This is a genomic window from Micromonospora sp. WMMD737 (assembly GCF_049179055.1).
GTDB lineage: Bacteria > Actinomycetota > Actinomycetes > Mycobacteriales > Micromonosporaceae > Micromonospora > Micromonospora reichwaldensis.
Genome location: NZ_JBMHMH010000001.1, coordinates 3548186 through 3602789, shown reverse-complemented (window position 1 = coordinate 3602789; position 54604 = coordinate 3548186). Strand labels below are relative to the sequence as shown.

The following is a 54604-nucleotide window of genomic DNA, read 5'->3' as shown; positions in this document are numbered from 1 at the left end:
GCGGGCCGCAGCGGCGTGGCGGCCAGCATGATCGCGTCGACGCGCTTGTGCAGGTTGGCGGTGCGCAGCACCCGCTGACGGATCTGCTCCCGCCCGCCGAGGTTGTAGAGCAGCAGGTCGTAGCCCGCCTGCTGGAGGATGTCCTCGACCGCCTCGACGACGGTGCCGAAGAACCACCGGGTGATGCGGGGGACCACGACGGCGACCGTGCCGGTGCGCCCGCCGGCCAGCCGCGAGGCGCTCGGCGAGACGGCGTACTCCAGTTGCTCGGCCGCCGCGAGCACCCGGCGCCGGGTCGCGGCCGAGACCGTCGGCAGCCCTCGCAGCGCCCGGGACACGGTGGCGGTGGATACCCCGGCCAGGCGTGCGACATCATCGATCCTCGTCACGCTACCCCCCGCTCCGCGCAGCTCCGCCGCCGCCGGGTCACCGGCGGCGGCGGAGACGTCTCAGCCCTTGACGCTGCCGGCGAGCAGGCCGCGCACGAAGTAGCGCTGGAGGGACAGGAAGACGATCAGCGGTACGACGATCGAGACGAACGCGCCGGCGGTGAGCCGCTGCCACTCGTTGCCCCGGGTGCCGGCCATCTCGGCCAGCCGGACGGTGAGCGGGGCGGTCTCGTCGCCGCCACCGGCGAAGATCAGCGCGACCAGCAGGTCGTTCCAGACCCAGAGGAACTGGAAGATGCCGATCGCGGCCAGCGCCGGGGTGATCAGCGGCAGCACGATGCTGCGGAAGATCTTCGGGTGGGTGGCCCCGTCGACCCGGGCCGACTCCATCAGCTCTCCGGGCAGCTGTGCCATGAAGTTGTGCAGCAGGAAGACGGCGAACGGCAGCGCGAAGCAGGTGTGCGCGAACCACACCTGCGCGAACTTCTGTTCGTCGACCAGGTCCCAGGCCGGCAGGACGGTGATCCCGCCGACGGTGACGCCGGTGGAGAAGAACTTCAGCAGCGGCACCAGGGCCATCTGCAGCGGCACGATCTGCAACGCGAAGATCGCGATGTAGAGCCAGTCCCGGCCCCGGAAGTTGATCCAGGCGAGCGCGTACGCGGCCAGGGCCGCGAAGGCGATCGGGAAGAGCACCGACGGGATGGTGATCGCCAGCGAGTTGATGAAGTAGCTGGCGAGCTGCCCGGACGACGAGGAGCGCCCGAACAGCACCTCCTGGTAGTTCTCGAGGGTGAACGACGGGCTGGTGAAGAAGTTCCACCACCCCGTGCTCTTGATCTCGTCCTCGGGCCGGAAGGAGGAGATGAACAGACCGAAGGTGGGGATGGTCCAGAGCACCGCGATGACGATCGAGACGAGGGTCGCGGTACGGCTGTTCAGCCGCCTGCGGACCCGCCCGGCGGTGCTGGTGCCCCGGCCACCGGTCTTCTGGGTGCCGGCGGCGACGGTGGGCGTCGCGGTGGTCATCTCAGCCCTCCCGCTGCTGACGGATGTTGCGGATCTGGTAGATCACGATGGGAATCACCAGGACGAACAGGAAGACCGCCAGGGCGGAGCCCTGCCCGTTCTCGCCGTAGCGGAACGCCTGGTTGTACATCTCGTTGGCGATCACGCTGGTGTCGTAGTTGCCGTTGGTGGACGTCCGGACGATGTCGAAGACCTTGAGGGTGGCGATCGACAGCGTCACCACGACCACGATCAGCGCCGGCCGGATGCTCGGCATGGTGATCTGCCAGAACATCTGCCACGGGGTGACCCCGTCGAGGCGGGCCGCCTCCACGATGTCGGCGGGGATCGCCTTGATCGCGGCGGAGAGCACCACCATCGCGAAACCGGCCTGGATCCAGACCATGATCACGATCAGCAGCAGCGTGTTCAGCGGTGGGTTGAGCAGCCACTGCTTCGGCTCGCCGCCGAGGCTGACCACGATCTGGTTGAGCAGACCGATCTGCTCCTGCCCGTCGCCCCGGTAGGCGTAGACGAACTTCCAGATGATGCTGGCGCCGACGAAGGAGATCGCCATCGGCAGGAAGATCAGCGACTTGGCCACCGCCTCGAACCGGGCCTTGTCCACCAGCACGGCGTAGAGCAGGCCGAACGTGGTGGCCACCAGCGGGACGAGGAGCACCCAGATCAGCGTGTTGATCAACACCCGCACGATGGAGTCCTCGGAGAACATCCAGCCGTAGTTGCGCAGCCCGACCCAGTCGTTGCTGTTCTGGTCCATGAACGACAGCAGCACGGTGCGGACGGCCGGGACCACCAGCCCGATGGCGAGCAGCAGCAGCGTGGGCAGCAGGAAGAAGAGCGCGAAGACACCCTCGCGCGGCTTGCGCCGGCGGGGGATCGGGGCGCCGCTCGCGGAGGCAGCGACGAGCTGCGCCTCCCGGCGGCGGGCGAACCAGGCCGGCACCACGTCGAGGAGCAGGAGCAGACCGCCCACCACCGCGACGAAGGCGACCAGCCCGTACATCAGCATGAGGAACTTCGGCTGTTCCGCAGCGAAGTCGAACTCCATCGACCCTCCCAGGTCCTTGACCCGCCGGTGGGCCGGCCCGCGTCCCCGCGGACCGGCCCACCGGTCAGATCACTTCCAGCTGCTCTCGACGTCCCGGAGCACGGTCGCGGTGTCCTTGCCGTTGATCCACTGCACCATGGCCTTCCAGAGCGTCCCGGAGCCGACGGCCGCCGGCATCAGGTCCGAGCCGTCGAAGCGGAAGACGCTCGACTTGTCCTGGAGGATCTGCACGGAGAGCTTGTCGACGGGGTTGGGGACGTTGGCCAGGTCGAGCTTGTTGTTGGCCGACACCCAGTCGCCGATCTTGGCGCGGCTGTTGGTGTACTCGCCGGACGCGAGGTAGGTCTGCACGGCCTGGACCTCGGGGCGGTCGTTGAAGGCCGCGACGAACTCGCCGCCGCCCAGCACCGGCTTGCCCTTGCTGGGGTCGATCGCCGGGAAGTAGAAGGCGAAGACGTCGCCGTCCTCGGCCACCTTGGTGCCCTCCGGCCAGTTGTTGGCGTAGAAGGACGCCTGGCGGTGCAGCGCGCACTTGCCCGTGGTGATCGGCACGCCGGCCTCCTGGAAGGAGGTGGTGGCGATGCTCTTCACGCCGCCGAAGCCGCCGTTGACGTACTTCTCGTTCTTGAGGATGGTGCCGGCCTTGTCGAGGGCCTCGGCGACCTTCGGGTCGTTGAACGGGATGCCGTGGTTGACCCACTGGTCGTAGACCTCGGGGGTCTGCGTCCGCAGCATCAGGTCCTCGATCCAGTCGGTGGCCGGCCAGCCGGTGGCCTCACCCGACTCGATGCCGGCGCACCACGGCTTGGTGCCGGTGGCGGCGATCTGGTCGCTGAGCTTGATCAGCTCGTCCCAGCTGGTCGGGACCGTCCAGCCCTTCTCCTTGAAGGTCTTCGGCGAGTACCACACGAAGGACTTCACGTTGGAGCCGAGCGGGGCGCCGTAGAACTGGCCGTTGACGGTGCTGTACTTCAGCCAGTCGGCCGGGTAGTTCTCCTCGGCCATCTTCTTCGTCTCGGCGCCGACCGGCTTGAGCTTGCCCGAGTCGACGAACCGCTTGAGCAGACCCGGCTGCGGGATGAACGCGAGGTCGGGGGCGTTGCCGCCGTCGACCAGGACGTTGAGCTGCGCCTCGAACTCGCCGCTGCCCTCGTGGTCGATCTTCATGCCGGTGCAGTCCTCGAACTGCTTCCAGGACTCCGCGAGGCGGTCGGCCTCGATCTCCCGGATGGACGAGTAGATCTTGACCTTCTTGCCGTCGAGGTCGCCGTACTTCTCGTATGCGGCACACTCCGCGGAGCCCGCGGAGTCACTCTTCTTGTCGCTGCCGGTGCCGCAGGCGGTGGCGCTCAGCGCCAGCCCCAGCACGCCGGCGATCGCGATGGCCCGGCGTGATCTGGCAAACGCCATGCCGTTCTCCTTCCTTGCCGGCGCGTCAGGGATCGAACCCGCGCCGGTCCGATGGGCGTCACCACATGTAAGCGCTTGCATCTGGCCTGGTCCACCCCTATCCGGACACGAGCGAGTAACAATCCGGAAACCCGTAAACCCCCTGTTGGGCACGCTCCCACACGGGAATTCGACCCCTTTCCATCGATGTCATTTTCTGACACTCTGAAGGTCAGTGATCGAAGGATTTCGACATAGGAGGTGTTGGATGGGCAAGCGGTGGTTGGGCCTGCTGGCGGCCGGTCTGCTGGCTGTGGGCGCGCTGGTCGTCCCGGCGGCCCCGGCGATGGCGGCCCCCACGTTCAAGGTCCCGTTCCCGTGCGGGCAGTCCTGGTCCGGGCAGACCCGGACGAACCACAGCCCGGCGTACTCGATCGACTTCAACCGGACCGACGACCTGGGCGACCCGGTGGTGGCGAGCGCGCCGGGCACCGTCGACCGGGTCACGGACCTCGGCGGCACCAGTTACGGAAAGTACGTCCGGATCAGCCACGCGGGTGGCTACCACACCTACTACGCCCACCTCAACGGCTTCAACGTCTCCGTGGGCCAGGCGGTCGGCTACGGCAAGGTGATCGGCTGGGTCGGCAGCACCGGCGGCTCGACCGGTCCGCACCTGCACTACGAGCAGCGGCTCAACGGCGCCGACATCCAGGTGCGGTTCAACGGCGCGCTCGCCCTCTACTGGGGCACCAAGAACTACTCCAGCGACAACGGCTGCGGCAGCAGCTCCGGCTCCGGCACGGTCAACACCGCCGGAACCCCGCTGACCGTCCGCTCCGGCCCGGGCACCGGCTACGCCGCGGTGGGCACCGTCGCCGACGGCACCCGGGTGACCATCCAGTGCCAGACGAGCGGCACCAGCGTCACCGGCACCTACGGCACCAGCACGATCTGGGACCGGATCGGCGCCGGCCGCTTCATCGCCGACGCGTACGTCTACACCGGCTCCGACGGCTACATCCCCGGCGTACCGCGCTGCTGAACGGGTGACGGGGCCCCGGCTGCACGCCGGGGCCCCGTTCCGTGTTCGTGCCCTCCGTCGCCCGGCTCAGCCGTTCAGGCGCCAGATGGTGCTCAGCCGTTCAGGCGCCAGATCGCGAAGTTGAGGGCGGTCGCAAAGGTGACCCACGCCCAGTAGGGCAGCATCAGCAGGGTCGCCGGGCGGGACACCCTGCGGAAGAGCGCGACCGTCACGCCGATCGCCACCCACATCAGCAGGATCTCGGCGAACGCCAACCCGTAGCGGCCGGCGCCGAAGAAGAGCGGCGTCCAGACGGCGTTGAGCACCAGCTGGGCGATCCACGCCCACAGGGCCGGGCCGAAGCCGACCCGCCGCCAGACCAGCCAGCCCGCCACCGCGATCATCGCGTAGAGAAGGCTCCAGACCGGTCCGAAGAGCCAGGACGGGGGAGCCCAGGCGGGCTGTTCGAGGCTCGCGTACTCGGCCGAGGTGCCCTGCACACCCAGTCCGCCGATCGCCGCGGCGACGAACACCGCCGCCCCGAAGCCGAGCAGCGCCCACCACTGCCGGGCGCCGCCGGTCCGTTCAGCGCTCCTGGACATCTCCATGGTGGGGATATGTCCGCTGAGGGTGGACGGTAAACCCGCGCTCACCAACCGGCAGGCATGACACCGGGGTCGTCGCGTCCGGATGCTCCTGTCGGGAGGACGGAGTTCCGGTCACGACGACCCCGGTGGGTCCTGAACGGCGGCCTGTAGCCGCCTCGTCAATTGAAGATGCTCACACCACCCGGCCCGACGAGCAGGCCGACCACGATGAGGACGATGCCCCACAGGATCTGCCGCCGGAACAGCGCGAGGATGCCGGCGACCACGAGTACGACTGCGAGAATCCAGAGAATCAGCTCCATGTTTGCTGAATACCCGACCCGCCGACGCCGGAAACCTGTGCCTGATCGAGCTGCTCACCCAGGTGGAAGACGCTGTACGCCTGCTTGATCACGGGGTGGGCGACGTTGCGGACGCGTACCCCGCCGGGCGTGGTGCCCCGCTCGGAGCCGGCGTGCGCGTGCCCGTGCAGGGCCAGCGCGGTCGGCGCCGAGTCGATCGCCTGCCCGAGCTGGTACGAGCCCAGGAACGGGTAGATCTCCAGCGGCTCACCGGCGAGCGTGTCGGGCACCGGCGCGTAGTGGGTCAGCGCCACCAGCACGTCGCACTCCAGTCCCCGCAGCGCGGCGGACAGGGCGTCCGCGCTCTGGGTGGTGGTCCGGACGAACGCCTTCATCTCCGGCTCGCCGAAGTCGCTGGCGCAGCGGCCGGCGAACCCCCCGCCGAACCCCTTCACCCCGGCCACACCCAGCCGGCCGCCGGCGCAGTCCAACACGACGCCGTTGCCCTCCAGCACGGTGATCCCGGCGTCCTCGAGCACCTTGACCACCTGCGGCACCTGGTCGCACTGGTGGTCGTGATTGCCCAGCACGGTCACCACCGGCACGCCCAGCCCGCCGAATTCGGTGGCCACGCACCGGGCCTCCGCCTCCGTCCCGTGCCGGGTCAGGTCGCCGGCGAGCAACAGCACGTCGGCGTGCTCGGGCAGCTCGTCCAGTGCCGGCCGGAACCGGCCGACCACGTCCTCGTCCAGATGCACGTCGCCCACGGCGGCGATCCGGATCACCATGGAACCTCCTCAGGGCAGTTGCTCGATCTCCGTGGGCGCCTGCGCGCGGATCACCCCGATGTCGCTGGTGACCGGCACGTCGGGGAAGCGTTCGGCCACCCGGCGCAGGATCTCCTCGCGCCGGTGCGGGCTCTCGACCTCGCCGTAGAGCACGAGGCCGCGCTCCCGGCGGACCACGGTGATCCCCTGCTCGGCCACGTCCGGGTCCTCAGCGAGCAGCCGGTGGATCTCCGCCTCGACGTACTCGTCGGGCGGGCCGGTGGCGACGTCGCGGTGCTCGGTCACGGTGTCCCCTCTCCCTCGCCGGTGCCGGAGTGCGGCACCACTTCCAGCCGGTCCAGCAGCACCAGGAACGCCTCCGCGTACGGGGAGTGCTGCGTCTCCTTGCGTACCCGTTCCCAGTCGATCTGCTCCCGCAGGGAACGGGCCAGCGGCAGGCCCCGGGCGAAGTCGCAGTAGTGCTGCGAGAAGCTCAGCAGCTTGTGCACCATGAGCTGGCTGGCCGAGAGCACCGGCATGTGGATCGCGTCGACCGGCCGCACGACCGTGTCGGCGAACGTCTCCTCCGTCACCGGCGTCTCGATCGGCCGGTGGATCAGGTCCACCATGCGACCGTCGTCGAACACCTTGACCAACCAGTCCTCGGGCGGCCGCTCGGCGGTGAAGCCCGCCGCGACCAGCGCCTCGAGGGACCGTTCCACGTCGACCTCCCGGATCAGGAAGTCGACGTCGTGGTCGCTGGAGTGACCGCCGTGGGCGTACACCGCGAAGCTGCCCCCGAGCGCGAAGGGAATCTCTTCCTGCTTGAGCACGGCGGCGACCTTCTTCAACGTGTGCACCAGGCTCTCGTCCCCGCGCTCTGCCATTGGCGTCTCCCGTCGATGGTGGTGGGCGGCTGATCCAACTCCGGTACCCGGCATCCCGGCGGGCCACACCTGGCAGGTGGCACGGTCGGGGTCAACCGGGAGGACACGGCACAAATCTCCGGGTACGCGAGCGCGGGTCGGATAGCCTGTGCAGAGTGTCCAGATCACCGGGGGCGCGGCGCGGCAGGGCCCGATTGCGCGCCGTCGCCCTGATCGGCATCGACGGCTCGGGCAAGACCACCCAGGCGCACCGGCTCGCCGACGCGCTCACCGCGGCGGGCCGCCCCGCCACCTACCACCGCAACGCCGGCGGGCGGCGCTGGCTGGGCCGCCTCGCGCACCGCCTCGGCCGTCCGGACGCGCAGCGGCTCGTCGGGCGCAGCGGCATGCTGGCGGTGGAGTCCGTGCTCCGTTGGCTGGCGATCGCCCTCGCCCTGCTCAGTTGCCTGGCCACCGGCCGGGTCGCGGTGATGGACCGCTACTCCGCGTGCCAGTACGCGAGCATCCGGGCGCACGGGGGCCAGCGCTGGGAGCGGCTGGCCCGCGCCGGCTACCGGATGTTCCCGCGACCGCAGTTGACCTTCCTGCTGACCGTCGATCCCGCCGAGGCGTACCGCCGGATCGAGCAGCGCGGCACCGACCACGAGAGCATGCGCTACCTGACCGCCGCCGACACCGCGTACCGGACCCTGCCGGAGTATCCGACCTTCGTCGTGGTGGACGCCGGGCGCCCGCCGGAGGAGGTCTCCCGGCAGATCCAGGCCCACCTGGCGGGCTGGCTGGGGTCGTCCGCCGACGGTCGTGACGGTCGGCTGACCGACGGTCGCGACGGGCGGTCCTCCGACGGACGGTCCTCCGACGGGCGGTCCTCCGGCGGGCGGGACGTGCGCTCCGCCGTCGTGCCCGGGCCGCCGGGCGGGGAGCCGGTCGCGATCGCCCGGCTGAGCGCCTGAGCCGACGGCCCCCGACCGGCTGCCTGGGGATCCGGCCGGGTTGCGGGGCGCCGCGGGAGGCGGCGGGATGGCATCGTCTGCACGGGGGCCGAGCGGGGCCCGGCGGCGACCGGGTGGCCTCTCCACGCAGGTCCGGCGGGGGAGGCGACGTCCTCCGTGGAATGGCACGCTGGGCGGTACGGATGGCAGGCTGGGCGAAACGGCACGTCCGGGCGGGCGGTACTTTCCTCAATACGCGCAGTCATGGTTGACGCTCACGCCTCGTGAAAGTAAGTTTCATCCGTGGCGAAGAGTCCGAAGATTTCTGCGAGTCACGAGCCGGGTGGGCTGATCGTCCACATCAGCGGCCTGCTCCCGTCGTTGTCGCCGGCCGAGCAGCGGGTCGCCCGGCTGGTGGTCGCCGACCCGGCCGCCGCCTCGCGTCGGACCATCACTGACCTCGCCACCGCCGCCGAGACATCCGAGGCGACCGTCATCCGCTTCTGTCGATCGGTCGGCATGGACGGCTACCCGCAACTGCGGATCCGGCTCGCCGCCGAGGCCGCCCGCCGGGTCGAGCCGCCCGACGCGCGGGTCGTCGGCGGCGACATCCCGCCCGGGGCCGACCTCGCCCAGATCATCGCGACCATCGCCTTCAACGACGCGCGGGCCGTCGAGGAGACGGCCGAGCAGCTCGACCCGGCGATCTGCGAGCAGGTCGTCGACGCCATCGCGGGCGCCGGAAGGATCGACGTCTACGGGGCGGGCGCCAGCGGCTTCGTCGCCTCGGACTTCCAGCAGAAGCTGCACCGCATCGGCCGCACCGCCTTCTACTTCCCGGACGTGCACACGGCGCTGACGTCGGCCGCGCTGCTCGGGCGGGGCGACGTCGCGGTCGGCATCTCGCACACCGGCACCACCTCCGACGTGATCGAGGTGCTGGAACAGGCGCGGGCCCGGGGGGCGGCCACGGTGGCGCTCACCAACTTCCCCCGGTCGCCGATCACCGAGGTGGCCGACTTCGTGCTCACCACGGCCGCCCGCGAGACCACCTACCGCTCGGGCGCGATGGCGAGCCGGCTGGCCCAGCTCACCGTCGTCGACTGCCTCTTCGTCGGGGTGGCCGCGCGCAACCGGTCCCGGGCCAGGAAGGCCCTCGAAGCGACAGCCGAGGCGGTCCGGTCGCACCGGGTCGGCCCGGGACGGAGGCGGGCATGACGGCGGGCGCGGTGGAACCCCACGAGGTGACGGCCCCGGTGACGGCCCGGCCGGTGATCCGGGTCGGCGCGCCGACCGAGCGGCGCAACCCGCTCAGCGCGGACCTCGACCTCATGTCGACCCGGGACGTGCTCACGGTCATCAACGAGGCGGACCGGCGGGTGCCCGGCGCGGTCGCGGCCGTCCTCGACGAGATCGCCGCGACGGTGGACCTGGCGGTGACCGCCCTGCGCGGCGGGCACCGGGTGCACTACTTCGGCGCCGGCACCTCCGGCCGGCTCGGCGTGATCGACGCCGCCGAGCTGGCGCCCACCTTCAACTCGCCCCGGCACTGGTTCTGCGCCCACATCGCGGGCGGGCCGGAGGCCATGTGGCGGGCGGTCGAGGACGCCGAGGACGACGACCGGGGCGGCGCGGCGGAGGCAGCCGACTGCGTACGGGCCGGGGACCTGGTGGTCGGGCTCGCCGCCAGCGGACGCACACCGTACGTCCTGGGGGCGCTCGCCGCGTCGAGTGCCAAGGGGGCCTCGACCGTGCTGCTCTGTGCAAACCCGGAGGCGCAGGCCGCCCGGTCGGTGGACGTCTTCATCGGGGTGGACACCGGACCGGAGGTCGTCACCGGCTCGACCCGGATGAAGGCGGGCACCGCGCAGAAGCTGGTGCTGAACACGTTCTCCACGGCCGTGATGGTCCGGCTGGGCCGGGTCTACTCGAACCTCATGATCGACATGGTCGCCACCAACGCCAAGCTCCGGGGCCGGATGATCTCGATCCTGATCGAGGCGACCGGCTGCTCGGAGGAGATCTGCCGGCGGGCCCTCAACGAGGCCGACGGCGACATGAAGGTGGCGCTGGTCTCGCTCGTCTCCGGGGTGGAGGTGTCCGCCGCGCGGGCCGCCCTTTCCCGTTCCGCCGACCAGGTCCGCGGCGCCCTGGCCCTGCTCGCCTCCTGAGCCGACCCCACCCCCACCCCCGCCGCACCCGCCCTGCGATCCCCGTCACGTACGGGCACGGGTCCGCGGTGCGGATTGTTCACCGGGGGGTGGGGTATTACCACGGGCGTGGATGAACCGACCGGTCCAGCCGTGCGTGACTCCGCAGTGACCAGGATCGCAGCCCGACGGTGACCCGGGTCGCTGCGTGTGCGGGCGGGGCGATGCTGCCATGGACCGGGACACGGCGACACGTCGATCCGCCGCCCCTGGCGTGGTGCCCATCGGAGAGCCGCCACCCGGGGTGCTGACAGCAAACATGGACCGCGCTCTCAGCGGATTATCAGGCATTCGTGACACTTTCGACTCACGACATGGAATCCCCGGCGCGTCTCAACTGTTGTGTAGGTGTCAGCACCGGTGGGCACAGCGGAAGTTACGGGGGAGGGCTGATGGACGTGGGGATGGCAAGGAACCGGGCAACCGGCGCGAGCGAGGGGACCGTGGGCAACGTGGACAAGAACATCGGCATGCGAACCGACGAGGTTGCCGAGGAGCGCGACCTGGTCGGCGTCTACCTTCACGAGATCTCCCGGACGCCACTGCTGGACGCCGCCAAGGAGGTCGACCTCTCCAAGGCCATCGAGGCCGGCCTCTACGCCGAGCACCTGCTCGGCGAGGACCGCGTCCCCGCCGGTGCCGACCGGGACGACCTGGAGCGGCTGGTCGCCGAGGGCGAGCGGGCCAAGGACCTGTTCATCCGGGCCAACCTGCGACTGGTCGTGTCGATCGCCCGCCGTTACGTGCGTTCGGGCATGCCCATGCTGGACCTGATCCAGGAGGGCAACACCGGCCTGGTGCGGGCGGTCGAGAAGTTCGACTACGTGCGCGGCTACAAGTTCTCCACCTACGCGACCTGGTGGATCCGTCAGGCGATCAGCCGGGCGATCGCCCAGCAGGAGCGCACCGTGCGACTGCCGGTGCACCTGGTCGAGGACGTCAACCGGATGCGCAACGTGGCCCGGCAGCTCACCCGTGAGCTGGGCAGCGACCCGGAGCCGGAGCAGATCGCGGCGGCCCTCGGGGTCACCGTCGAGCGGGTCAACGAGCTGGTCCGCTGGTCGCAGGACACCGTCTCGCTGGACACCCCGGTGGGCGACGACGGCGACACCAACCTCGGGGACCTGGTCGCCGACAGCGACGCGCCGTCGCCGGAGGAGATCGTCCTGACGGGGCTGGAGCGGCAGCGGATCGAGGGTCTGCTCAACCACCTCGACGACCGTTCGGCCGGCATCATGCGGGCCCGCTACGGGCTCGAGGACGGCCGGGAGCACTCGCTCACCGAGGTGGCCTCGCGGTTCTCGCTTTCCCGGGAGCGGATCCGGCAGCTGGAGATCCAGGCGCTCGGTCGGCTCCGCGAGCTGGCCCGGGCTGAGGGCCTGCAGGCGGCCTGAGCAGGGTAGGAACAACGCGAACGGCCGGCGTCCGATAGGGGGACGCCGGCCGTTCGCATTGCCGGTGTGGGTCAGCGGACCCGACCGTAGCCCTGGATGGGCATCAGGTTCATGCCCCGTTTGAGCACGTTGCGCCCGGCGCTCGGCGCGTCGATCACCTGACCGCCGCCGACGTAGAGGCCCACGTGCCCGAGCCCGCTGTAGAAGACCAGGTCGCCGGGGCGCAGCTCGCTGCGGCTGATGTGGGTCACCGCGCCCCACTGCATCCGGGTGTTGTGCGGCAGTGACTTGCCGGCCGCCCGCCAGGCCGCCGAGGTCAGGCCCGAGCAGTCGTAGCCGTTCGGACCGTCGGCGCCCCAGACGTACGGCTTGCCGAGCGCGCCGTACGCGTACCGCACGGCGACGCCGGCCTTGCCCGAGACCGCGGGCGCCTCCTTCGCGCTGTCGGACCGGGCGGCCGGCTTCTCCGTGGCCCGGCCGTACGCCTGCCGGCGCAGCTCGTAGAGCTCGGCCAGGTCGCGCTCGATCCGCTTCTTCGTGGCGGTCATCTCGCGGGCCTGCGCCGCCTGCCGGCCCAGCGTGACCTCCAGCCGGGTCTTCTCGTCGAGCAGCCGGCGCTGGTTGCCCGTGAAGTTCGAGATCTTCGCCTGCCGCTGCCGCGTGAGCTGGTCGAGCATGCTCAGCCGGTCGAGCAGGGTGTCGGCGCCGCCGGGACGCAGCAGCGCCTCCGCGGTGCTCAGGTTGTTGCCGGTCTTGTACGCGGTCACCGCCATCGCGCCGACGTCCGCCCGGCTCCGTTCGGTCTCCTGCTCCAGCGGACCGATGCGGCTCTGTACCCGCGCCACGGCGGCCTGGTTGGTCTTGATCTCCTCCCGGAGCTTGTTGTACGCCTCGACGACGTGCTCCAGCTGGGAGGAGGAATTCTCGATCCGCCGGGTCAGCTCGGCGGGGGACGGTTCGGCCCGGGCGGGTATCGCCGGGGCGAGCAGCGTGGCCGACACCACGGCGACCGCCAGGGCGCGCAGCGTGTTCCTGAGGGACGACAAGAGCGGAAGGCTCCTCTCCCATCGGCCGCCGTGGGCTGCTGACGCCCCCGGCGGCACCGGGCCGGTGCCGTCCGGGTGGACGGCGATCGACCGGGCCGACCGGGACAACCTATCCCGGGGCAGGAGTGATGCGCAGTTGAAGCAGGGTCGAATGTTGGCTGAGTGACGGAAATTGCGGATCGCGACGGGTGCGGCGCGTGATCGACTCCTCCGGCTCGCCGCAGCGAGCCGCGGCTATTGTCGGCGATCAGGCGATCCGTGCCGTTCGTCGTTGTCGGCGTATGCCGGCGGACCGTGAGCCGTTATGACCGACAAGACCGACATGGCGGCCGGAACCGGCGGGCCACGCGACCGCGGCCCCCGGACGCGAGCCGAAATCGCCCTCCGGGCTGGCACGTGCGCCACACAATGAAGCGCGCAGCCGGGAATCCCGTCGACCGGCGATGCGAGACCGTCGACGGGAGCCGACCCGGCACCAGCCGCGGGAGGTAGAACCGTGAACCCTCAAGGCGCCACCCGACAGACGCGGTCATCGCGGACGACCGCGCAGAAGAACACCCTCCTCTACGCCCGACCCGGGATCATCGTGACGGTCGACCGCTTCACCGTCGGCCGCAACAGCTGGCAGGTCACCGAGCTGACCCACCTGCAGACCGGCCGCGGCCCGCACGACCGCGTCGCGGTACGGGCCGTCCTGGTCACCGGCGCCATGATCGGCGGCGTCGGGCTGCTGCTCGGCTTCACCGGCGGGCTGCAACGGCTCACCGCGGGGGCGTACCTCGTCCTGGGCCTGGTGTTCCTGCTGCCGGTGCTGGTCGCACTGGTGGGGGACCGGTGGCGGCCGCCCGCGTACGAGCTGTGGGGCCGGCGCCGGGGCGACCGGGTGCTGCTGTTCAGCAGCGACGACGAGCGGCAGTTCGGCCAGGTCACCCGGGCCCTGCGCCGGGCCCGGGAGATGAACCGGTACGGCGGCTGGGAGGACCCGCTCGCCTCGGCAGACCCGTGGCGGCCCATCCGGTGACCGGCGTCAGCCGGCGACCGGCTCCGGGGTGCGCTCGGACTGCTCCGCCGTCACCCAGTTGCTGACCCGGCGCTCCGCGTAGAAGGAGACGAACGGCACCGTGCCGGCCAACATCACCAGGATCATCCGCTTCAGCGGCCAGCCGGCCCGGCGGGACAGGTCGAAGGCGGCCACCAGGTAGAGCATGTAGAGGAAGCCGTGCGCCTGGCCCACGGTCTCCACCAGGATCGGGTCGTCGAAGCCGTACTTCATCGGCATGCCGATCACGACCAGCAGGATCAGCGCCACGCCGACGATCCAGGCGATGACTCGGTACCGGGTCAGGGCTGCACCCACCGTCGTCCGTCCTTTCGCGCCCGGCCTCAGCCGGGGTAGTCACCGGGCTTGGCACCCGGGTTGTCGTTCAGCCATTGCAGGTAGTGGTTGTAGGCGGCGAGGTCGCCGTCCTCGCCGCCGCCGGCAGCCGCGGACACGCGGGCGACCCGCACGGGTCGGCGTACGACCGGGCGCGTCGCGGCGGCCTGCGGGGCGTCGGCCGGTCGCGTCCCGGCGGCGGTCGACGTCTCCCCCTGCGCGTCGGCCGGCGCCGCCGGCCCGCGCAGGGCGTGCCGGACCTCACGCCACCAGACGAAGACCACGAAGCCCGCGAAGATCGGCCACTCGACCGCGTAGCCCCAGCTGATCGCGTTGCCGGCGGCGGCCCGGCTGACCTGCCACCAGCCCAGCGCCAGGAAACCGGTGACGAGCACGACCATGGCCACGTGGCGCGCGATCCACGCCGGGGTCCAGAGCCGTTTCATGGCATCGAGAGTACCGGGGGCCGCCGGGGTCTCCGACGCGGCGTCGTAGGTGCGGGGATGGTTTGGTGCCTGCCGGTGTGGGCATCCGTCTAGACGCGAGCCCAAACCAGAGCAGGGGGTCGATCATGACGGGATCGGTACGGCAGGACGACTTCGGCAGCCCGGAGCAGCGGATGCCCGAGTGGGACGGCGACCATGTCCACGACAGGGCCTCCGGCGAGGCCGATGCGCCCGACGGCGAGCTGCTCGGCGTCGACCCCGCCGAGCTGGCCGACGAGGACCTGATCCGGGAGATGCACAGCCTGCACCGGACCCGCCTGGACACCCTGCGCCACGCGGCGGACTCCGCGCTCGCCAACCACCTGCGGCGCACCGCCGAGCTGGAGACCGAGTACCTCGCCCGGCACCCCGGCCGCGAGGTCGACCCGAGCCGGCTGCGGGACGCCTGATGGCGTCCGCCGAGCGCGGGATGTCCGCGCCGCCGGAGGTCGTGTTCAACACCGCCACCGACCCCGCCCGGGCGTCGGCGTGGCTGCCGGAGCCGCTGCGGGCCGACGGCAGCCCGGCGGACGAGGTCAGCGCCGAGGAACTGCGGGCCCGGTGGAGCGCCGCCGAGGACTGGTCGGCGGAGATCCTGGTGGAGCCCGCCCAGGCCGGTGGCGCCCGGATGCGGCTCGACCTCACCGGCGGGCCGGACGCCGAGCGGCTGGCCGACGAGGCGCTGGACAGTCTCGCCCGCGAGGTGGCCGACAACCTGCAGGCCGGCTGAGCCGGACCGCCCCCCGAGAGGATCGAGGAGACCGGGTGACCGCCCTGAAGGAGAAGGTGGCGCGGCTGCGCCAGGCGTACGCGCCGCACGAACACCGGCCGCTGGGCGGTTACCTGGCGGCGATGGGAACCTACGCCGGGGTGACCGCCGGCATCGCCGGTCTGGTGAGGGCGACCGGCCGACCGGTGCCCGAGCGTCCCGCCCCGGCCGACGTGGTGCTGCTCAGCATCGCCACCCACAAGCTGAGCCGGCTGCTGACGAAGGACGCGGTGACGAGCCCCCTGCGGGCGCCGTTCACCCGGTACGACAAGCCGATCGGCAGCGGCGAGGTGATGGAGCAGGTCCGCGACCAGGGCAGCTCCACCCGGCACGCGATCGGGGAGCTGCTGAGCTGCCCGTTCTGCCTCGCCGTCTGGGTCGCCACCGGGTTCACCGGCGGCCTGGTGCTCGCCCCCCGGCTCACCCGCCTGGTGGCGACCGCGCTGACCGCCGTGGCCGCCTCGGACTTCCTCCAGATGGCGTACGCGGTGGCCCAGCAGGCCGCCGAGGGCGGCGACCACGACGAGGACTGAGGACGTACGACGAAGGGGGCCGGCGCTTGCGCCGGCCCCCTTCGTCGTGGCTGTCCTCAGGTCGGGGTCGTGCCGTGGTCCTGGCCGGCCCAGCCGCGGGAGGCCTCCGGCTCGCGCTCGTCGGCGTCCGCTCCGGTGATGACGTCCCGGTCGACGGCGGTGCGGTCGTGCTCGTTGGCGAAGTCGGGCTCCGGCAGGGTGTCCCGGCCCTCGGGGGGCTGACCGAGCGCCGGCAGCTTCTCGTGCTCTTCCTCGTGGTGGGACATCTCGCTCTCCTCACTGCTCGTCGGCCTCCGGTGCGGAAGGCCGTCCGCTTCCGGGGCCGTACCGGTCCCGGCCGGCGGGCGTCAGGTGACCGAACCGCCGAGCAGGTCGGCCACCTCGTCCACGGCGTACTCGCCCTCGGGCAGGGCGGCCATGCGGGTGAGGAGCTGCGCGGGAAGCTCGGCGGCGACGGCCCGGCGGTAGATGTCCGCCTGACTGATCCGCTCCTGGCCGTGGTAGAGATCCTCGAGGAGGTCGTCGAGGCGCCGGATGTCCGGCTCCCCGATCACGGGCGCGTCCGTCACGGGTGCGTCGTCGGTCACGACGGTCAGCTACCCGCGCCGGAACCGGTGAAACGTCGCCGGTCGGGGCGCGCCCGCGCCGTGCCTGGCCGACGCGGAGTGGTCGCCGGGGCTGTGACGGCGGTCATGGCACAGGCCGGAACACCGGCGGCGGGCCCCCGGTTGAGTCAGGTGTCGGTGTGTCCAGTGTCCCCGGGCCTCACCTAACTGCCTTCGCGGAATACCGTCCGGCTGGAGCCGCGTCGTGCCACTCGCCGAGAGGCGACCTGCACACCGACACCGGTGCCGCCCCCGAGCCCTTCCCGGGCCCGGGGGCGGCACTGTCCGTCTCCACCTCCCGCCTGCCCGGCTCCCGCCTGCCCGGCTCCCGGTGATCATGAGGTTGGCGGCAGTGATGAAGATCGACTTCGCCGCTAACCTCATGATCACCGGGGCGGGGCGGGGCGGGGCGGGGCGGGGCGGGGCGGGGCGGGGCGGGGCGGGGCGGGGCGGGGCGGGGCGGGGCGGGGCGGGGCGGGGGGTGTGGGGGTCAGGCGGGGGTGGGGGCCGGGGCCCGGCGGCGGGTACGGACGGCGGCGGCCAGGTGGCTGAGGACCTCCTCGGTGGTGTCCCAGCCGATGCAGGCGTCGGTGACCGACTGGCCGTACGTCAGCTCGCGGGTCGGGTCGAGGTCCTGGCGGCCGGCGAGCAGGAAGCTCTCCAGCATGATCCCGACGATGCCGCGCTGGCCGGCGTCGAGCTGGGCGGCCACGTCGGCCGCCACCCTCGGCTGGTTGCGGTGGTCCTTGCCGCTGTTGGCGTGACTCGCGTCGATCACCACGCGCTCAGGCAGGCCCGCCGCCCGCAGCAGCTCCAGGGCGCCGGCCACCGACTCCGCGTCGTAGTTCGGCCGCCCGCCGCCGCCGCGCAGCACCAGGTGCCCGTCGGCGTTGCCCCGGGTGTGCAGGATCGCCGGCGTGCCGGAGACGTCGATGCCGGGGAAGACGTGCGGTACGCCGGCGGCGCGGATGGCGTCCACGGCGGTGCCGATGCTGCCGTCCGGGCGGTTCTTCATGCCGATCGGCATCGACAGGCCGGAGGCGAGCTGCCGGTGCACCTGGCTCTCCACCGTCCGCGCGCCGATCGCGCCCCACGCCACCGTGTCGGCGATGTACTGCGGGGTGATCGGGTCGAGGAACTCGCAGCCGACGGGGAGCCCCAGGCGCAGCACGTCGAGCAGGAGCGCCCGGGCGGTACGCAGGCCCGTGTTGACGTCGCCGGAACCGTCCAGCCCGGGGTCGTTGATCAGGCCCTTCCAGCCCACCGTCGAGCGCGGCTTCTCGAAGTAGACCCGCATCACCACCAGCAGGTCGTCGGCCACCCGGGCGGCGGCGTCGCGGAGCAGGTGGGCGTACTCCAGGGCGGCGGCCGGGTCGTGCACCGAGCACGGGCCGACCACCACCAGCAGGCGGTCGTCGACGCCGTCCAGCACCCGGCCGACCGCGCGTCGCCCGGCCAGCACGGCCGAGGCGAGCGTGTCGTCGAGGGGCAGGTCGTGGTGCAGCAGGGCCGGGGTGGTCAGCGGCACGACACGGTCGATCCGCTGATCGCTGACCCGAACGGTCTCCGGGGTCGTCACGGTGGGAATCCTTCCGCCGACCGTGCCCCGGGGCCGGTGCCCGGGTCGAGCCGGCTGCTCGTACGCAAAAGGGCAGGAACGAGAGCTCCTGCCCGGCCGGCTCGAATGTGGTGACGTCAGATCATGGTGAAGTCACCGGCGTGCGAGCCGGCTGCCTAAACCATCGATACGAACGCGTCACGCGGCCCAGCGTACCCGTTTGCGCGGGAAGGTCCACCCGGTCGTCGGGAAAGACTCGCTTCGTGTTCACCTCCATCTATGCGTGCGACGGTAGTTTCATCGACACCGATAGCTGCCCCTCCGGAGGTTCCCGATGGACCGTCGTACCGTCCTGCGCGCCACCGTCGTCGGCGGCGCCGCCGCCTTCTCCGGCAGCCTATGGGCCGGCGCCGCCCATGCCGCCCCTGCTCAGCCGGGTGCCAGCCCCTACGGGCCGCTCGGCGCGGCCGACGCCAACGGCATCCAACTGCCCGCCGGCTTCGCCAGCCGGGTCGTCGCCCGCTCCCGGCAGGCGGTGCCCGGCACGTCGTACACCTGGCACGACGCGCCCGACGGCGGCGCCTGCTTCGTCGCCGGCACCGGCTGGATCTACGTCTCGAACTCCGAGATCCTGAGCACCGGTGGGGCGTCCGCGGTGCGCTTCGCCGCCGACGGCAGCGTCGTCTCGGCGTACCGCATCCTGTCGAACACCAACCGCAACTGCGCGGGCGGCGCGACCGGGTGGGGGACCTGGCTCTCCGGCGAGGAGGTCAACCGGGGGTACGTCTACGAGACGTACCCGCAGGGCGGCCGGGCCGGGGTCCGGCGGGCTGCGATGGGCCGGTTCAACCACGAGGCCGCCGCCTGCGACCCGGACCGCCGGGTCGTCTACCTCACCGAGGACGAGACCAACGGCTGCTTCTACCGGTTCCGGCCGACCACCTGGGGCGACCTCTCCGCCGGCACCCTGGAGGTGCTGGTCGCCGGCACGGGCACCAGCGGCCCGGTGAGCTGGGCGCGGGTGCCCGACCCGGACGGCTCGCCCACGCTCACCCGCGACCAGGTCGCCGGGGCGAAGCGGTTCAACGGCGGCGAGGGCTGCTGGTACGCCGACGGCACCTGCTGGTTCACCACCAAGGGCGACAACCGGGTCTGGGCCTACGACGCGGTCGACCAGCGCATCGACCTCGCGTACGACGACTCGCTGGTCTCCGGGACGGCGCCGCTGACCGGGGTGGACAACATCACCGGGGCCCGCTCGGGCGACCTCTACGTCGCCGAGGACGGCGGCAACATGGAGATCAACGTGATCACCCCGGCGGGGGTGGTCGCCCCGTTCCTGCGGATCACCGGCCAGTCCTCGTCGGAGATCTGCGGGCCGGCGTTCTCGCCCGACGGCAGCCGGTTCTACTTCTCGTCGCAGCGCGGCACGTCCGGCTCCTCCTCGGGTGGCATCACCTACGAGGTGCGCGGACCGTTCCGCTCCTGAGCCGCCCGTCGGCGCCGGGGCCGGGCGCGATCATCCGGGGGCGATCATGCGGCGTGCCGGAGGCGGCGGCGGGGTATGTGGGCGGTCATGAGTCACGAGCAGAGCGACCAGGAACGAGTGGAGTCCCGCGCACACCTGCTGCCGGAGGAGGCGGCGGCCGGCAGCGACGACCCCCACGCGCAGGCGGAGGCCATCCTCGCCGAGTCCGACCTCCGGGAGGAGGACCGCAACGCCGCCCCCGACACCGTGCTGGAGCGGCGTACCTCCGATCAGACGGTGACCCCCATCGAGCCCCCCGACTGAGCCGCGGCCCCCCGGGCCCGTCGCGAGCCCCGGTAGCTGTGCTCCCGCAGCCAGGCGATCGGGCCGACCGCCCGCAGCCCCGGCGGCAGGTTGCCGATCGGGTCGAAGGCCAGCGCCGCGTCCTCCCGGGCGCTGAGCTGGGCACCGAGGCTGACCTGCCCGAACGGACGCCACGGCCCGACGGCGGACGCGACCGCGAGCACCAGGCGCGGCGCGTCCGCCCGGGCCGCGGCGGCCACCTCGGCCAGGCTGCGGCCCAGGCCGGGCGACTCCGGGTCGGCCAGCGCGGCCAGGAAGAGCCGCCGCCGGCCCGCGCGAAACGGCATGATCGTGCTGTACGTCCCCGCGAAGCGCCGCCGGGGCAGCGGCAGGTTCCGCAGCAGCGGCGCGGCCCCGCTGGAGCTGACCAGCAGGTCGAACGGCCGGTCCCCGTCGCGGTGCAGCCGCACGGCCAGCCCCAGCACGTCCGGCCAGGCGCCCGGCGTGGGCACGCCCTTGGAGAGCCGGACGGTCGCCCGGAAGCGGCCCGGGCCGTCCAGCAGCGGCACCCCGGTCGGCGGTCCCGACGTACCCCAGACGACGACCTCGCCCGCGAACGAGCGGCCCGCGGGATGCAGCAGGCGGGCCCGGCGCAGCCGGGTCAGGGCGGCGGTCGCGCGGTCGACCGCGACGGCGGCCCGGTCGGTCACGGTGGCGGCAGACGGCATGCCTTCCCGGTACCCGGCGGCCGGCGGTCGATGCCTCGCCGCGTGCGGCGCGTCCCGCCGCGCGACCCACGATCGGATAGCGTCGTGCCATGCCCGACAGCGGTTACCCCTGGCCCATCGAGACCACCCGCCTGGACAACGGCCTGCGCGTGGTGGTGAGTGAGGACCGCACCGCCCCGGCGGTCGCGGTGAACCTCTGGTACGACGTCGGTTCCCGCCACGAGCCCGAGGGGCAGACCGGCTTCGCGCACCTCTTCGAGCACCTGATGTTCGAGGGCTCGGTCAACGTGGCGAAGACCGAGCACATGAAGCTGGTGCAGGGCGCGGGTGGCTCGCTCAACGCCACCACCAGTCCGGACCGCACCAACTACTTCGAGACCGTCCCCGCCGAGCACCTGGAACTGGCGCTGTGGCTCGAGGCGGACCGGATGGGCGGCCTGGTCCCCGCCCTGACCCAGGAGACGCTGGACAACCAGCGGGACGTGGTCAAGAACGAGCGGCGCCAGCGCTACGACAACGTGCCCTACGGCGACTCCTGGCTGCGGCTGCTGTCGCTGCTCTACCCGCCCGGGCACCCCTACCACCACGCCACGATCGGGTCGATGGCCGACCTGAACGCCGCCGACCTGGGCACCTTCCAGGCGTTCCACCGGACCTACTACGCGCCGAACAACGCCGTGCTCACCGTCGTGGGCGACGCCTCGGCCGCCGAGGTGTTCGCGCTGGCTGACAAGTACTTCGGCGCCATCCCGCCGCGCGCGGAGATCCCGCCGGCCCCGGACGGCCGGACCGTCCCGGCCACCGGCCGACCCGTCGTGGAGACGGTCACCGCCGACGTGCCGGCGCCGCGCGTCTACATCGCGCACCGCACCCACCCCTTCGGCAGCCCCGGCTACGACGTGCTGACGGTGCTCGCCACCGTGCTCGGCAGCGGCCGGGGCAGCCGTCTCTACCAGCGTCTCGCCGACGGCGAGCGGATCGCCCAGCCCGACATGGTCGGGGCGTACGGCGCGGACCTGGCGCACGCCCCCGCGCCGCTGATCGCCACCGCCACGGCCCGCCCCGGGGTGAGCGCCGAACGGCTGGGCGCCGGGCTGGCCGAGGTGATCGACGAACTGGCCACCGTTCCGGTCACCACCACCGAACTGGACCGGGCCAAGTCCCTGCTGAGCACCTCGTGGTGGCGGCAGATGTCCACGGTGGACGGCCGGGCGGACACGCTCGGGCGCTACGCCACCCAGTTCGGCGACCCGGCGAAGGCCGCGGAGCGGTTGCCGGCCTGGCTCGCGGTGACCGCCGAGCAGATCGCCGAGCTCGCCGCCGAGGTGCTCGCCGCCGACGACCGGGTCACCCTGACCTACCTGCCCGAGGAGAAGCCCTGATGACGCTGATCGCCGACCGTCCCGGGCCCGGCGCCGCCCGCCCGTACCGGTTCCCGCAAGTGGTCCGCCGCACGGTGGCGGGTGGTCAGGTGGTCGCCGCACACCTGCCCGGGCAGAACCTGGCCGTGGCGCTGCTGCTGCTCGACGCGGGCGCCGTCCGCGAGCCCACCGGCAAGGAAGGGCTCGGCGCGGTGCTCGCCAAGGCCCTGGAGGAGGGGACCGCGCAGCGCGACGCGACGGCGTACGCGCTGGCGATCGAAGGGCTCGGCACCGAGCTGGTGATCGGGCTGGACTGGGACTCCTTCCAGGTCAGCGTGCAGGTGCCGGTGGAGCGGCTGAACGCCGCCGTGGAGCTGCTCGCCGAGGCGGTGCGCACCCCGAAGCTGGACCCGGACGACGTCCGGCGGGTCCGCGACGACGAGGCGACCGCGCTGCGGATGGACTGGGCCAACCCCGGCCCGCGGGCCGACGCGGCGCTGCGCGCGGACCTGTTCGGCGCCGGCAACCGCTGGGGCCGTCCCCTCTACGGCGACCCGGAGTCGGTGGCGGCGCTGGACGTCGAGGACGTCACGGTCTTCCACTCCGAGTGGTTCATCCGCCCCGGCACGCTGGTCGTCGCCGGGGACCTGGACCGGCTGGACCTGGACGCGCTCGGCGCGGCGGCGTTCGCGGGCACCGGCGGCGGGCCGGTCGACCGGGGCGGCCCGATCGAGGTGCCGACCCGCCCCGGCCGGCGGATCATCCTGGTGGACCGGCCCGGCTCGGTGCAGTCCACGCTGCGGATGGGCCACCCGTCGCCGCACCGCTCCCACCCCGACCACGTGCCGATGACGCTCGCCGGCACGGTGCTCGGCGGGGCGTTCACCTCCCGCCTCAACCACCTGATCCGCGAGGTGCACGGCTACACGTACGGCATCCGGGGCGACTTCGCCTCGTCCCGCCGGTTCGGCCGGTTCGGAGTCAGCTCCGGGGTGCAGACGGCGGTCACCGCGCCGGCCGTCGTCGAGTCGGTCGGCGAGATCACCCGCACCCGGGAGACCGGGGTGACCGAGGAGGAGCTGGCGGTCGCGCGCTCCTGGCGGGCCGGGCAGCTCTCGGTCGAGTTGCAGAGCCCCCGCTCGATCGCCTCCGCGCTGACCACCCTGGTCGTGCACGACCTGCCCGACGACTACCACGCCCGGTTGCGCGAGTCGCTGCTCGCCGCCGACGTGGCGGAGGTCTCCGCGGCGGCCGCCACGTACCTGCGCCCGGAGGACCTGACAATCGTGGTGGAGGGCGACGCCGCGGCGATCCGCGACGAACTCGTCGCCACCGGCCTGGGCGAGCTGGTCGACCACGCCTCCTGACCGGGCCGGGGCGGTGTGACATGGATCGCGCCGCCCCGGCCGGCTCGGGTGGCCCGTCCGGGGCGGCCGGCGTGGATGCTCCGGCGGGCCGCCCCGCCGGCTGACGATCCTCCCGTCCCACCGGCCCCTCCGGCGATGTCGTTGCGTCCCGGCGCGGCCCGGGGTGACCACGGCCACCGCCGGGCGGGAGCGCCGCCGGCCCCGGTGGGTGGGAAAGCGTTCCCGGTCGGGCCGCCGGGCTGGGTAGCCTCGCGGGCATGAGGATCGGCATTGTGGGGGCCACCGGCCAGGTCGGTGGCGTGATGCGGCAGGTGCTGGCGGAGCGGGAGTTCCCGGCGGAGCAGGTGCGGTTGTTCGCCTCGGCGCGGTCGGCCGGGCGCACCCTGCCCTGGCGGGACGGCGAGGTGACCGTGGAGGACGCGGCCACCGCCGACTACTCCGGGCTCGACATCGTGCTCTTCTCCGCCGGCAAGGGCAGCGCCAAGGAACTCGCGCCCCGGGTCGCCGCCGCCGGCGCCGTCGTCATCGACAACTCCTCGGCGTTCCGCATGGACCCGGAGGTGCCGCTGGTCGTCGCCGAGGTCAACCCGCACGCCGCCGCCGTACGCCCCAAGGGGATCATCGCCAACCCGAACTGCACGACGATGGCCGCGATGCCCGTGCTGCGCCCGCTGCACGCCGAGGCGGAGCTGGTCAGCCTGGTCGTCTCGACGTACCAGGCGGTCTCCGGCGCCGGCCTGGCCGGCGTCGCCGAGCTCGACGAGCAGGTCCGCAAGGTCGCCGAGCACGCCACCGGCCTCGCCTTCGACGGCGCGGCCGTGGAGTTCCCGGCCCCCCGCTCGTTCGCCCGGCCGATCGCGTTCAACGTGCTCCCGCTCGCCGGCTCGATCGTCGACGACGGCAGCTTCGAGACCGACGAGGAGCAGAAGCTGCGCAACGAGAGCCGCCGCATCCTGGAGATCCCCGGGCTGCGCGTCTCCGGCACCTGCGTGCGGGTGCCCGTGTTCACCGGCCACTCGCTCCAGATCAACGCCCGGTTCGCCCGCCCGATCAGCCCGCAGCGGGCCCGCGAGCTGCTCGACGGCGCCCCCGGCGTGGCGCTCGCGGACGTGCCGACCCCGTTGCAGGCCGCCGGCCAGGACCCGACCTTCGTCGGGCGGATCCGCGCCGACGAGACCGTCGAGCACGGCCTCGCCCTGTTCTGCTCCAACGACAACCTGCGCAAGGGCGCCGCGCTCAACGCGGTGCAGCTCGCCGAGCTGGTCGCCGCCGAGCGCCGCTGACCGACGCGCCGTCCCGGGCCCCCGCCGCCGTGGCGGGGGCCCGTCGCGTCCCCCGGTGCGGCCCGCCGCGTCGGCGTACGGCGGGCACACGGGCGCGGGCGGGGCGTGCGCCGTGGTTCGATGGGTACGCCGTGACAGGTCGAGCGGGAGGTTGCCGTGGCGGACGACGAGACCCAGCGGGCGTTGACGGAGCTGATCGCCGGCCACCGGCTGGGGGTGCTGGCCACGCTCAAGCGGGACGGTCGCCCGCAGCTCTCCACCGTGATCTACGCCTTCGACAGCGGCTCGGCCCTGATCCGCGTCTCGGTGACCGACGGCCGGGCCAAGACCGCCAACCTGCGCCGGGACCCGCGCGCCTCCTTCCACGTCGCCAGCGACGACGGCTGGGCGTACGCGGTCGCGGAGGGGCGCGCCGAGCTGACGCCGGTGGCCGCCGACCCGCAGGACGCGACCGTGGCGGAGCTGGTCGACCTCTACCGGGCGATCCAGGGGGAACATCCGGACTGGGACGACTACCGGCGGGCGATGGTCGCCGAGGGGCGCCTCGTGCTCCGGCTGCACGTCGAGCGCCTCTACGGCCTCCCGCCGCGCGCCTGACTCCAGCGTCGGGTTTCGCCGCAGGCGACAAAGGTGCGGCCCCTCCCGAACGGGACGAGGGCCACACCTTCCTGTGTCGGCAGGTCAGGCCGCCGGCAGGCTGGTGAACACCAGCGGCCCGGACGGTGCCGGAGCACCGCCGGCGGGGTAGCCCCAGAGCGCGCTGTTGCCCGCCGAGGTGCTGAGCCGGAAGCCCACCGTGTAGGTCCCCGGCGGCAGACCGCGGAAGTACACCGGCAGCGATACCTGCCCGTCGGGCCCGACCTGCGTACCGCCGCTCGCACCGCCCACCGAGTGGCCGAGGGAGTTGTAGATGGTGGTCGAGAAGCCGGTCACCGGAGCGAGCGTGACGTCGTCGATGGTGACCTTGACGCTGATGCCGTTGAACAGGTCACCCGGAGCGGCCTCGGTACGGCTCAGCGCCGCCGCGATCGCCACCGGCCGGGCAGTGTCGGGCACCCGGGTGGCCGACAGGTCGAGCATGGGCCCGCCGTGGTGGGCACCGTACACCGAGACCGAACCGGCTGCGTCGGTGAGCAGGATGCCCTTGATGGTGCAGGAGCCGATCGTCGGGCTCATCGTCAACGGCAGCGAGTACGTGCCCGCCGGTCCCTCGGTCAGCACCTGGTTCCAGGTCGAGCAGGCCGTGGATGCGACCGAGGCGACCAACTCGCCCTGTACCCCGCTGGCGGTGAACGTCAGAGTGGTCGTCGCCGACTCGCGCCAGTTGTTCACCAGCGCCGGGTTCAGCGCGAACCCGGTGGCGCTTATTGTCTCGTTGCGGGTGACCCGCACCGTCGGCGCGTCGAGGCCGGTGTAACGCCTGGTGTTGCCGACGCGGTCGGTCAGGCTGACCGCCTTCACCTTCCAGTCGCCGGTGGGGCTGCCGGCCGGAAGGGTCACCGGTACGTTGCAGTGGACCAACCAGACTTCCCAGTTCTGCGCGTCACCGCAAATTACTTCGCCCTGGTAGCCGTACGTCAGGGTGATCGGTGCGACGACTTCGGCGGTGCCGGGACCGTCCAGCACGATGCGACCCTTCCAAAAGCCCGCGCCCGGCTCGTCCTGGATCTGCATTCCGTAGCGCAGGGTCGCGCCGGAGCCGTCGTCGTACACGTGACTCTCAGTCGGCGAACCGAGCCAGACCCGTTCGGTCACCGGTGGCGTGGTGTCGGGGGTCTGGGTGGCGCTCAGCACGGCGGCCGGGCTGATCCTGTCGCCGGACAGGGTCCGCGTGTTGCCCTGATCGTCGGTCGCGGTGATCTTCGTTACGCGGTAGGTCACCGGCGCCGCCGGACCATACTCGGTCACGAGGAAGTCGTACGCGTACGACGAACTGGCGATCCCGCCCGTGTGCGGCCCGACGACGGGCCAGCCGTCGAGACTGAACCGGATCTGCTCGACCGGCCCGACCGGGGAGGTGCCGCTGTAACGCCGCACGTGGATGCTGCCGCTGAGGTTCTGGGCGGTGGTCGACGTGTCGGTCACCGTCCAGTTCAGGGTGACGGTCGTGCCGCCGGTGGTGGTGTCGACCTGGTCCGTCGCGAAGGCGATGCCTGAGAAGGCGATCTTCGGCTTCGCCGCCGCGGCGGCCGGTGCGGCCGCCGTCGTGAGCAGCGCTAGGGCCGCGGTAGCGGTGGCCAGGATGCGTGAGACTGCGCGAAGGCGCGCAGCGGCCATGTGTCCTCCCGTTGACGTGTCACCAGACCGCCATGGTCCGGCCGGCGCAGTCGGCCGTCGGGCGGACTGCGCGCGCAGCGTATGTGACGGGCGTCGAGGTGAGCACGCGAATAGGGACTCTCCCCGGTGCACAGGGATTCGCTTCCTGGTGGGCGGGCCGCCGTTACCCCGTGCGGTCGGCGGGTAGACGGCGGTGCCGACACCGAGAGGGGAGCACCATGACAACGGTCGGAGAGTTCATGACGACCCGGTTGGTGACGATGGACGGCAACGACACGCTGACCGCCGCGGCGCAGGAGATGCGCGACAGCGCCATCGGCGACGTGGTGGTGACCGACGGCGACGACGTCATCGGCATCGTGACGGACCGGGACATCACGGTCCGGGGCGTGGCCGAGAACATGGACCCGAACTCGACCCCGCTCAACCGGATCACCAGCAAGGACGTGATCACGGTCAGCCAGTACGACGACGCGGTCGCCGCCGCCGACCTGATGCGGACCTACGCCGTACGCCGGTTGCCGGTCATCGACGACGGGCGGCTGGTCGGCCTGGTCTCGATGGGTGACCTCGCCGTGGAGCGGGAACCGCAGTCGGTGCTCGCCGACATCAGCGCCGACGAGCCGAACAACTGACCCGTACGCGTCGGCGCGCCGGCTCCCCGACGTGGGCGCCGGCGCGCCGGCTGCCGGCTGGACGGCCGGAACTATGATCCCGGCGTGCCCGCAGAGCCCCCCGCACCAGGCCGGATCACGCCGACCGGCTGGCGCCCCGACGCCCGACCCACCCTGCCGCCGACCGGGCCCGTGCCGGTGGCGGGAGCGTGGTCGGCCGGCAGGTCGACGGCGATGACGGTGCTGTTGGTCCTGTTCGGCCTGGCCGTGGTCGGGGTGAACACCGCCATCGCGTACGTGGCGGTCGGCGCGACGGCCGTCCCGATCGTCACCGGGCTGCTCTTCTGCCTGGTGTTCGTGCTCGCCGTACGTCTGCTGCACCGGGCCGCGTGGCTGGCGTTCCTCGCCATGGTTCCGGCCCTGTTCGTCCTCGTGGGCTCGGTGCAGCTCGCCCCGGAGGCGGTGCTCGAGGCGCGCGGCGTCCGCCAGGAGGTGACGATCGTCGACGTGTCGGTCGTCGGCAAGCGACACGCCTTCACGCTCCAGGGCACCGAGGGGCGCCTCGACGAGCCGCTGGTCCACCAGGGCAGCAACCCTGGCTACCGGGTCGGCGACCGGCTCGCCGTGCTCACCGATCCCGACGGGGTGGTCGAACTCGAGGCCGCCGACCGGGTCGACTCGGGCGGCATGGTCGGGGCACTGCTCTTCGGCGGTGCCGGCTGGACCTTCATCGCACTGCTCGCCGGGTGGCGCGGCCACGTCCGCCGCCGGCACGATCGCCACGACACCCTCCTGATCTAGCCCGTCCCGTGGCAGGGCCACCCCGCCGGGCGGGCGACTCACCCGGTCCGGGCGAGGTTGGCCCGGCACCGGACGGGGACCCCGGGCAGGGACATTGCCCGACGGGGGAGGAGAAGACCCGATGGTGGACGCGACGATGAGGTTCTTCGAGGACCTCGACCGGCGGGGGTACGACCCCCTGCTGGCGAAGTCCTCCGGGACCCTGCGCCTGGACCTGCACGAGGGGGCGCACACGACGCACTGGCTGCTGCGGATCGACCGCGGGCGGCTCCAGGTCAGCCAGGAGGACCAGGATGCCGACACGGTGGTCGGGACCAGCCCGGAGCTCTTCGAGGAGATCGCCGCCGGTCGCGAGCACGGGGTGGCCGCGTTGCTGCGGGGGGACATGACGGTGAGCGGGGACCTGCGGCTGGTGGTGCAGATGGAGCGGCTCTTCCCCAGCCATCCGGACACCCGTGGACCGCGTCGGCACTTCGAGGCCCGTCAGGAGGTGCGGTGATGGCGCAGAACACGATCCGGATCCTGGACGGCAGCACCTTCGTGGTGTCGGAGGACACCGGGGACATCGAGGCGACGCCGAGCGAGCCGACCGGGTTCTTCGCCCTGGACACCCGCTACCTCTCGACGTGGGTGCTGACGGTCAACGGGGACCGGCTCACCCCCCTGTCGTACGACGACCTCCAGTACTACGAGGCCCGCTTCTTCCTGGTGCCGGGGATGGCGACGCACTACGTCGACGCGAAGCTGTCGATCATCCGGGAGCGGGCGGTGGGAGGCAGCTTCCGGGAGACGATCACCATCCTCAACCACGACGAGAAGCCGATCGACCTGGAGATCAGGATGGAGGCGGCGTCCGACTTCGCCGACCTGTTCCAGGTCAAGGACGAGATCCTCAACAAGAAGGGCGAGACCTACACGGAGGTCGAGCCCGACCGGCTGCGCCTGGGCTACCGGCGGGGCAGCTTCATCCGGGAGACGCTGATCTCCGCGTCCCCGGCTCCGCGCTACGACCGCAGGGGCTTCGCCTACTCGATCCACCTCCAGCCCAACGAGCAGTGGGAGTCCGAGATCGACGTCAAGACCGTGGCGCTCACCCCGGGCGGGCGGGACCTGCGGATGGGGCTGCGGGCGCACACCACCGAGCGGCTCGCCCTCCAGCATGACCTCGAGGAGTGGATCGCCAGGGCCCCCAAGGTCAACAGCCAGCACGACCGGGTCGCCTCGACGTACCGGCGCAGCCTGATCGACCTGGCCGCGCTGCGCTTCTCGCCGCTCTCCCTCGGCGGGGCGACGCTGCCGGCCGCCGGCCTGCCCTGGTTCATGACCATGTTCGGGCGGGACAGCATCCTGACCTGCCTGCAGACGCTGCCGTTCACGCCGGAGCTGTCGAAGACCACGCTGCGGATCCTGGCCTCGCTCCAGGGCACCCGGTTCGACGACTTCCGGGACGAGGACCCGGGCCGGATCCTGCACGAGATGCGGTACGGCGAGACCGCCGCCTTCGAGGAACAGCCGCACTCGCCGTACTACGGGTCGGTGGACGCGACCCCGCTGTTCCTGGTGCTGCTCGACGAGTACGAGAAGTGGAGCGGGGACGTCGAGCTGGTCAGGGAACTGGAGCGGGAGTGCCGGGCCGCGCTGGAGTGGATCGACGACTACGCCGACCTGGTCGGCAGCGGCTACATCTGGTACGAGCGGCGCAACACCGACACCGGGCTGGAGAACCAGTGCTGGAAGGACTCCTGGGACTCCATCTCCTACCGGGACGGCACGCTGCCGCCGTTCCCCCGGGCCACCTGCGAGGTGCAGGGGTACGCGTACGACGCGAAGCTGCGGGCCGCCCGCCTGGCGCGCGAGTTCTGGGGTGACCCGGAATTCGCCGACCGGTTGGAGCGGGAGGCGGCGGCGCTGAAGGAGCGGTTCAACCGGGACTTCTGGGTGGCCGACGGCGAGTACTACGCCCTCGCCCTGGACCCGGACGGCCGCCAGTGCGACGTGCTCAGCTCCAACATCGGTCACCTGCTGTGGAGCGGCATCGTCGACGACGACCGGGCCGAGAGGATCGCCGAGCACCTGGTCGGGCCCCGGCTCTTCACCGGCTGGGGGGTGCGGACGCTGGCCGAGGGCGAGGTCCGCTACAACCCGATCGGCTACCACAACGGCACGATCTGGCCGTTCGACAACTCCTTCATCGCCTGGGGCCTGCGCCGGTACGGCTTCGCCGAGGAGGCGGCGGTCATCGCCAACGGCATCCTCGACGCGGCCACCTACTTCGAGGGCCGGCTGCCGGAGGCGTTCGGGGGCTACCCCCGCGAGCTGACCAAGTTCCCGGTGGAGTACCCGACCGCGTGCAGCCCGCAGGCATGGTCGACCGGCACGCCGCTGCTGCTGTTGCGGACGATGCTCGGCCTGGAGCCGCACGAGGGGCACCTCGCGGTGGAGCCCCGGCTGCCGATCGGGATGGGCCGGATCGAGGTGCTGGACATCCCGGGCCGGTGGGGCCGCGTCGACGCGTTCGCCCGGGGCCGCCTCGACCTGCACCGCCTCGGCGACTAGCGGAGGTCCGGCTCCCGTGGGAGGCCGGCGGCGACCGGGCGGACCGGGGCGCCGCCGGCCGCCGCGACCGTGGCGGGCCGGCGCGGGCGGGCACCGGCCGGCGTGGTGGACCCGGCGGGCCGGCGTGGGGCTCAGCCTGGCAGGGTAAGTTCGCGCCATGCCGGAACTCGTGTACCCGCCCGTGATCGCCGCCGCCAAGACGATGTTCCGGGTCCTCGACCTGAAGATCACCATCGAGGGCGCCCACCACGTGCCGCGTACGGGCGGGGCGGTGCTGGCCAGCAACCACGTCAGCTACCTCGACTTCATCTTCTGCGGGCTGGGCGCGAACCCCGCGAAGCGGCTGGTGCGGTTCATGGCCAAGAAGTCCGTCTTCACGCACAAGGTGTCCGGCCCGCTGATGCGGGGCATGCGGCACATCCCGGTGGACCGGCGGGCGGGCGCCGGGTCGTACGCGACGGCGGTCAGCGCGTTGAAGCGCGGTGAGGTGGTCGGCGTCTTCCCGGAGGCGACGATCAGCCGGTCGTTCACGGTCAAGTCACTCAAGAGCGGGACGACCCGGATGGCGACCGAGGCCGGTGTGCCGGTGCTGCCGGTGGCGCTCTGGGGCACCCAACGGCTCTGGACCAAGGGCCGCCCACGCACCCTCTCCCGCCGGCACACCCCGATCACCATCCTGGTCGGCGAGCCGATGGACCCGGCGGCCTACCCGGACGCCAACGCGATGACCGTCGACCTGAAGGAGCGGCTGACGGCGCTTGTCGACCGGGCTCAGCGGGAGTACCCCGACGCCCCCGCCGGCCCCGACGACACCTGGTGGCTCCCGGCGCACCTGGGCGGCACCGCGCCCACCCTGGAGGAGGCCGCCGACCTGGAGGTCCGCCGCAAGGCCGCCGCGGTCGACCCCGACGCCTGAGCGGGGGCCCCGATCGACCCGACGCCCGAGGGAAGGTCCCCCGGGCATCGGGGGCGGCCGGATCGTTCCGCAGCGGGGCGGGATGGTGCCTGCCGCGCCGGCGCGTCCCCGGCGAGGATTCAATCCATGAGCAGAGCAGCACTCGTCGTCATCGACGTGCAGGAGTCCTTCCGCCACCGCCCCATCTGGGCGTACGTCTCCAACCCCGACATCGTCGGCCGGGTCGACCGGCTCGTCGCCGCGGCCCGGGGACGCGGCGACCTGGTCGTCTGGGTCCTGCACGCCGAGCCGGGCACCGGCGGGGTCTTCGACCCGGCCAACGGGCACGTCCGCCTGATCGAGGGGCTCTCACCCGCCCCGGGGGAACCCACGCTGGTGAAGACGTCGCACAACGCCTTCACCACCACCAACCTCCAGCAGGTGCTGACGACCGCGGGCGTCCGCGAGATCACCGTCTGCGGCATCCGTACGGAGCAGTGCGTCGAGACCACCGCCCGGGTCGGCTGCGACCTCGGCTACGAGGTGATCTTCGTGACGGACGCGACGGTCACCTTCCCGACCCCGCACCGGGACCTGCCGGCCACGGCCACGCCGGAGGAGATCCTCGCCGACCCGCGCACCCTGTCGAGTGAGGAGATGACCGTCCGCACCGAGTACGCCCTCGCCGGCCGCTTCGCCACCATCCGCAGCGTGGCCGAGCTGACCGGCGCGGCCCCGGCCGGCGCGCGGGCCTGAGCCGATGGCCCGGGTCGTCTTCCTGCTCGTCCCGCAGCTGCACCTGCTGGACCTCGCCGGCCCGGCCCAGGTCTTCTCCACCGCCGCCGACCTCGGGCACGACTACCGGCTGCACTACGTCGCCGACCGGGAGATCGTGCCGACCGTGCAGGGCGTACCGCTGGTGGCCGGGCTCCGGTGGCCCGAGTTGACCCGCGACGACCTGGTGGTCGTACCCGGATGGCGGCTGCACGCGCACGGACCGCAGGGGCCGGTCGGCCCGGACGACCTGCGGCGGCTGGCCGACCACCACGCCGCCGGCGGCACGGTCGCCAGCGTCTGCGCCGGCGCGTACGCCCTCGGCCGGGCCGGCCTGCTCGACGGCCGCCGCTGCACCACCCACCACGACGTGCAGGACGAGCTGGCCCGCCGGTTCCCGTCGGCGCGGGTGGCCCGCGACGTGCTCTACGTGGTCGACGAGCGGGTGGTCACCTCCGCCGGCATCGCCAGCGGCATCGACGTGGCACTGCACCTGGTGGCCACCCGGCACGGGCCGGCGGTGGCGGCCCGGATCGCCCGCGCCCTCGTCCTGCACTCCCGGCGCAACGGTCACGAGCCGCAGGCCGGCGCCATGTTGCGGCACCGGTCCCACCTCTCCGACGCCGTGCACCGGGTGCAGGACCTGATCGACCGCCGGTTCGCCGAGCCGCTGCCGCTGGCCGACCTCGCCGCCGTCGGCGGGGTGGCCGAGCGGACGCTGACCCGACTGTTCCGGCGGGCCACCGGGCTGACCCCGCTCGGCTACCAGCAGCTGCTGCGGGTGGAACGCGCCGAGCACCTCATCGGGCACGGCGCGACCGTGGAGGGGGCCGCCCGTACCGTCGGCTTCACCGATGCCCGGATGCTGCGCCGGCTGCGGGCCCGTGCCACCCGCGATCGAAGCGCCCCGGCCGGTAGTAGTCGTCCCGGGACTGGAACTCGACCGGCAGCGACCCGGGCAGGGTGATCCGGGTCTCGCCGGCGCCCGGCCCGCCCCCGGCCCGCACCGCCAGCACGTCCCGCTCGGGCGGCGACAGGTCCACCAACTCGGGGTGGGCCAGCCGGAACCCGGCCACCGCCCGGCGCACCTGGCGGGTCAGCGCGGTGATCTCCCCGGCGGGGCCGGTGAGACCGAGGGCCGGCTGCTGGATGGTGCGCAGCGCGTCGCAGACCACCAGCAGGCGGGCCTGCTCTGCGGGCCCCGCCGCCAGCAGCTCCAGCCGGGACGGCCACTGCCAGCGGATCTGACCGCTGATCAGACCCGGCAGCCGGACGCCCCGGCGGTGCCGCGCGCCGTCGCCGACGCCGTCGACCAGGGCGAGCTGCGGCCCGCCGCCGGCGTACGCGATCCGCCGGTCGGTGACGGTCACCGCCACCGGCTCGGGCAGCGTCCACCGCCGCCGTGCCTCCGTCGGGCCGAGCAGATGCCCCGACGCGTGCAGCCGGTGCCGGGCGAGCACCCGCTCACCGGCCTCGACGACCAGCTCGTGCCGCCGGTCCAGCGCCGGGGCCAGGTCGTCGCCCGCGTCGAAGCGGTGCGGGGCGATGAAGAAGGGGGACGCGTCATCGTGCATCGTCATGACCTCCGGTGCCGACGGCATCTCACCACGAGCGTCGCCGACCCCCGGCCGGCTGTCATGACGCCCGTTAGGGGGTCGGCCGGTCGTAGGAAGCCTGTGACCGATAGATGCCGATCTCCTCCGGCCGGACTAGGCCGTCCTCGATCGCCCGGGCGAGCAGCGCCGCCTTGGTGGCGGCCGGCCGCCCCGCTCGGGTGTACTTGATCCGCGCCCGGTCGACGTACTGCTTGACGGTGTGCTCGCTGATCCGCATCCGGCGGGCCACCGACGCCTTCGACATCGACTGGAACCACAGCAGCAGCGCCTCGCGTTCCTTGTCGGACAGGGCGGGCCGGTCCGGGCGGGGGTCACCCACGATCGCCCCGGCGAGCGCCGGCGGCACGTACGGGCGGTCGCTGGCGGCGGCCAGCACGGTGGCCACGCAGTGTTCCCGCCCCTCGTGCTTGGCCAGGAACGCGACCGCCCCGGCGTCCAGGGCGGCGAGGATCGTCTGCGGGTCGGTGTGCTCCGAGTAGACCACCACCCGCCGGCCGGCCGCGCTCAGCTCGGCGAGCTTGTCCAGGGCCATCCGCCCGTGCAGCCGCAGGTCGAGCAGGACCACGTCGGCGTCGGGGGCGGCCCGCAGCACGGCGTCCGGGTCGTCGCCGGTCGCCAGCACCGTCAGCCGGGGCTCGGCGGCCAGCCAGACGCGGACCCCCTCGATGACGACCGGGTGGTCGTCGACGATCGCCACGCCGACCGGCCGGCCGGCGGTCACCCCCGCCACCGCGTCTGCGCCCATCTGATCTCCCCGTCCCGCTCGTAGAGGTACTCCACCCGCCCGTCGTCGCCCGGCGGTCCGGCGGTGTCGGGACCGGCCCGGTCGGGCGTGACCAGGCTGACCACCACCTCGTCGGGCCCGGCGACCACGGTCAGCCGGGCCCAGCCCCGGGCGTCGGCCAGGAGCGCGGTGAGCGGATCGGCCAGCCGGCGGCGCACCTGCACCGGCAGCGGCGGCGGGTCGCCGATCGTCACCAGGTCGATCGGCAGCCCGTTGCGGTCCGCCAGGTCTGCGGCGGCCCGCAGCTCGTGCAGCAGCGGGTCGGGCACGTCGTCGGACTCGGCGATGAGCCGGCGCAGCCGGGCGGCGGCCAGCACCGCCCGCCGCTGCACGTCCGGGTCGGCCGGGTCCGCCCGACCGTCGGCCAGCTCCGCGAGCACCTCCTCGGCGGCGCCGCTGACCAGCGTCAGGCGGGCGCGCCGCTCCTGCCGGGCCCGTTCGGCGGCGTCCCGCTCGGCCGCCGCCGCGTGGGCGTCCGCCGCCGCGCCGGCCCGCTGCCGGGCCAGCCTCGCGATCGCCGTGCCGCCCACGAAGACCGCCACCTGGAGGGTCGACGTGGCGTAGACGGACATCGCGTACCGGGCCAGGTCGGCGGGGGCGGTCGCGCCGTGGCCGAGCACCCCGGCCAGCGCGATCAGCGCGTGCACGCCCAGCGCCGCGATCAGCCCGTGGGCCCGCCGCCCCCACAGCACCATGACGAAGAACCAGCCGAGCGTGCCCCACACCCAGTTCGCAGCGGTGAAGAGGTGCCGCTCACCGGCCGCCGCGACAACCACCGCGTCGACCACCAGCAGCAGCGCGGCCAGCGGCCAGGCCGGCAGGGCGGCGCCGCGCAGCAGCCGGAGGCCGGCCAGCACCCCGACCGCCGCCACGAGCAGCCAGCCGGCGAGGACCACCGCCGGCGCGGCCAGCTCCGCCCACGCGCCCAGCACCGCGGGCAGCGCGATCGCCGTGTGCCAGGCCAGCGCGATGACCACCGTCACGAGCCGGGCGCCGCCGTCGGAGGCGGCAGCCACCGCCGCCGCCGGGTCCACCGGGGACCGGCCCTCGTCCGGCGTACGCGCCGCCGGCACCGGGGCGGTCGTCGTCTCAGTCGACACCGGACCACTCCAACCGGATCCGGGTACCGGCGCCGGGGCGCGAGTCGATCCGGGCGCGCCCGCCGACGGAGGACATCCGGCCGCTCACCGACTCGCGTAGCCCGTACCGGTGCGCGGGCACGGCCGCCGGGTCGAAACCCGGACCGTCGTCGGCGAGCTCGACCACGACGGTGCCGGCGACCCGGCTCAGCCGCAGCGCGGCGGACGCGCCCGGCGCGTGCCGGACCACGTTGGACAGCGCCGCGTACGTGCTCTCCGCGAGCGCCTCCGCGACCGGGGCGGGCACGACGCACGGCGCCAGCTCGGTGGTGACCGGCAGCTCGGGCAGCCGGGCGCGCACCGCCCGCAGCCGCCCGTCCAGCGGCACCGCCCCCTCCTCGGGCGCGGACCGCGCGTCGGCCAGCGCGGTGAGGGTACGCAGGTCGGCGGCGCACCGCTCGCGCAGCGCGGCGGACGGGCCGGCGACCGCGCCCAGCCCCACCATCGTCAGGGTGGCCAGCACCGTGTCGTGCAGGTCCCGGTTCTGCCGCCGCTCCGCGTCCCACGCGGTCCGGGCGACCAGCGACTCCCGGGTGAGCCGCTGGTGCGCCACGAAGGCGTCGTCGGCCCGGCCGATCCGCCGCCGCATGATGGCGGTGATCAGCGCGCCGCAGGCCGTCTGCACCAGCAGCGTCACCGCGTGCGCGACGGCCTCGTCGGGCTGGCCGGCGGCGTGCGCGCCGGTCGCGTACGCCGCCGTCACCAGCAGCCCGGCCGGCACCGACCACCCGATGGAGGCGTTGGCCTGCGCGTTGAGGACCGTGGTGCTGGCCAGCACCGCGATCCAGCTCACCTCGCCGGGGAGCACCTCCGGGGCGACCAGCACCGGCATCGCCAGGCAGGCGGCGGCGGTCAGCGCCACGTCGCCGAGCACCATCGGGCGGCCGATGCCGTGGCGCAGCGCGCGGAACGCGTACCAGACCGACCAGCCGGTCAGGGCCGCGACGGCCGGAAACAGCAGCGCCGGCTCGACGGGCGCGGTGCGCACCGACAGGGCGACCACCGCGCCGGCCAGGCCGCAGGCCAGCCGCAGCAACGCCGGCAGGCGGGTGAAGATGAGGGTGAACGCGCCACCGGCCGGGTTGTCCAGCGCGGTCGGCGACGTGGTCGGGGCGGCAACGGCCGGCATCGGAAAAGAGGGTCCTTCTGCGACAACGACCCGATCCGGGCCAAAACGGGGGATCGACGCCGGAGAATAGCACGAGCACCGGCCCGCGATCACCCTCGGTGCGTGCCGTGTCGCCGTTCGGTCAGCTCTTCCCGGCGCCGTCGGCAGGACGCTGACCTGCCCACCCGCCCCTGCGGGCGCCCGGTCAGTTGATCGGCAGGACCTTCGTCCCGCCGCCGGCGATCGACCGGGTCAGCTTCTTCCCGCTGGACCAGTACCAGCAGCGCACCCCCCGGTCGCCGCGCGCCCACGCCTCCTCGGACGGGAACCGGTACGTGCTGCCCGTGCGGTAACGGAGCATCCCGTCGACCGGCACCTTCGCGTAGCGGGCGATCACCGGCCGGCACTTCGCGTGCACGGCGTCCTCGTCCTTCGTCGCGTCCTCGTACGACACGTCGGGCGCGGTCCAGACGCCCACGTACTCGAAGCGGTGGACCTTCGTGCACGGCACCGCCAGCAGGTTCGACCACTCGTCCTCCTCGGCGCAGCCGTACCGCAGCGGGGTGGCCGCCTTCAGCGCGCCCCGCAGGCTGCCCGCCCGGTTGACGGCCGAGTCGTTGTCGCCGTTGGCGCCGCTCACCGCGTCGAGCTCGAACAGGTCGCACCGGTACCACCGGCTGCCGCCCGTCCAGCCGGCCGGCGACGTGGGCGCCACCTGCACCGACAGCCGGGCGTCGCGCCACTCGCCGCCGACGAACTCCTTCGCCTTGGCGTCGCACTCGGCGAACGCGGACCGCATCGCCGCCGACCCGACGCGGGGCGGGATCGGCCGGGCCGCCAGGTCGCCGGTGAACGTGCCGATGTGGAACGTCTCGACGAGGTGCGCCTTCGCGCAGTCGACCGGCTGGTGGCTGGTGAGGTAGGCGGTCGGCTCGGCGACGACGTGGCACTCGCCGGCCTGCGGCGCGAACTGGCGGGCCTCGGCCACGGGCCGCCAGTCGTCGGTCAGGTCCCCGTCCGTGCCGGCCGGCGTGCCGCACCCGCTCACCGCCGCCGCGACCAGCGCGGCCGAAGCCGTCACGCCCAGCCAGCGTCGCATGTGGTCCTCCCCGCGCCCCCGTGACAACCGGCGCAGCATATGGCACCCGACGCGGAGCCGGGTGCCCGCGGGCGTGGGCTGCGGCATCGCGCACCCGATCACGTGGTCGCCCTGCCCGACCGCCGTCGGGGCGGTGCTGCGCCCGCGCGACCGGACGCCACTGACGAGCCGCCGACCTTGGACGGTGGTGCTACCTTCGCGCCGTCGCCGTTCTCACCGCCGTCGGGAGTCCACCGTGACGAAAAGGTACGTCGGTCTGCTCGCCCTCGTCGCCGTGACGGCGTGCCTCGCCGTGGTCGGCACCCTCGGCGGCTGGTTCCTGGCCGGCCGAGGCGACTCCGGGCAGGCCGACCCGACGCCGTCCGCGCGGGACGCGGCCACCACCGGCGCCGTCGGCGGCCCGTCGACGGGCTCCCCGGCTGCCGGCGGGTCGTCGGGCTCCCCGGGCGCCGGTGCGTCGCCGACGAAGGAGCAGCCCGCGGGCCGGACGTACCAGCTCGACCGGTCGGTCTACAGCCAGTCGGGCCTGACGGTCACGCTGGTCAGCGCTGAGGTCACCGGTGGCAAGCTGCGGCTGAACCTGACGTACCGCAACGGCTCGCCGGTGCCGTGGCCGGTGAGCTGCCCGACCGCCGAGGTCGACCGGACCTCCTCCGAGATCGTCCTGTCGGACGGCCGGACGGTGCGTCCCGAGTCCACCTGGTGCACCACCACGCGGCCTGACGAGTCCTTCAGCATCGCGTCGGGGGAGCGGGTGGAGAGCTGGGCCGTCTTCCCGGTGGTGCCGGAGACCGGTTCGTCCTTCGAGCTGACCTGGTACGACTTCCCGACCCTCGACGTCCGGCTCCGCTGACCGTCCCGGCAAACAGGCACGGCCGGCACGGGCACTGTGAGTCAGTGTCCGTGCCGGCCGGCAGGTGACGCATCCGGTCACCCTGTCCGCCGACGGTGGCTCACCAGGCCGAATGCGCTGCCTGGAGTGCCGCCGTACGGGTCAGGCCTGGGTCTCCCTGCGGCGCAGCCGGCTGGCGCCGACCATGAGAGCGCCCGCGGCCAGCAGGCCGCCGCCCAGCGAGAGGGCCTGGGTGGAGCTGACGCCGGTGACCGGCAGGTGGGGCTTGCCGTCCTTGTCCTTGTCCCAGCCGCCCTTGTCCTTGTCCCAGCCGTCCTTGTCCTTGTCGTGCTTGCGGGGGTCGTACTTGCCGTGCCGGATGCAGACGGTGACGGTGACCGGGTCGGAGGTCACGGTCCTGCCGTAGAACTTGCCGGTCGCCCGGGCGGTGTTGACCACCTTGCCCTTCTTGACGTCGGCCGCGGTCACCACGTGCGGGTCGACGGCGTGGCAGTCGGTGCTCGTACCCGGTGCCAGGGTGGTGTTGTTGCAGATCACCGGTCCGGCGGTCGGGTCGTTGACCGCGACGTTGGTGATGGTGACGGTGCCGGTGTTGGCCACCCGGTAGGTGTAGAAGATCTTGTCGCCCTTGGCCGCGAAGCCGTCCTTCTCACACTTGTCGCGGCAGTCCGACTCGACCCGGGCCTTCTTGTCGATCGACAGGCTGGCCTGCGCCTCCTGGGTCGTGACGGTGAACGTGGCATTGTTCGACGGCACCAACTGCCGGCCGAAGAATCCGGTCGCCTGGGCGATGTTGACGATCTTGCCGTTGACCACGTCGGCCTTGGTGACGGTGTACGTGCCGGTGCAGGTGGTGCTCGCCCCCGGCGCGAGCGAGGTGGCCTGGCAGGTGATACCGGTGACCGTGTTGTCGTCGACGGTGATGCCGGTGATCGGGTTGACCGTGCCGGTGCTCTGGTTCGTCACCGTGTACGTGTACGTGACCTCGTCACCGGCCTGGAGACCGCTGGTCGGCGTGCCGGTCTTGGTCAGGGTCAGCCTCGGGTTCACCTCGGGGCTCGACGCGGCGCACGTGTGGGTGAGCACGAAGAAGTCGGCGGTGCCGGAGATGACCGCCGTGGCACCGGTCAGCGTCCAACCAGCCGGGAGCCTGATCCAGGCCTTGCTGGTGCCCATGTCGTTGACGATGGCGCTGTTGGGGTCGGTCGGGATCGTCCGGGTGACGGTGCCGCCGGGCGTGCTGAACGTCGCCGTGACCGACAGGAACGTGCCACTGGTCTGCGGGTTGCCCGGCAGGTTGAACACCCAGACGTCCTCGTTGGCGAAGGGCCCGCCGCCCAGGTTGGGATCGCAGTTCTGCGTCGCCTGGGTCGCCGTCCTCGGCACGTTGCCTGGATTGATGCTGATGGTCTCCGCCGCCAGGGCGGCGAGCCGCCCAGCAGCAGGGCACCGGCCAACAACGCGAAGGCGGCCAGCCGGGCGCCGAGGCGGGCCGGTCCGTTCGTGGTAGAGGTTCTGCTCATGTAAATCCCCCGTGCGGTGATCGTTGACAACGGAGGCAACGAGGGGTAGAGACATCCGTCACGTCGGACCAGAAGAATCCCCCGCTAGGGGTACTGCCATGCCGGCCCAGAACGCTCACCTTTATCCGGCCGGGGATACCCCCGGCCGGATGGTGCAAGATGAGTGATCAGTCGCGCACCCGCACGACACAGTAGGTGGTGTCGGGGGTCGCCGGGACGGACAACCGCGCGTTGACCGCGTACAGGCTCGAGCCGAAGGAAACCACAGCCGACGGCTCGTCGAGGTCGCGGTCACGGATCACGTCGACGGGCGTGGCCCGCGTCAGCCGCTCGTTGAGGCGGAACTTGGCGATCACATTGTTCCGATTGCGCACCACATACAGCGTGCGCCCCTCGAGCAGGAGACCGTCGCCGTTGGACACCGACACGCCGCACGTGCTGATCTGGGCGGCCATGCCCGCGCGGGGATCGAAGCAGTAGAGCCGGCCGGTCCTGGCCTGCACGACGATGAGCTTGCCCGCCCAGGCGGCGACGATGCCGGTGTTACAGGCGGTGGGGTCACCGAGCCCGCCCGGCAACCGCAGTGCGCGTACTCCCGACTGTCCGGGCAGCGAGCCATTGCGGCCGAACTCGACGCAGTAGATCTTCGCCTTCTCCGAGTCGGTGAAGAACACAGCCTTCTTCGTGGCGGTCACGCCGTCGATGAACCCGCCGCCGAAGTCGTACGTCGCCAGGCATTCGCCTGTCGACTCGCGGTAGACGGCCGCGCCGCCCATGTTGCCGCAGGCCGCCCAGATCCGGCCTCGTTCGACGTCCAGACCCGTCGCCTGGGTGCCGGACACGGGCGGCACGAGGAGCATCCCCTTGCCGGTGCGCAGGTCGGCACACCAGATGCATCCGTCGGCCATGGAGCTGACGTAGATCTTCGTGCCGGCTCCGCGGGCGATCCCCTCCGGGCAGAACCCGTTCGGCAGGTCGATCACTGAGGGATACCGGCCGTACCCGTGGTGGGCCGAGGCCGGAGCCGCGGCGATGGCGGCCCCGACGGGCGCCGCGACGGCTGCGGCCAAGAGCGTTCGTCTGTGCACTGTCGTGCCCCTTCCAATAGGCGAACACCTATATGGGACCCGTGCATCAAGCGGTGGGGCCACTCCGCCGTTGTTCGACAGGTGACCGGACGGAGCCCGCGTGCCAGACCCGCCGATCGCCGCCGCCGGAGGATCCGGCGAGCCGAGGATCCGAACAGACCGGCCCGAGCGGGTGATCGCATCGAGACCGCGGGGTCCGTGACCCGGGGCAGGTAGTGCCGCTTGCGGCTGGCCGGATAGCTCCACGGGAGCCGTCCGGTCGAGAGAAGTACCTGTGCGCCCGGCAGGATTCGAACCTGCGGCCTTGGGATTAGAAGTTGGATCCCGGCCGTGATTGCGGGTGATGGGTAATCCATAGGGGTGTCTATGTGTCCTGGTAGACACCCCTATGGGTGCCAGTCCATGCTCGGTGGTGCCGCCCAATCCATAGGCGTCCGGGCTCACATCGGGCTCACCGCGCGGGCTTCAAGAAGCACAAGCGCCACGGGGCAACGCGCAGGTCATCGTGAACGACCGCCCTGCCCAATATCATCCGGACTACTGCAAGCCTCAGGCACCGGGGTGCCGAAGACCGCTGCGAGTAGCCCGGATGAGCCTAGCCGGCCTCCACCTGGAAGCCGGCTTTCAGGCACGGCGGTCGGCCGTCAGCCTCCTCGACGGATGCACTCGTCGCCTAGCTTGTCGACGAAGGGGCGCGCAAGCTGAAGCCACTGATCCCTCGGGATGCCGTCCAGATCGGCGATCGACTCGGCTACCTCGTCAATGTCGTCGTATGAGGCACGGAGGTGCGGTTCCCACCAGACCGTACTCTGGTGCCATTCGACCCTCGCCCCCTTACGCCGCGGGCTGTCTCGCAGGATTCTCTGGATATCGCAGCGGGCAAGGCTGGCCTTGACGTGTGGGAAGGCCTTGGCCGCTAGAGGAAAGTTGCGCCAAGCGTGCCGGAAGCTCTGGTCTAGCGTCTGAGTGTTTGTGGTAATGGCGGTGACACCAAGGTCGAGGCAGCCGACGGCGAGGCCGTCGCCTACAAGGTTGAGCTGGTCAGCGTCGGTTAATTTGCGGAGCATGGCGATGATTATCCCGTGGTAGCGCCAGGCCTAAGCGATGTCTCACAGCGCGGTGACAGCCCGGACTGTCAGTGATCATCAATGGGGTGCAGGGTCGCGCAGTTCGCACACAGCGGTCCGGCACAACAGCCCTGCACCGAGGCGGGGGCGATCCGGCGAAGGTGTCAGTGAACGCGCGGCCGATGGTGACCGCCGGGTTGGCGAACGAGGTCGGCGAGGCGGACCAGTACGCCGCGCCGATGTAGGCGCCAACGGCGGCGGGAGCGACGGTGGGCTGGTCGGAGCGGGCGAGGGCGAAGATCAGCAGGATCAGGCCAGTGGTGGCGACGACCTCGCCGAGCCACAGGTCGCTGGCGCCACGGCCTTTGCTGGAGAAGTCGACGGCGGCCAAGTCGAGCATCAGGTCCGCGCGCACCGATCCGGCGATCGTGCCGAGGACCTGCGCGAACGTGTAGCCGGCGAGGTCACGGCCAGTCAGGCCAGTGCCGCAGCGGCGGCCGAAGAACCGGTCAGCGGCCGACGCGACCAGGTTGAGATGCGCCCCGTAGGCCGGGTTGAGGATCAGCGCGCCGAGGGCGAAGGCCGTGGCGAACGAGGTCTCAACCTCAACGGCGGTGACCTACGCCGCCATCGCACCGACGGCTCGCCGCCTGCGTCACCCATCGCCGAAGCCACCGGCGCCGCTGGCTGCCGCCGCAGTCCTCGACCGCGACGGCTGCGAGGTGCTGCTGTGTGTCGTCGCGTCCGGGCGCTTCCTGGCGGCAGGCGGCATGCTGATCAAGCGGGGGTTAGGACCCGCACCACCTGTAGTCCAGCGGGGCATGCCTGACTTGTTGAAGTAGCGGGCCGGTCGAGCCCTCGAAGTAATAGGACTACTCGCCCGGCCTGCGTCGGCTGCCCCAATGCACTCTGACGGCCGTCTGACTAGGACCTCTGGTACCCGACCAGGCGCAGTACGTGGACCTGGAATATTCTTGGCATGACTATTGAGGGTGGCACTTGCGGTGGGGGCTTTGCGGTGGCTACTGTGGTCGATGGCACGAGTCGGCGAGACGGAGGTGAGCCGGATGACCGAGCCGCTGGTCGCAGATCCGGGGATGCTCATCCAGGCGCGGGAGTCTCGTGGACTGCGTCAGAACGAGGTAGCCCTGGCGATGTCGAAGCATCTCGGGACGACGGTCTCGCAGGCGTACGTCAGCAAGGCCGAAGCTGGACGGGTGAGCGTCTCCGGCGAACGCCTGGAGGCGTTCTCCGCCGCGTTGGGGTATCCGGTCGCCGTACTCTGCGACGCTCCCGACGCGGAGGGCGTTGGCATCGGCCTGATTCACCACCGGAAGCGGGCATCTCTGGGTGCCCCGGCTCTGCGGCGCATCCATAACCAGTTGAAGTTCGGGCGGCGTCAGACTGCGCCACTTCTTGCCGCAGCGGGAGATCAACCGCACCGCTTCCACCGGCACGAGCTCGCTGAGGACGAGTCTCCCGAGGAGATCGCGCAGCTGGTGCGCCGCGAGTGGAGCCTGAGCTTCGGTCCGGTACCCGACATGGTCGCCGTCCTGGAGAGGGCTGGGGCCGTCGTTCTCCTCCGGGACCTCGGCACCCGGGAAATCGACGCGGTTAGCGCTTGGCCCAGCGAGGGCGTCCCGCTGTTCCTCTTGAACGTCATGGCACCCACCGATCGCGCTCGTTTCAGTCTCGCCCACGAGCTGGGGCATGTGATCATGCACCACGTCCCAGGCGGGACGGTGGTACAGGAAAAGCAGGCCGACATGTTCGCCAGTGAGTTCCTGATGCCGGCCAGGACCATCCGCGACCAGTTGCGCCAAGGTGTCGATGTCAACCGCCTCACGCAGCTGAAATCCGTGTGGGGAACCTCTATGGCGGCGCTAGCCCGACGGGCGCTCGATGTGAACGCCTTGAGCGACTGGCAGTACCGCAACCTCATGGTCGAGATGTCGATGTTGGGCTACAAGACGCACGAGCCGGTTTCTCTGAAGCCGGAGCGCGCATCGAAGATCTATGGTGTCTTACAGGCCCTGATGAGGGACCGAGGCGCCACGGTGGAGGAGCTGGCGGCAACGGCCGGACTGTTCCCCGACGAGTTCCAACAGTTGTACCTGGCAACGCCGTCACAATGACGCCCTTCGGGCGCCGCCGTAAGAGGTGAGAGATGACGCATGACCCTGTGCCGCCGTCGCCACGACGGCCGGCTTGGGACGCCACAGCCGAACTGACCACGGCTGCGGAGCAGGCTACGAAGGACCGTATCTTCCTGTTGACTCGGCCGAGGGGCGCCTGGGCCGTACCCCAGTACCTCGACCCGAGCATCACCGGGTTCGCCCTGTGCGGTCCTACGGGTGAGCAGCGCATTGGCGAACTCTCCGGCCGTCGCCGCCTGCCGGTGGTGGCCGACCTCGCTCACTACGAAAAGAACACGGCCAGTCCTGAGGCGCCGATGCTGTTCCCGGAGACCCTGTTCGGTCGCGACGGCTTCTTCGATGACATGCGGGCACGGGCGAACTCGGCGATCTTCACGCCCACCGCATACGTCGAGGCCGGTGAACCGGCCGCTCTCAAGGCCGTCCGCGCTGCGGCTCAGGACGTAGCCCGCACCGACGTGGTCGTCGTGGTGCCGCTGGACGTGACCTGGCTGCGTGACAACAAGATCGATCAGCTCATCGCGATTCTCAAGGCGATTCCTCACCCGATCGCGCTCGTCCTCGGCGGCCAGTACAACCCGACCGACTCCTACGCCGACATCATGAGGAACCTTCGGCGCGTCTATCAGGAGGTCGGCCGCGTCGGACCGTGGCGGACCGACCCGGTGACCGCTTTGGATGCGATGGCACAGGGCGGCATGTTCGCCGGCATCGGGTCCTCGGGAAGCCTGCGGCACCTCGTGCCCCCGGGTCAGCCCACGAAGATCACAAAGCGGTTCAAGCCGTCAGTCTTCATCCCGGAGCTGCTGCACTTCTTCCGGGCCGACACCCTGACAGAACGGTGGGCGAACGTGGACCCGCTGCCCTGCTGGTGCACGGTATGCGCAGGACGAGGGCTCGACCGATTCGACAGCAATGACACGGCGGTTGACACCGAGGCGCGAGCTCATAACGCCGCCTCGTGGTCCGCGCTCTGGGCACAGATGCGAGCCCTGCCGACCGGCATCGAGCGACAGCGGTGGCTGGCCGAGCGAATCCGGCTCGCGCACCTGGCCTACGAGACGGAGAACGAGCGCATCCAGCAGGCTAACGCCTTCAAGCCTTCGAAGACCTTGCAGCGCCTCGCAAAGTCGACGGAACGAGCTCCCTCAAATGTCATCGAAGGCGCTGGTACACCTGCTCTGTGAAGAGCCATCCGGCGGCGGTGAACCGCCGCTGAACGAAGCGAGCCGGCGGCACCAGCACCTCCGCCCGCTCGGAAGGCCCAACCATCACCCCGACGCCGAACCGACACGACTCATGGACCATCGTGTCGACGTCCGACGGCGTGCGCCGGAGCCACATCATCCGGGCGGCGAACGGAGCGAACCTGCCAGCACGTTCCAAGCCGGCCCGCCAGCGCGTTGCCGGCACGACTGCGAGATCGATTCGCGCCGGACGGACAGCCAGTCGCTCAGCGGCTCCTGCGGCAACCCGAATGGTTCCTTCAGGTAGCTGGCGCAGCGTGCGTTGATCACGGTGCGACAGCGAGGAGACTGGTACAGGCCATCCGACCGGGAGTGACATCAGCAGCTCAAGGTGATCCGAGGACAGCAGCACCCCAAGGCCGTCACGCTGCCGACGATCATGCTCTGCCTCATCGACGCGATAAGCGATGAAAACGTCACCGCCGAACATATGGAGGAGGGACCAGTCCCGATCGGCTGAAACGAAGTCGGCGACGCGGCGCGATGCCAGCTGGACCGTGTCCGTGCACATGTCCTGCAGCGCGCCACTCACATGATCACCCGTCTGCGTCCGCCTGACTGAAGCGTGCCACGCACCTTGTCCCGCACTGGGCAGATGTCATGATCACGAGTATTTCTACCACCGATGTGGCGCTGGAGCCACCTGTCTGACGAGGTGGATGCAATCCGGCCCCGCCGGGTCAACCGGCCAAACCTGCGGACCCTCACGCCCGATAGCACGATAGCTGGCCCCTGTTCGGAACAGGCCGAGCCAGAGGCGTTCAATCTCGACCAGATCGTGGGACGCCCGGCGGAGGACGGGGTGCGGCGTGCCGGTGGTGGACAGTCCGGTGAGGGCATGGACGACGGGTTCGCGGTAGCCGGTGGTGCGGAACAGTCCGTGTACGCGGGTGGACACCTCCGCCCAGGCCCGGGAGCTGGCCGCCAAGCTGCGCACCTCCGCCCGCGCCGCCGCCCACCCGAGCGACACCCGATAGCCCGCCCAACGACGCGGCCGGGAACGTGCTGGAACCCGACCTCGGCCACTGCCTGCGGCACCAGTGGGCGATCAACCCGGCGAAAGCACCGGGCCGGAGCAGTGGCGCCTGGAGCCAGCCGAACCGACCGTGCAGGTCGGGTACAAGTCCGGCTCCGCATGCTCGTCAGTCGGGTTGAGCAGCGCGTCAAGTGGATCGTCAGGCTCGTTGAAGTCGTCGGTCATGGTGTCCGTCATCGCGGTGTTGTTCGTCATGACCTCCTCACGACAACCTGCCGTGATTCTGTTCCATGGCGCCGCGTCGAACTTCTAGTGCCGGTCAGGATCCTTACAAGCCAAGGGAGCGTAGTTGAGCCGCAGGCTGCCCCTGCTGTGCCACGAACCGCCCCCTCTCGCCCCGCACGGCAACACGGTTGACATCGACGCGGTGCGCCAGTTCACCCGCGATTGGTTCGCCGACCCCCGTTCCGAGCCCATCGACTAACCAACCCCGTCAGTCGTGCTCAGGGGCGCCGCTCACCCGGTGCGACGCCGCGTGCAGCACCTCGGTGACCAGCCGGCGCACATGCCCACCCCGCGCCCGATACACCGCCCGCCGGCCGTCGCGGCGCACGCTGACCAGCCCGGCCAGCCGCAGCTTGCCCAGGTGTTGCGACACCGCCGGCCGCGCTGTGCCCACCGCTGCCACCAGCGCGGTCACGTCATACTCGCCGTCGCTGAGCAACACCATCAACCGCAATCTCGTGGGGTCGGCCAGCATCCGCAGCATCTCCGTCGCCGCCTCGACCTGCTGTCCGCCAGGGAGGTGTTGTTGCGGGTCACTGGCATCTGCAACGTTGTCGCGTGCGTACATGAGCACATATTATCGCCGCTGTCATGGGTGCGAGCGTCGGTGCGGCCGGCAGACCTGGGGGAACGGGTGAACAACCATGAGCACGGTCACGACCACGGCAATAGCCACGAGCACGGTGACGACCACTCGCACGACCATTACGACCATGGCGGCCGGCTCGCCGCCTGGTGGCATCGGCTGACCCATGCCGTCGTGCCGCACTCTCACGACTCACGGGCGAAGATCGACCCCGCCCTGGAAACGTCCCGGGACGGGCTGCGCGCGCTGTGGATCTCGCTGGTCGGCCTCGGCATCACTGCCGTCGCCCAGGCGGTCATCGTGGCGCTGTCCGGCTCCGTCGCGCTGCTCGGCGACACCCTGCACAACGTCGCCGACGCCCTGACCGCCGTACCCCTCGGGATCGCGTTCCTGCTCGGCCGGCGCGCCGCCACCCGCGCCTACACCTACGGCTACGGCCGCGCCGAAGACATCGCCGGCATCATCATCGTCGTCGTCATCGCCACCTCCGCTGTCGCCGCCGCCTGGACTGCCATCACCCGGCTACTGCACCCCGCCGAGATGACCCACGTGCCGTGGGTCGCCGCCGCCGGCCTCGTCGGGTTCATCGGCAACGAGTGGGTCGCGCAGTACCGCATCCGCGTCGGCCGCCGCATCGGCTCCGCCGCCCTCATCGCCGACGGCCTGCACGCCCGCACCGACGGATACACCTCCCTCGCCGTCCTCGCCGCCGCCGGCGGCGCCGCCCTCGGCTGGCGCTGGGCCGACCCCGTCATCGGCCTGATCATCGCCGTCGCCATCACCTTCGTGCTCAAGGACGCCGCCCGCGAGGTCTATCGACGGCTCATGGACGCCGTCGACCCGGAGCTGGTCGACCAGGCCGAAACCACCCTGCGAGCCGTCCACGGCGTCCAGGACGTCGCCGCAGTACGACTGCGCTGGCTCGGCCACCGACTGTACGCCGAAGCCGAACTCGTCGTCGACGCAAACCTCAGCCTCGTCGCCGCGCACGAAATCGCCGCCGACGCCGAACACCAGCTCACCCACGCCGTGCCCCGGCTGACCAGCGCCACCGTCCACACCGACCCAGACAGCCACCCCGGCGGACACCACCACACCGATCTCTCCCACCAGCGCCGGCACCTCAGTCACTGAACCCCGGCACCAGACACGCACCTTCCTGCCACGCGCCCTAAGCATGATCGACGATTAGCGCAGCAATCGAATAGGTGCATTCCACCGGTGGGTCGACGATGGTGACGCTCAAGATCACCTCAGATCGGGGGCTGGCCGAAAGGCGTTTCGGCTTCGGTACGACCTGCCAGCCTGGGAACCGACAGGTCTGCGGCTCAAAGATGAGGTCGTACTGGTCGATGTCCCCAACGAAGGACACTGCGATGCCGGAGCGGCCTGCCGCGTCGGTCATGGTGGGAGAGGCGATCACCCTGGGAACCTTCGTCGCCGCCTCGTAGAGGGCAGCCCGTGACTGCGTAGTCTGTCGCCACGACGGCGCGCGCCATGGAGTCATCGATCTGGATGCGCCTGGAGTTGTTAGGCAGCCAGTGGCACAGGGCGGTGGCGCTGCGTTGGTGGGGACAGGTCGGGATGGTGGTGGGCGCCAGGGTGGCAGTCGGGGTCCATGTGGCGGCCTCGCCGCCGTAGGCTTGCCGGATCATGGCTCGTCGCCGTTCCCACCACCTCCGGGCCCTGCTCGCTGTGCCGGCGTTCCGGCGGCTGCTGGCCGTCCGGCTGGGTGGGCAGTTCACCGATGGGTGTTCCAGGCTGCCCTGGCTGGCAGCGTGTTGTTCAACCCCGACCGGCAGGCTACCCCGACAGCGATCGCGCTCGCCGCCGCAGTGCTGGTGCTGCCGTACTCGCTGGTGGGGCCTTTCGCGGGTGTACTGCTGGACCGGTGGAGCCGCCGGACGGTGACCATGGCGACCAACGTGATCCGGGCGGGGGTCGTGCTGCCGATCGCCGCGATGATCTTCCTTGGGTCGGAAGGGCCGCTGTTCTTCGTCTTGACCCTGGTGGTGATCGGGTTGGGTCGGCTGTTGCTGTCGGGACTGTCGGCGGCGACCCCGCACGTGGTGCCCGGTCAGCGGCTGGTGACCGCGAACGCGGTCGGCGGCACGGCGGGTTCGGTGGCGTACTCGCTTGGGCTGGGCTGGGCTGCGCTCTGCTCCTGCTGCAGACCGCCTTCTCCGCTGGCGACACCGGCTACGCCGCCATCGCCCTGCTCGCCCCGGTCGGCTACCTGACCTCCGCCGCGTTGGCCCGGTTCTCCTTCGCTCGCGACGAGTTGGGCCCCGACCGGGTGCTGCCCCACCGGCCGGGTTTGTCCGGGGAGACGGCGGCGGTGGTACGCGGCATGGCCGATGGCGTAAGGCACCTGTGGCAGGCGCGCGGGGCCGCGTACGCGATGGGAGTCCAGGCGGGGTTCCGGCTGTTGTTCGGGGTCTTGGCCTTGGCGATGCTGCTGCTCTTCCGCAACCGGTTCGCCGGGGATGACCTCGACGGCGTGCCAGCGCAGTTGGGTTTGGTCTTTGCCGCGGGCGCGGCCGGGGTGCTGTTGGCGGCGGCGGTGACCCCGGCGGTGGCCCGCCGGGTCGGCGGGTGGCGGTGGGTGGTCGGGTTGCTCGCGGCGGTCGCGGTGGCGTTGCCGGTGTTCGGGTTGCCGTTCAACCCGCTGCTGCTGGTGGTCGTCGTGCTGGTGGTCAACGTCGCCGGGCACGGCGTCAAGATCGTGGTGGACACGATGGTGCAGCATGAGTGCGCCGACGCGTTCCGGGGGCGGGTGTTCGCCGTCAACGACACGGCGTTCAACCTCGCCTACGTGATCGGCATGGTGGCCGCGTCCTGGTTCATTCCGGACGACGGGCGTTCACCAGTGCTGCTTGGTGTCGCCGCGGCCGGCTACGGGTGCCTCGCGGTGGGTTACGCGGTCGCCGCCGGCCGGTGGGCCCGTAAGGCGGGGGACGACATCGCCCTTCCGGTAGGGACGATGACGGCGGTTGACCGGTAGACCGCCAGGTGTACCCGGGACAGCGGGCCGGTTGGCACAGGGAACGGCCACGACGGGGTGTGCCGTCGTGGCCGTTCAGTCATCTCACCCTGCCGCGCCCTGCGCGGTGCGGGTCAGCTCTTGAAGGCGTCCTTGATCTTCTCGCCGGCCTGCTTGACGTTAGCGCTGGTCTGGTCGCCGCGGCCCGCGGCTTCGAGTCGCTCGTCGTCGGTGGCCCGGCCGGCGCCTTCCTTGAGCTTGCCGGTGGCCTCTTCGGAGGCGTTGCCGATCTTGTCGTCGATACCCATGGAGCCTCCCACGTCGATGCTGGCGCTACACGGCGTCAGTACCCCCGGCGCCGGACCTGAACCACCCCTCGACGGGTCAGCCGCGAGCGGGCGCGGGCTGCCGGTCAATGTCGGGTTCGAGGTAGATCGCCGTGGCGGTGGGCAGCACCCGGCGGATCCTTGCTTCGGCGTCGTCGATGGTGGCGGCGACGTCGGCTCCCCGGTCGGCGGTGCCGATGGCGATCTTCGCCGCGACCAGGAGCTCGTCCGGGCCGAGGTGCAGGGTGCGCAGGTGGATGACACGGTCGACGCCGGGGGTGGCGACCAGCTCGGTGTGGATCGCGGTGACCTCTTCGGGCAGGGCGGCCTCGCCGATGAGCAGGCTCTTGGTCTCGACGGCGAGGACGACGGCGATGACCACCAGCAGGACACCGATGCACAGGGTGGCGATGCCGTCGTAGATGCCGTTTCCGGTGAGCACGCTCAGTCCCACGCCGCTCAGGGCGAAGAGCAGGCCGAGCAGCGCGCCGGCGTCCTCGAGGAGGATCACCGGCAGCTCCGGGGCGCGGGCGTGGCGGACGAAGGAGACCCAGCCCCGCTTGCCACGGATCTTGTTGGCCTCCTTGACGGCGGTGCGCAGGGCGTAGCTCTCCAGGGCGATCGCGATCAGCAGGACGGCGACGGCAATCAGCGGTGAGGTCAGGCCGTGCGGGTCGCTGATCTTGTGGTAGCCCTCGTAGAGGGCGTAGAGGCCGCCGATAGTGAACAGGATGATCGCGACGATGAACGAGTAGACGTAGCGCTCACGGGCGTAGCCGAATGGGTGCAGGGCGGTGGGGGCACGGCGGGCGCGCTTGCCTCCGATGAGCAGCAGCGCCTGGTTGGTCGAGTCCGCGACCGAGTGCACGCCCTCGGCGAGCATCGACGCCGACCCGGTGATGCCAGCGGCGACGAACTTGCTCACCGCTATACCCAGGTTCGCGACCAGTGCCGTCACCACGGCCTTGGTGCTGCCCTCCGCCGCCATCAGTTGTTTCCCCTCGTCAGGCGTCATGGTGTGGGTAGATCAGTGTGCCAGCGACGTGGCGGGCTGCTGCCGACGACTGGTGCCGGCAGCGCGCCGCCGGCCCGCCCCGAGGGGCTGGGCCGGCGAGGCGGGCGGCGTGACGGTCAGTGGACGCGGCGGCGGCCGTAGGCGCCGGCGGCGATCGCGACGCCGATCGCGGCGAAGACGACCTGGATGGCCAGCTCAATCCAGTCGATGCCCCGGGTGTCGTCGACACCGAGAGCGCCGGCGACGAGGGTGCCGAGGATCGCGGCGACCACGCCGATGAGCAGAGTCAGCCAGATCGGGATGTTCTGCTTGCCTGGCACCACGAGCCGGCCGAGGGCGCCGATGATCAGACCGATGATGATCGCGGTGAAGAAGCCGGTAACTTCCACGAGAGCCGTCCCTCCAGAGGGGGTTTGTCGTCGGCTCCGGTCATTGCCCTCCTTCGCGACCGCCGAAACTACCGCCGCGTAGCCGTCTGCCGCGTCGACGAGGACAGGGGGAGAAACGGACGGATGCCCGATGGCCCGGAGAAGTTCCCTGGCTACCAGGCATCCGTCGTGGTGCTACTTCGTGCCGGTGAGGGCGACCAGAGCGTGGGCGGTGCGGAAGTACGGGTTGCGGCCGAGGTCGCCGACGGTGGTGATGTCGAAGGCTTCCTTGAGCAGCTTGGCGTCGCCGTCGCTGACCCCGGCGAGGGCGGACACCGGGGCGTCGACGATCTCGGTCAGGGTCTTGTCCTGGTAGGCCTTGTCGACCAGCTTGGTGAGGTCGGCGGTGACGGGCATGCACACTCCTTCGAGATCCCGACCAGACAATCCGGTCGGGTGCGGACGAACCTGTTCGAATTAGATCATGGAGCGGGTGCTTGCATCCACTATGGACGAAAGGCGGTTCACGCCTCCTCGTCGCCGCCCTCGTCGTCGCCGAAGGAGTCGAAAACCTCGTCGGCGACCATGCCGCCGGCGAAGCCGAGCGCGGCACCGCCGACCACCCCGGCGGCGACGGCGCCCATGCCGGGGCCGCCGTGCCGTTCGTGGTGTTCCTCCTTGTAGTGCCCGCCTGGGTGGCCGTACGCGGCGTGCCCGTAGCCGGGGGCGCCGTAAGCGGGCTGTCCGTAGCCGGGCGGCGGCGGGTAGCCGGGCGTGCCGTAACCCTGGGCGGGCGGGGCGTAGCCGTGGCCAGCGTGCAGGCGCTGGTAGCCGTCGAGGGCCTGGCGAACCCAGCCGTCGACCTGCGCGGCCCAGTCCACGCGGTCGGCGTCGGCGTGCGCGGCGTGATAGCGGCCGAACGAGTCGTGGCCGCCGGTGAACAGGCCGCCGCGCTTGTCGAACTCCAGCACGACGTCAACGCCGTGCTCGTTCGCGACGAAGGTCAACTCGACCTCGTTGATCCCGTGGGCGTACTGCGGGGCGGCGTAGTACTCGACCTCCTGGTAGAACGGCAGGCTCTGGTGCAGCCCAGAAATGTGCCCACGCTCCAGGTCGGCGCCCTTGAACCCGAAGCCGAGCCGGCCGAAGGCCTCCAGGATGCGCTCCTGTACCGGAAGCGGGTGCACGTACACGGGGTCGAGGTCGCCCTTGTCGACCGCGCCGCGGATGGCCACCTCGGTACGCAGGCCCATGGTCATGCCGTGCAGGTGCTGCCCGTACAGGTCGGTCACCGGGGTTTCCCACGGCATCGCCACCTGGAACGGCAGCGACAGGTGTTGCCCTTCCCGCAGGTGCAGGCCACCCGCGACCTGAACGCGGTGGAACTCGACGAGAGCGTCGTACTCCTCCTCCACGCCCTCCATCTCCACTCGGGTGACCAGCCCGACGGTGATGTGGTCGATCTCCACATCGTGGCTGCCACCGGTCAGGTTCACCTGCCCGCCCAGCATCAACCCCGGGCGGGTGCTCGGATTGGACAGGACGGTATCGACGCTGGGGCCGCCCACCCCGAACGCGCCCAGCATCTTCTTGAACACCACGAACCACTCCCTCAACGGCCACCGA

62 protein-coding genes and 1 pseudogene (1 of these 63 only partly in view) are annotated in these 54604 nt (G+C 71.7%); 28 read left to right on the top strand and 35 right to left on the bottom strand.

Annotation, left to right across the window (positions count from 1 at the left end; all coding sequences use genetic code 11):
• From ACN27A_RS15485 to ACN27A_RS15470, 4 genes are all read right to left on the bottom strand, one after another.
• A protein-coding gene (locus tag ACN27A_RS15485) for a LacI family DNA-binding transcriptional regulator (RefSeq protein ID WP_421453936.1) crosses the window boundary here: on the bottom strand, positions 1–389 show its beginning. 658 nt of this gene lie to the left of the window's left edge; only the first 389 of its 1047 coding nucleotides appear in the window; its start codon is at positions 387–389; the stop codon falls past the left edge of the window.
• A gap of 60 nt (positions 390–449) precedes the next feature.
• The gene (locus ACN27A_RS15480) at positions 450–1418 is read right to left on the bottom strand and encodes a carbohydrate ABC transporter permease (RefSeq protein WP_421453933.1); all 969 of its coding nucleotides are present in this window, start codon (positions 1416–1418) and stop codon (positions 450–452) included.
• Position 1419: 1 nt separating this feature from the next.
• Positions 1420–2469, bottom strand: a complete 1050-nt coding sequence (locus ACN27A_RS15475; RefSeq protein WP_421453930.1) for a carbohydrate ABC transporter permease — start codon at positions 2467–2469, stop codon at positions 1420–1422.
• A 69-nt stretch (positions 2470–2538) separates the two neighbouring features.
• Positions 2539–3879, bottom strand: a complete 1341-nt coding sequence (locus ACN27A_RS15470) for an ABC transporter substrate-binding protein (protein WP_421453928.1) — start codon at positions 3877–3879, stop codon at positions 2539–2541.
• A gap of 247 nt (positions 3880–4126) precedes the next feature.
• Here ACN27A_RS15470 and ACN27A_RS15465 point away from each other — a divergent pair, with 247 nt between their 5' ends.
• Positions 4127–4903: a peptidoglycan DD-metalloendopeptidase family protein gene (locus ACN27A_RS15465; protein ID WP_421453925.1), complete on the top strand. Its 777-nt coding sequence runs from the start codon at positions 4127–4129 to the stop codon at positions 4901–4903.
• Positions 4904–4995: 92 nt separating this feature from the next.
• On the opposite strand, the gene ACN27A_RS15460 is transcribed toward ACN27A_RS15465, so the two are convergent.
• From ACN27A_RS15460 to ACN27A_RS15440, 5 genes are all read right to left on the bottom strand, one after another.
• Positions 4996–5490, bottom strand: a complete 495-nt coding sequence (locus ACN27A_RS15460; RefSeq protein WP_421453923.1) for a TspO/MBR family protein — start codon at positions 5488–5490, stop codon at positions 4996–4998.
• A gap of 158 nt (positions 5491–5648) precedes the next feature.
• Positions 5649–5792 carry a GPGG-motif small membrane protein gene (locus tag ACN27A_RS15455; RefSeq protein WP_007464364.1) on the bottom strand — a complete coding sequence of 48 codons (144 nt, stop codon included), beginning with the start codon at positions 5790–5792 and terminating at the stop codon, positions 5649–5651.
• Positions 5783–6559 (bottom strand): metallophosphoesterase family protein, encoded by a 777-nt coding sequence (locus tag ACN27A_RS15450; protein WP_421453920.1) that lies wholly within the window; start codon positions 6557–6559, stop codon positions 5783–5785. The genes ACN27A_RS15455 and ACN27A_RS15450 overlap by 10 nt, the downstream gene beginning before the upstream one ends.
• A 9-nt stretch (positions 6560–6568) precedes the next feature.
• Positions 6569–6844: a hypothetical protein gene (locus ACN27A_RS15445; protein ID WP_132239421.1), complete on the bottom strand. Its 276-nt coding sequence runs from the start codon at positions 6842–6844 to the stop codon at positions 6569–6571.
• The gene (locus tag ACN27A_RS15440) at positions 6841–7479 is read right to left on the bottom strand and encodes a nucleotidyltransferase family protein (protein WP_132239419.1); all 639 of its coding nucleotides are present in this window, start codon (positions 7477–7479) and stop codon (positions 6841–6843) included. Before ACN27A_RS15440 ends, ACN27A_RS15445 begins: the two co-directional genes overlap by 4 nt.
• Positions 7480–7571: 92 nt before the next feature.
• Here ACN27A_RS15440 and ACN27A_RS15435 point away from each other — a divergent pair, with 92 nt between their 5' ends.
• The 4 genes from ACN27A_RS15435 (at position 7572) to ACN27A_RS15420 (ending at position 11961) form a co-directional block, all read left to right on the top strand.
• Positions 7572–8378 (top strand): dTMP kinase, encoded by an 807-nt coding sequence (locus ACN27A_RS15435; protein WP_421458478.1) that lies wholly within the window; start codon positions 7572–7574, stop codon positions 8376–8378.
• A 282-nt stretch (positions 8379–8660) separates the two neighbouring features.
• Positions 8661–9575, top strand: a complete 915-nt coding sequence (locus ACN27A_RS15430; RefSeq protein ID WP_357578817.1) for a MurR/RpiR family transcriptional regulator — start codon at positions 8661–8663, stop codon at positions 9573–9575.
• Positions 9572–10528, top strand: a complete 957-nt coding sequence (locus ACN27A_RS15425; RefSeq protein WP_357578818.1) for an N-acetylmuramic acid 6-phosphate etherase — start codon at positions 9572–9574, stop codon at positions 10526–10528. The genes ACN27A_RS15430 and ACN27A_RS15425 overlap by 4 nt, the downstream gene beginning before the upstream one ends.
• Before the next feature lie 443 nt (positions 10529–10971).
• Positions 10972–11961: a sigma-70 family RNA polymerase sigma factor gene (locus ACN27A_RS15420; RefSeq protein WP_207914530.1), complete on the top strand. Its 990-nt coding sequence runs from the start codon at positions 10972–10974 to the stop codon at positions 11959–11961.
• A 71-nt stretch (positions 11962–12032) separates the two neighbouring features.
• On the opposite strand, the gene ACN27A_RS15415 is transcribed toward ACN27A_RS15420, so the two are convergent.
• The gene (locus ACN27A_RS15415) at positions 12033–13007 is read right to left on the bottom strand and encodes an NlpC/P60 family protein (RefSeq protein WP_421453914.1); all 975 of its coding nucleotides are present in this window, start codon (positions 13005–13007) and stop codon (positions 12033–12035) included.
• A 496-nt stretch (positions 13008–13503) separates the two neighbouring features.
• Between ACN27A_RS15415 and ACN27A_RS15410 the strand changes: the two genes are divergently transcribed.
• Positions 13504–14028, top strand: a complete 525-nt coding sequence (locus ACN27A_RS15410; RefSeq protein ID WP_421453912.1) for a DUF6232 family protein — start codon at positions 13504–13506, stop codon at positions 14026–14028.
• Positions 14029–14034: 6 nt separating this feature from the next.
• Here the strand turns inward: ACN27A_RS15410 and ACN27A_RS15405 are convergent, their stop codons facing one another.
• On the bottom strand, positions 14035–14364 hold the full coding sequence (locus ACN27A_RS15405; protein WP_421453910.1) for a DUF3817 domain-containing protein: 330 nt from the start codon (positions 14362–14364) through the stop codon (positions 14035–14037).
• Positions 14365–14390: 26 nt separating this feature from the next.
• A complete protein-coding gene (locus ACN27A_RS15400; protein WP_421453907.1) occupies positions 14391–14828 on the bottom strand; it encodes a hypothetical protein in 438 nt (145 codons plus the stop codon).
• A 122-nt stretch (positions 14829–14950) separates the two neighbouring features.
• Between ACN27A_RS15400 and ACN27A_RS15395 the strand changes: the two genes are divergently transcribed.
• From ACN27A_RS15395 to ACN27A_RS15385, 3 genes are read left to right on the top strand one after another with little or no spacing between them, the layout of a single operon-like run.
• Complete coding sequence (locus ACN27A_RS15395) at positions 14951–15277, top strand: DUF6158 family protein (protein ID WP_421458477.1); 327 nt, start codon at positions 14951–14953, stop codon at positions 15275–15277.
• Positions 15277–15597 carry a hypothetical protein gene (locus ACN27A_RS15390; RefSeq protein ID WP_132239403.1) on the top strand — a complete coding sequence of 107 codons (321 nt, stop codon included), beginning with the start codon at positions 15277–15279 and terminating at the stop codon, positions 15595–15597. Before ACN27A_RS15395 ends, ACN27A_RS15390 begins: the two co-directional genes overlap by 1 nt.
• Positions 15598–15632: 35 nt before the next feature.
• Positions 15633–16169, top strand: coding sequence for a DUF1360 domain-containing protein (locus ACN27A_RS15385; protein WP_132239401.1), 537 nt, complete (start codon positions 15633–15635; stop codon positions 16167–16169).
• A gap of 56 nt (positions 16170–16225) precedes the next feature.
• On the opposite strand, the gene ACN27A_RS15380 is transcribed toward ACN27A_RS15385, so the two are convergent.
• The 3 genes from ACN27A_RS15380 to ACN27A_RS15370 all read right to left on the bottom strand — a co-directional run bounded on the left by ACN27A_RS15380 (position 16226) and on the right by ACN27A_RS15370 (position 18362).
• Complete coding sequence (locus tag ACN27A_RS15380; RefSeq protein WP_132239399.1) at positions 16226–16435, bottom strand: hypothetical protein; 210 nt, start codon at positions 16433–16435, stop codon at positions 16226–16228.
• 81 nt (positions 16436–16516) lie between these two features.
• A complete protein-coding gene (locus tag ACN27A_RS15375; RefSeq protein ID WP_396888763.1) occupies positions 16517–16765 on the bottom strand; it encodes a hypothetical protein in 249 nt (82 codons plus the stop codon).
• A gap of 499 nt (positions 16766–17264) precedes the next feature.
• Positions 17265–18362: a 3-deoxy-7-phosphoheptulonate synthase gene (locus tag ACN27A_RS15370; protein ID WP_421458476.1), complete on the bottom strand. Its 1098-nt coding sequence runs from the start codon at positions 18360–18362 to the stop codon at positions 17265–17267.
• Between the two features lie 304 nt (positions 18363–18666).
• On the opposite strand from ACN27A_RS15370, the gene ACN27A_RS15365 reads away from it, so the two are divergent.
• Positions 18667–19821, top strand: coding sequence for an alkaline phosphatase PhoX (locus tag ACN27A_RS15365; RefSeq protein WP_421453903.1), 1155 nt, complete (start codon positions 18667–18669; stop codon positions 19819–19821).
• Between the two features lie 87 nt (positions 19822–19908).
• Positions 19909–20124, top strand: coding sequence for a hypothetical protein (locus ACN27A_RS15360; protein ID WP_101415193.1), 216 nt, complete (start codon positions 19909–19911; stop codon positions 20122–20124).
• Here ACN27A_RS15360 and ACN27A_RS15355 read toward each other — a convergent pair.
• On the bottom strand, positions 20091–20831 hold the full coding sequence (locus tag ACN27A_RS15355; RefSeq protein ID WP_421453901.1) for a phosphodiesterase: 741 nt from the start codon (positions 20829–20831) through the stop codon (positions 20091–20093). The two genes, ACN27A_RS15360 and ACN27A_RS15355, sit on opposite strands and share 34 nt — an antisense overlap.
• Before the next feature lie 89 nt (positions 20832–20920).
• On the opposite strand from ACN27A_RS15355, the gene ACN27A_RS15350 reads away from it, so the two are divergent.
• From ACN27A_RS15350 to ACN27A_RS15335, 4 genes are all read left to right on the top strand, one after another.
• Positions 20921–22213, top strand: a complete 1293-nt coding sequence (locus tag ACN27A_RS15350; protein WP_421453898.1) for a M16 family metallopeptidase — start codon at positions 20921–20923, stop codon at positions 22211–22213.
• Positions 22213–23559: a M16 family metallopeptidase gene (locus tag ACN27A_RS15345; RefSeq protein WP_421453897.1), complete on the top strand. Its 1347-nt coding sequence runs from the start codon at positions 22213–22215 to the stop codon at positions 23557–23559. Before ACN27A_RS15350 ends, ACN27A_RS15345 begins: the two co-directional genes overlap by 1 nt.
• A gap of 257 nt (positions 23560–23816) precedes the next feature.
• Positions 23817–24842 carry an aspartate-semialdehyde dehydrogenase gene (locus ACN27A_RS15340; protein WP_311411981.1) on the top strand — a complete coding sequence of 342 codons (1026 nt, stop codon included), beginning with the start codon at positions 23817–23819 and terminating at the stop codon, positions 24840–24842.
• A 156-nt stretch (positions 24843–24998) separates the two neighbouring features.
• Positions 24999–25439, top strand: a complete 441-nt coding sequence (locus ACN27A_RS15335) for a PPOX class F420-dependent oxidoreductase (RefSeq protein ID WP_421453894.1) — start codon at positions 24999–25001, stop codon at positions 25437–25439.
• A gap of 84 nt (positions 25440–25523) precedes the next feature.
• Here ACN27A_RS15335 and ACN27A_RS15330 read toward each other — a convergent pair whose 3' ends face one another.
• Positions 25524–27119 carry a hypothetical protein gene (locus ACN27A_RS15330; protein ID WP_421453891.1) on the bottom strand — a complete coding sequence of 532 codons (1596 nt, stop codon included), beginning with the start codon at positions 27117–27119 and terminating at the stop codon, positions 25524–25526.
• A 218-nt stretch (positions 27120–27337) separates the two neighbouring features.
• Between ACN27A_RS15330 and ACN27A_RS15325 the strand changes: the two genes are divergently transcribed.
• The 7 genes from ACN27A_RS15325 (at position 27338) to ACN27A_RS15295 (ending at position 33726) form a co-directional block, all read left to right on the top strand.
• On the top strand, positions 27338–27754 hold the full coding sequence (locus tag ACN27A_RS15325) for a CBS domain-containing protein (RefSeq protein ID WP_088998745.1): 417 nt from the start codon (positions 27338–27340) through the stop codon (positions 27752–27754).
• A gap of 84 nt (positions 27755–27838) precedes the next feature.
• The gene (locus ACN27A_RS15320; protein ID WP_421453887.1) at positions 27839–28534 is read left to right on the top strand and encodes a hypothetical protein; all 696 of its coding nucleotides are present in this window, start codon (positions 27839–27841) and stop codon (positions 28532–28534) included.
• 121 nt (positions 28535–28655) lie between these two features.
• Positions 28656–29033 carry an SCP2 sterol-binding domain-containing protein gene (locus tag ACN27A_RS15315; protein ID WP_421453886.1) on the top strand — a complete coding sequence of 126 codons (378 nt, stop codon included), beginning with the start codon at positions 28656–28658 and terminating at the stop codon, positions 29031–29033.
• Positions 29033–31090 (top strand): glycogen debranching N-terminal domain-containing protein, encoded by a 2058-nt coding sequence (locus ACN27A_RS15310; protein ID WP_421453883.1) that lies wholly within the window; start codon positions 29033–29035, stop codon positions 31088–31090. Before ACN27A_RS15315 ends, ACN27A_RS15310 begins: the two co-directional genes overlap by 1 nt.
• 157 nt (positions 31091–31247) lie before the next feature.
• Entirely contained in the window at positions 31248–32006 is a 759-nt protein-coding gene (locus ACN27A_RS15305) for a lysophospholipid acyltransferase family protein (RefSeq protein WP_421453880.1), read from the top strand.
• Between the two features lie 126 nt (positions 32007–32132).
• Positions 32133–32741: an isochorismatase family protein gene (locus tag ACN27A_RS15300; RefSeq protein ID WP_421453877.1), complete on the top strand. Its 609-nt coding sequence runs from the start codon at positions 32133–32135 to the stop codon at positions 32739–32741.
• A gap of 4 nt (positions 32742–32745) precedes the next feature.
• Positions 32746–33726 carry a GlxA family transcriptional regulator gene (locus ACN27A_RS15295; RefSeq protein WP_421453875.1) on the top strand — a complete coding sequence of 327 codons (981 nt, stop codon included), beginning with the start codon at positions 32746–32748 and terminating at the stop codon, positions 33724–33726.
• On the opposite strand, the gene ACN27A_RS15290 is transcribed toward ACN27A_RS15295, so the two are convergent.
• The 5 genes from ACN27A_RS15290 to ACN27A_RS15270 form a co-directional block, all read right to left on the bottom strand.
• A complete protein-coding gene (locus ACN27A_RS15290; RefSeq protein WP_421458475.1) occupies positions 33608–34333 on the bottom strand; it encodes a hypothetical protein in 726 nt (241 codons plus the stop codon). The genes ACN27A_RS15295 and ACN27A_RS15290 overlap by 119 nt on opposite strands.
• A 73-nt stretch (positions 34334–34406) precedes the next feature.
• Positions 34407–35120 carry a response regulator gene (locus ACN27A_RS15285; RefSeq protein ID WP_421453872.1) on the bottom strand — a complete coding sequence of 238 codons (714 nt, stop codon included), beginning with the start codon at positions 35118–35120 and terminating at the stop codon, positions 34407–34409.
• The gene (locus ACN27A_RS15280; protein ID WP_421453869.1) at positions 35093–36259 is read right to left on the bottom strand and encodes a hypothetical protein; all 1167 of its coding nucleotides are present in this window, start codon (positions 36257–36259) and stop codon (positions 35093–35095) included. The genes ACN27A_RS15285 and ACN27A_RS15280 overlap by 28 nt, the downstream gene beginning before the upstream one ends.
• Positions 36249–37427, bottom strand: coding sequence for a sensor histidine kinase (locus ACN27A_RS15275; RefSeq protein WP_421453867.1), 1179 nt, complete (start codon positions 37425–37427; stop codon positions 36249–36251). The genes ACN27A_RS15280 and ACN27A_RS15275 overlap by 11 nt, the downstream gene beginning before the upstream one ends.
• Before the next feature lie 184 nt (positions 37428–37611).
• Positions 37612–38505 carry a septum formation family protein gene (locus ACN27A_RS15270; RefSeq protein WP_421453864.1) on the bottom strand — a complete coding sequence of 298 codons (894 nt, stop codon included), beginning with the start codon at positions 38503–38505 and terminating at the stop codon, positions 37612–37614.
• A gap of 235 nt (positions 38506–38740) precedes the next feature.
• Between ACN27A_RS15270 and ACN27A_RS15265 the strand changes: the two genes are divergently transcribed.
• Complete coding sequence (locus ACN27A_RS15265; protein ID WP_421453861.1) at positions 38741–39358, top strand: hypothetical protein; 618 nt, start codon at positions 38741–38743, stop codon at positions 39356–39358.
• Between the two features lie 141 nt (positions 39359–39499).
• On the opposite strand, the gene ACN27A_RS15260 is transcribed toward ACN27A_RS15265, so the two are convergent.
• The 4 genes and pseudogenes from ACN27A_RS15260 to ACN27A_RS15245 form a co-directional block, all read right to left on the bottom strand.
• Positions 39500–40744 (bottom strand): DUF7507 domain-containing protein, encoded by a 1245-nt coding sequence (locus ACN27A_RS15260; RefSeq protein WP_421453859.1) that lies wholly within the window; start codon positions 40742–40744, stop codon positions 39500–39502.
• A 304-nt stretch (positions 40745–41048) separates the two neighbouring features.
• Positions 41049–41864 carry a superoxide dismutase gene (locus tag ACN27A_RS15255; protein WP_421453856.1) on the bottom strand — a complete coding sequence of 272 codons (816 nt, stop codon included), beginning with the start codon at positions 41862–41864 and terminating at the stop codon, positions 41049–41051.
• Between the two features lie 749 nt (positions 41865–42613).
• Positions 42614–43036, bottom strand: coding sequence for a hypothetical protein (locus ACN27A_RS15250; protein ID WP_421453854.1), 423 nt, complete (start codon positions 43034–43036; stop codon positions 42614–42616).
• A gap of 142 nt (positions 43037–43178) precedes the next feature.
• Positions 43179–43631 (bottom strand): annotated as a pseudogene (locus tag ACN27A_RS15245) (phosphatase); the annotation flags it as partial.
• Between the two features lie 472 nt (positions 43632–44103).
• Here ACN27A_RS15245 and ACN27A_RS15240 point away from each other — a divergent pair.
• Positions 44104–45171 (top strand): helix-turn-helix domain-containing protein, encoded by a 1068-nt coding sequence (locus ACN27A_RS15240; RefSeq protein ID WP_421453852.1) that lies wholly within the window; start codon positions 44104–44106, stop codon positions 45169–45171.
• Between the two features lie 32 nt (positions 45172–45203).
• Positions 45204–46379 carry a hypothetical protein gene (locus ACN27A_RS15235; RefSeq protein WP_421453849.1) on the top strand — a complete coding sequence of 392 codons (1176 nt, stop codon included), beginning with the start codon at positions 45204–45206 and terminating at the stop codon, positions 46377–46379.
• On the opposite strand, the gene ACN27A_RS15230 is transcribed toward ACN27A_RS15235, so the two are convergent.
• The 3 genes from ACN27A_RS15230 to ACN27A_RS15220 all read right to left on the bottom strand — a co-directional run bounded on the left by ACN27A_RS15230 (position 46348) and on the right by ACN27A_RS15220 (position 48268).
• Entirely contained in the window at positions 46348–46971 is a 624-nt protein-coding gene (locus ACN27A_RS15230; protein ID WP_421453846.1) for a hypothetical protein, read from the bottom strand. The genes ACN27A_RS15235 and ACN27A_RS15230 overlap by 32 nt on opposite strands.
• Before the next feature lie 516 nt (positions 46972–47487).
• A complete protein-coding gene (locus tag ACN27A_RS15225) occupies positions 47488–47670 on the bottom strand; it encodes a hypothetical protein (protein WP_421453844.1) in 183 nt (60 codons plus the stop codon).
• A gap of 238 nt (positions 47671–47908) precedes the next feature.
• Positions 47909–48268, bottom strand: coding sequence for an ArsR/SmtB family transcription factor (locus ACN27A_RS15220; RefSeq protein WP_421453841.1), 360 nt, complete (start codon positions 48266–48268; stop codon positions 47909–47911).
• Positions 48269–48334: 66 nt separating this feature from the next.
• Between ACN27A_RS15220 and ACN27A_RS15215 the strand changes: the two genes are divergently transcribed.
• Complete coding sequence (locus ACN27A_RS15215) at positions 48335–49420, top strand: cation diffusion facilitator family transporter (RefSeq protein WP_421453838.1); 1086 nt, start codon at positions 48335–48337, stop codon at positions 49418–49420.
• A gap of 37 nt (positions 49421–49457) precedes the next feature.
• Here the strand turns inward: ACN27A_RS15215 and ACN27A_RS15210 are convergent, their stop codons facing one another.
• The gene (locus ACN27A_RS15210) at positions 49458–49709 is read right to left on the bottom strand and encodes a hypothetical protein (RefSeq protein ID WP_421453836.1); all 252 of its coding nucleotides are present in this window, start codon (positions 49707–49709) and stop codon (positions 49458–49460) included.
• 355 nt (positions 49710–50064) lie between these two features.
• Here ACN27A_RS15210 and ACN27A_RS15205 point away from each other — a divergent pair, with 355 nt between their 5' ends.
• Together ACN27A_RS15205 and ACN27A_RS15200 are read left to right on the top strand one after the other, a co-directional pair.
• Complete coding sequence (locus ACN27A_RS15205; RefSeq protein WP_421458474.1) at positions 50065–50526, top strand: MFS transporter; 462 nt, start codon at positions 50065–50067, stop codon at positions 50524–50526.
• Positions 50433–51290, top strand: a complete 858-nt coding sequence (locus ACN27A_RS15200; RefSeq protein ID WP_421458473.1) for an MFS transporter — start codon at positions 50433–50435, stop codon at positions 51288–51290. Before ACN27A_RS15205 ends, ACN27A_RS15200 begins: the two co-directional genes overlap by 94 nt.
• A gap of 113 nt (positions 51291–51403) precedes the next feature.
• Here ACN27A_RS15200 and ACN27A_RS15195 read toward each other — a convergent pair whose 3' ends face one another.
• The 5 genes from ACN27A_RS15195 to ACN27A_RS15175 form a co-directional block, all read right to left on the bottom strand.
• Positions 51404–51577 carry a CsbD family protein gene (locus ACN27A_RS15195; RefSeq protein WP_421453833.1) on the bottom strand — a complete coding sequence of 58 codons (174 nt, stop codon included), beginning with the start codon at positions 51575–51577 and terminating at the stop codon, positions 51404–51406.
• Between the two features lie 76 nt (positions 51578–51653).
• Positions 51654–52610, bottom strand: a complete 957-nt coding sequence (locus ACN27A_RS15190; protein ID WP_421453830.1) for a cation diffusion facilitator family transporter — start codon at positions 52608–52610, stop codon at positions 51654–51656.
• A gap of 116 nt (positions 52611–52726) precedes the next feature.
• Positions 52727–52999, bottom strand: coding sequence for a GlsB/YeaQ/YmgE family stress response membrane protein (locus tag ACN27A_RS15185; protein WP_421453827.1), 273 nt, complete (start codon positions 52997–52999; stop codon positions 52727–52729).
• A 174-nt stretch (positions 53000–53173) separates the two neighbouring features.
• Complete coding sequence (locus tag ACN27A_RS15180) at positions 53174–53395, bottom strand: hypothetical protein (RefSeq protein WP_421453824.1); 222 nt, start codon at positions 53393–53395, stop codon at positions 53174–53176.
• A 107-nt stretch (positions 53396–53502) separates the two neighbouring features.
• Positions 53503–54579, bottom strand: coding sequence for a sporulation protein (locus ACN27A_RS15175; protein WP_421453821.1), 1077 nt, complete (start codon positions 54577–54579; stop codon positions 53503–53505).
• Between the last annotated feature and the right edge of the window lie 25 nt (positions 54580–54604).

What these genes read in the sequence shown, in the direction of transcription:
- ACN27A_RS15420 (WP_207914530.1), top strand. Translation starts at nt 10,972, where the DNA reads ATGGCAAGGAACCGGGCAACCGGCGCGAGCGAGGGGACCGTGGGCAAC.
- ACN27A_RS15470 (WP_421453928.1), bottom strand. Translation starts at nt 3,879, where the DNA reads ATGGCGTTTGCCAGATCACGCCGGGCCATCGCGATCGCCGGCGTGCTG.
- ACN27A_RS15345 (WP_421453897.1), top strand. Translation starts at nt 22,213, where the DNA reads ATGACGCTGATCGCCGACCGTCCCGGGCCCGGCGCCGCCCGCCCGTAC.
- ACN27A_RS15190 (WP_421453830.1), bottom strand. Translation starts at nt 52,610, where the DNA reads ATGACGCCTGACGAGGGGAAACAACTGATGGCGGCGGAGGGCAGCACC.
- ACN27A_RS15450 (WP_421453920.1), bottom strand. Translation starts at nt 6,559, where the DNA reads ATGGTGATCCGGATCGCCGCCGTGGGCGACGTGCATCTGGACGAGGAC.
- ACN27A_RS15285 (WP_421453872.1), bottom strand. Translation starts at nt 35,120, where the DNA reads ATGGGCGCAGACGCGGTGGCGGGGGTGACCGCCGGCCGGCCGGTCGGC.
- ACN27A_RS15380 (WP_132239399.1), bottom strand. Translation starts at nt 16,435, where the DNA reads ATGTCCCACCACGAGGAAGAGCACGAGAAGCTGCCGGCGCTCGGTCAG.
- ACN27A_RS15310 (WP_421453883.1), top strand. Translation starts at nt 29,033, where the DNA reads ATGGCGCAGAACACGATCCGGATCCTGGACGGCAGCACCTTCGTGGTG.
- ACN27A_RS15475 (WP_421453930.1), bottom strand. Translation starts at nt 2,469, where the DNA reads ATGGAGTTCGACTTCGCTGCGGAACAGCCGAAGTTCCTCATGCTGATG.
- ACN27A_RS15465 (WP_421453925.1), top strand. Translation starts at nt 4,127, where the DNA reads ATGGGCAAGCGGTGGTTGGGCCTGCTGGCGGCCGGTCTGCTGGCTGTG.
- ACN27A_RS15275 (WP_421453867.1), bottom strand. Translation starts at nt 37,427, where the DNA reads ATGCCGGCCGTTGCCGCCCCGACCACGTCGCCGACCGCGCTGGACAAC.
- ACN27A_RS15440 (WP_132239419.1), bottom strand. Translation starts at nt 7,479, where the DNA reads ATGCCGGGTACCGGAGTTGGATCAGCCGCCCACCACCATCGACGGGAG.
- ACN27A_RS15455 (WP_007464364.1), bottom strand. Translation starts at nt 5,792, where the DNA reads ATGGAGCTGATTCTCTGGATTCTCGCAGTCGTACTCGTGGTCGCCGGC.
- ACN27A_RS15180 (WP_421453824.1), bottom strand. Translation starts at nt 53,395, where the DNA reads ATGCCCGTCACCGCCGACCTCACCAAGCTGGTCGACAAGGCCTACCAG.
- ACN27A_RS15270 (WP_421453864.1), bottom strand. Translation starts at nt 38,505, where the DNA reads ATGCGACGCTGGCTGGGCGTGACGGCTTCGGCCGCGCTGGTCGCGGCG.
- ACN27A_RS15290 (WP_421458475.1), bottom strand. Translation starts at nt 34,333, where the DNA reads ATGCACGATGACGCGTCCCCCTTCTTCATCGCCCCGCACCGCTTCGAC.
- ACN27A_RS15390 (WP_132239403.1), top strand. Translation starts at nt 15,277, where the DNA reads ATGGCGTCCGCCGAGCGCGGGATGTCCGCGCCGCCGGAGGTCGTGTTC.
- ACN27A_RS15400 (WP_421453907.1), bottom strand. Translation starts at nt 14,828, where the DNA reads ATGAAACGGCTCTGGACCCCGGCGTGGATCGCGCGCCACGTGGCCATG.
- ACN27A_RS15240 (WP_421453852.1), top strand. Translation starts at nt 44,104, where the DNA reads ATGACCGAGCCGCTGGTCGCAGATCCGGGGATGCTCATCCAGGCGCGG.
- ACN27A_RS15315 (WP_421453886.1), top strand. Translation starts at nt 28,656, where the DNA reads ATGGTGGACGCGACGATGAGGTTCTTCGAGGACCTCGACCGGCGGGGG.
- ACN27A_RS15365 (WP_421453903.1), top strand. Translation starts at nt 18,667, where the DNA reads ATGGACCGTCGTACCGTCCTGCGCGCCACCGTCGTCGGCGGCGCCGCC.
- ACN27A_RS15305 (WP_421453880.1), top strand. Translation starts at nt 31,248, where the DNA reads ATGCCGGAACTCGTGTACCCGCCCGTGATCGCCGCCGCCAAGACGATG.
- ACN27A_RS15225 (WP_421453844.1), bottom strand. Translation starts at nt 47,670, where the DNA reads ATGACGAACAACACCGCGATGACGGACACCATGACCGACGACTTCAAC.
- ACN27A_RS15425 (WP_357578818.1), top strand. Translation starts at nt 9,572, where the DNA reads ATGACGGCGGGCGCGGTGGAACCCCACGAGGTGACGGCCCCGGTGACG.
- ACN27A_RS15460 (WP_421453923.1), bottom strand. Translation starts at nt 5,490, where the DNA reads ATGGAGATGTCCAGGAGCGCTGAACGGACCGGCGGCGCCCGGCAGTGG.
- ACN27A_RS15250 (WP_421453854.1), bottom strand. Translation starts at nt 43,036, where the DNA reads ATGCTCCGCAAATTAACCGACGCTGACCAGCTCAACCTTGTAGGCGAC.
- ACN27A_RS15350 (WP_421453898.1), top strand. Translation starts at nt 20,921, where the DNA reads ATGCCCGACAGCGGTTACCCCTGGCCCATCGAGACCACCCGCCTGGAC.
- ACN27A_RS15220 (WP_421453841.1), bottom strand. Translation starts at nt 48,268, where the DNA reads ATGTACGCACGCGACAACGTTGCAGATGCCAGTGACCCGCAACAACAC.
- ACN27A_RS15340 (WP_311411981.1), top strand. Translation starts at nt 23,817, where the DNA reads ATGAGGATCGGCATTGTGGGGGCCACCGGCCAGGTCGGTGGCGTGATG.
- ACN27A_RS15480 (WP_421453933.1), bottom strand. Translation starts at nt 1,418, where the DNA reads ATGACCACCGCGACGCCCACCGTCGCCGCCGGCACCCAGAAGACCGGT.
- ACN27A_RS15300 (WP_421453877.1), top strand. Translation starts at nt 32,133, where the DNA reads ATGAGCAGAGCAGCACTCGTCGTCATCGACGTGCAGGAGTCCTTCCGC.
- ACN27A_RS15355 (WP_421453901.1), bottom strand. Translation starts at nt 20,831, where the DNA reads ATGCCGTCTGCCGCCACCGTGACCGACCGGGCCGCCGTCGCGGTCGAC.
- ACN27A_RS15360 (WP_101415193.1), top strand. Translation starts at nt 19,909, where the DNA reads ATGAGTCACGAGCAGAGCGACCAGGAACGAGTGGAGTCCCGCGCACAC.
- ACN27A_RS15195 (WP_421453833.1), bottom strand. Translation starts at nt 51,577, where the DNA reads ATGGGTATCGACGACAAGATCGGCAACGCCTCCGAAGAGGCCACCGGC.
- ACN27A_RS15325 (WP_088998745.1), top strand. Translation starts at nt 27,338, where the DNA reads ATGACAACGGTCGGAGAGTTCATGACGACCCGGTTGGTGACGATGGAC.
- ACN27A_RS15235 (WP_421453849.1), top strand. Translation starts at nt 45,204, where the DNA reads ATGACGCATGACCCTGTGCCGCCGTCGCCACGACGGCCGGCTTGGGAC.
- ACN27A_RS15330 (WP_421453891.1), bottom strand. Translation starts at nt 27,119, where the DNA reads ATGGCCGCTGCGCGCCTTCGCGCAGTCTCACGCATCCTGGCCACCGCT.
- ACN27A_RS15295 (WP_421453875.1), top strand. Translation starts at nt 32,746, where the DNA reads ATGGCCCGGGTCGTCTTCCTGCTCGTCCCGCAGCTGCACCTGCTGGAC.